At 34.7% G+C, this 55,742-nt stretch carries 49 protein-coding genes; 15 read left to right on the top strand and 34 right to left on the bottom strand.

Annotation, left to right across the window (positions count from 1 at the left end; genetic code table 11):
• Window positions 1-945 (top strand): hypothetical protein (locus tag FD688_RS07340; RefSeq protein WP_225426084.1); only part of this gene is annotated, 945 nt, incomplete at its 5' end.
• Window positions 946-965: 20 nt separating this feature from the next.
• Here FD688_RS07340 and dcm read toward each other — a convergent pair.
• Complete coding sequence (dcm, locus tag FD688_RS01275) at window positions 966-2,255, bottom strand: DNA (cytosine-5-)-methyltransferase (protein WP_053795004.1); 1,290 nt, start codon at window positions 2,253-2,255, stop codon at window positions 966-968.
• 89 nt (window positions 2,256-2,344) lie between these two features.
• Between dcm and FD688_RS01270 the strand changes: the two genes are divergently transcribed.
• The gene (locus FD688_RS01270; RefSeq protein ID WP_138741480.1) at window positions 2,345-3,781 is read left to right on the top strand and encodes a Sau3AI family type II restriction endonuclease; all 1,437 of its coding nucleotides are present in this window, start codon (window positions 2,345-2,347) and stop codon (window positions 3,779-3,781) included.
• 19 nt (window positions 3,782-3,800) lie between these two features.
• On the opposite strand, the gene FD688_RS01265 is transcribed toward FD688_RS01270, so the two are convergent.
• The 8 genes from FD688_RS01265 to FD688_RS01230 all read right to left on the bottom strand — a co-directional run bounded on the left by FD688_RS01265 (window position 3,801) and on the right by FD688_RS01230 (window position 8,218).
• The gene (locus FD688_RS01265) at window positions 3,801-4,148 is read right to left on the bottom strand and encodes a hypothetical protein (RefSeq protein WP_053795002.1); all 348 of its coding nucleotides are present in this window, start codon (window positions 4,146-4,148) and stop codon (window positions 3,801-3,803) included.
• Between the two features lie 201 nt (window positions 4,149-4,349).
• Window positions 4,350-4,670 carry a hypothetical protein gene (locus FD688_RS01260; RefSeq protein WP_138741479.1) on the bottom strand — a complete coding sequence of 107 codons (321 nt, stop codon included), beginning with the start codon at window positions 4,668-4,670 and terminating at the stop codon, window positions 4,350-4,352.
• Window positions 4,671-4,688: 18 nt separating this feature from the next.
• Window positions 4,689-5,156 (bottom strand): helix-turn-helix domain-containing protein, encoded by a 468-nt coding sequence (locus tag FD688_RS01255; RefSeq protein ID WP_138741478.1) that lies wholly within the window; start codon window positions 5,154-5,156, stop codon window positions 4,689-4,691.
• 416 nt (window positions 5,157-5,572) lie between these two features.
• Window positions 5,573-6,790 (bottom strand): DUF805 domain-containing protein, encoded by a 1,218-nt coding sequence (locus tag FD688_RS01250; protein ID WP_138741484.1) that lies wholly within the window; start codon window positions 6,788-6,790, stop codon window positions 5,573-5,575.
• Window positions 6,791-7,017: 227 nt separating this feature from the next.
• Window positions 7,018-7,158: a DpnII family type II restriction endonuclease gene (locus tag FD688_RS01245; protein ID WP_138741477.1), complete on the bottom strand. Its 141-nt coding sequence runs from the start codon at window positions 7,156-7,158 to the stop codon at window positions 7,018-7,020.
• A 39-nt stretch (window positions 7,159-7,197) separates the two neighbouring features.
• Entirely contained in the window at window positions 7,198-7,425 is a 228-nt protein-coding gene (locus FD688_RS01240; protein ID WP_138741476.1) for a hypothetical protein, read from the bottom strand.
• A gap of 48 nt (window positions 7,426-7,473) precedes the next feature.
• Window positions 7,474-7,671, bottom strand: a complete 198-nt coding sequence (locus FD688_RS01235; protein WP_053795000.1) for a hypothetical protein — start codon at window positions 7,669-7,671, stop codon at window positions 7,474-7,476.
• A 190-nt stretch (window positions 7,672-7,861) separates the two neighbouring features.
• A complete protein-coding gene (locus tag FD688_RS01230; RefSeq protein ID WP_138741475.1) occupies window positions 7,862-8,218 on the bottom strand; it encodes a MarR family transcriptional regulator in 357 nt (118 codons plus the stop codon).
• A gap of 169 nt (window positions 8,219-8,387) precedes the next feature.
• On the opposite strand from FD688_RS01230, the gene FD688_RS01225 reads away from it, so the two are divergent.
• Window positions 8,388-10,049: an alpha-keto acid decarboxylase family protein gene (locus tag FD688_RS01225; protein ID WP_225426083.1), complete on the top strand. Its 1,662-nt coding sequence runs from the start codon at window positions 8,388-8,390 to the stop codon at window positions 10,047-10,049.
• Between the two features lie 88 nt (window positions 10,050-10,137).
• On the opposite strand, the gene trpA is transcribed toward FD688_RS01225, so the two are convergent.
• From trpA to FD688_RS01190, 7 genes are read right to left on the bottom strand one after another with little or no spacing between them, the layout of a single operon-like run.
• Window positions 10,138-10,920 (bottom strand): tryptophan synthase subunit alpha, encoded by a 783-nt coding sequence (gene trpA / locus FD688_RS01220; protein ID WP_138741474.1) that lies wholly within the window; start codon window positions 10,918-10,920, stop codon window positions 10,138-10,140.
• Entirely contained in the window at window positions 10,913-12,103 is a 1,191-nt protein-coding gene (gene trpB / locus FD688_RS01215) for a tryptophan synthase subunit beta (protein ID WP_138741473.1), read from the bottom strand. The genes trpA and trpB overlap by 8 nt, the downstream gene beginning before the upstream one ends.
• Before the next feature lie 12 nt (window positions 12,104-12,115).
• A complete protein-coding gene (locus FD688_RS01210; RefSeq protein ID WP_138741472.1) occupies window positions 12,116-12,688 on the bottom strand; it encodes a phosphoribosylanthranilate isomerase in 573 nt (190 codons plus the stop codon).
• Window positions 12,688-13,470 carry an indole-3-glycerol phosphate synthase TrpC gene (gene trpC / locus FD688_RS01205; protein WP_138741471.1) on the bottom strand — a complete coding sequence of 261 codons (783 nt, stop codon included), beginning with the start codon at window positions 13,468-13,470 and terminating at the stop codon, window positions 12,688-12,690. Before trpC ends, FD688_RS01210 begins: the two co-directional genes overlap by 1 nt.
• Before the next feature lie 11 nt (window positions 13,471-13,481).
• On the bottom strand, window positions 13,482-14,480 hold the full coding sequence (trpD, locus tag FD688_RS01200; RefSeq protein ID WP_138741470.1) for an anthranilate phosphoribosyltransferase: 999 nt from the start codon (window positions 14,478-14,480) through the stop codon (window positions 13,482-13,484).
• A 15-nt stretch (window positions 14,481-14,495) separates the two neighbouring features.
• Entirely contained in the window at window positions 14,496-15,077 is a 582-nt protein-coding gene (locus tag FD688_RS01195) for an anthranilate synthase component II (RefSeq protein ID WP_138741469.1), read from the bottom strand.
• The gene (locus FD688_RS01190; protein ID WP_190242856.1) at window positions 15,061-16,506 is read right to left on the bottom strand and encodes an anthranilate synthase component I family protein; all 1,446 of its coding nucleotides are present in this window, start codon (window positions 16,504-16,506) and stop codon (window positions 15,061-15,063) included. Before FD688_RS01190 ends, FD688_RS01195 begins: the two co-directional genes overlap by 17 nt.
• 794 nt (window positions 16,507-17,300) lie before the next feature.
• Between FD688_RS01190 and FD688_RS01185 the strand changes: the two genes are divergently transcribed.
• Complete coding sequence (locus FD688_RS01185) at window positions 17,301-18,167, top strand: prephenate dehydrogenase (RefSeq protein WP_138741467.1); 867 nt, start codon at window positions 17,301-17,303, stop codon at window positions 18,165-18,167.
• 179 nt (window positions 18,168-18,346) lie between these two features.
• Here the strand turns inward: FD688_RS01185 and FD688_RS01180 are convergent, their stop codons facing one another.
• The 9 genes from FD688_RS01180 to FD688_RS01140 form a co-directional block, all read right to left on the bottom strand.
• The gene (locus FD688_RS01180; protein ID WP_138741466.1) at window positions 18,347-18,910 is read right to left on the bottom strand and encodes a TetR/AcrR family transcriptional regulator; all 564 of its coding nucleotides are present in this window, start codon (window positions 18,908-18,910) and stop codon (window positions 18,347-18,349) included.
• A 76-nt stretch (window positions 18,911-18,986) separates the two neighbouring features.
• Window positions 18,987-21,938 carry a mucin-binding protein gene (locus FD688_RS01175; RefSeq protein ID WP_138741465.1) on the bottom strand — a complete coding sequence of 984 codons (2,952 nt, stop codon included), beginning with the start codon at window positions 21,936-21,938 and terminating at the stop codon, window positions 18,987-18,989.
• 422 nt (window positions 21,939-22,360) lie between these two features.
• Window positions 22,361-22,639 carry a hypothetical protein gene (locus FD688_RS01170; RefSeq protein WP_138741464.1) on the bottom strand — a complete coding sequence of 93 codons (279 nt, stop codon included), beginning with the start codon at window positions 22,637-22,639 and terminating at the stop codon, window positions 22,361-22,363.
• A gap of 93 nt (window positions 22,640-22,732) precedes the next feature.
• Window positions 22,733-23,413, bottom strand: coding sequence for a hypothetical protein (locus FD688_RS01165; RefSeq protein ID WP_190242855.1), 681 nt, complete (start codon window positions 23,411-23,413; stop codon window positions 22,733-22,735).
• A 154-nt stretch (window positions 23,414-23,567) separates the two neighbouring features.
• Window positions 23,568-23,987 (bottom strand): Hsp20/alpha crystallin family protein, encoded by a 420-nt coding sequence (locus FD688_RS01160; protein WP_138741462.1) that lies wholly within the window; start codon window positions 23,985-23,987, stop codon window positions 23,568-23,570.
• Window positions 23,988-24,016: 29 nt separating this feature from the next.
• Window positions 24,017-24,445, bottom strand: a complete 429-nt coding sequence (locus FD688_RS01155) for an Hsp20/alpha crystallin family protein (protein WP_138741461.1) — start codon at window positions 24,443-24,445, stop codon at window positions 24,017-24,019.
• 245 nt (window positions 24,446-24,690) lie between these two features.
• Entirely contained in the window at window positions 24,691-26,076 is a 1,386-nt protein-coding gene (locus FD688_RS01150; RefSeq protein WP_138741460.1) for a GH25 family lysozyme, read from the bottom strand.
• 151 nt (window positions 26,077-26,227) lie between these two features.
• Window positions 26,228-27,538, bottom strand: coding sequence for a sensor histidine kinase (locus FD688_RS01145; protein ID WP_138741459.1), 1,311 nt, complete (start codon window positions 27,536-27,538; stop codon window positions 26,228-26,230).
• Window positions 27,535-28,224: a response regulator transcription factor gene (locus tag FD688_RS01140; RefSeq protein ID WP_054449545.1), complete on the bottom strand. Its 690-nt coding sequence runs from the start codon at window positions 28,222-28,224 to the stop codon at window positions 27,535-27,537. The genes FD688_RS01145 and FD688_RS01140 overlap by 4 nt, the downstream gene beginning before the upstream one ends.
• A 122-nt stretch (window positions 28,225-28,346) precedes the next feature.
• On the opposite strand from FD688_RS01140, the gene FD688_RS01135 reads away from it, so the two are divergent.
• The 6 genes from FD688_RS01135 to nrdI all read left to right on the top strand — a co-directional run bounded on the left by FD688_RS01135 (window position 28,347) and on the right by nrdI (window position 35,029).
• On the top strand, window positions 28,347-28,748 hold the full coding sequence (locus FD688_RS01135; RefSeq protein ID WP_138741458.1) for a GtrA family protein: 402 nt from the start codon (window positions 28,347-28,349) through the stop codon (window positions 28,746-28,748).
• Window positions 28,741-30,888, top strand: a complete 2,148-nt coding sequence (locus FD688_RS01130) for an ArnT family glycosyltransferase (protein WP_138741457.1) — start codon at window positions 28,741-28,743, stop codon at window positions 30,886-30,888. Before FD688_RS01135 ends, FD688_RS01130 begins: the two co-directional genes overlap by 8 nt.
• A 14-nt stretch (window positions 30,889-30,902) precedes the next feature.
• Window positions 30,903-31,868 carry a glycosyltransferase family 2 protein gene (locus tag FD688_RS01125; RefSeq protein ID WP_138741456.1) on the top strand — a complete coding sequence of 322 codons (966 nt, stop codon included), beginning with the start codon at window positions 30,903-30,905 and terminating at the stop codon, window positions 31,866-31,868.
• Between the two features lie 215 nt (window positions 31,869-32,083).
• On the top strand, window positions 32,084-32,938 hold the full coding sequence (locus tag FD688_RS01120) for a restriction endonuclease (RefSeq protein WP_190242854.1): 855 nt from the start codon (window positions 32,084-32,086) through the stop codon (window positions 32,936-32,938).
• Between the two features lie 168 nt (window positions 32,939-33,106).
• Entirely contained in the window at window positions 33,107-34,498 is a 1,392-nt protein-coding gene (locus FD688_RS01115) for a hemolysin family protein (protein WP_138741454.1), read from the top strand.
• A 72-nt stretch (window positions 34,499-34,570) separates the two neighbouring features.
• A complete protein-coding gene (nrdI, locus tag FD688_RS01110) occupies window positions 34,571-35,029 on the top strand; it encodes a class Ib ribonucleoside-diphosphate reductase assembly flavoprotein NrdI (protein ID WP_138741453.1) in 459 nt (152 codons plus the stop codon).
• A 78-nt stretch (window positions 35,030-35,107) separates the two neighbouring features.
• Here the strand turns inward: nrdI and FD688_RS01105 are convergent, their stop codons facing one another.
• The 3 genes from FD688_RS01105 to FD688_RS01095 form a co-directional block, all read right to left on the bottom strand.
• Window positions 35,108-35,692, bottom strand: a complete 585-nt coding sequence (locus FD688_RS01105; protein WP_138741452.1) for a hypothetical protein — start codon at window positions 35,690-35,692, stop codon at window positions 35,108-35,110.
• A 188-nt stretch (window positions 35,693-35,880) separates the two neighbouring features.
• Complete coding sequence (locus FD688_RS01100) at window positions 35,881-37,116, bottom strand: DUF6271 family protein (RefSeq protein WP_138741451.1); 1,236 nt, start codon at window positions 37,114-37,116, stop codon at window positions 35,881-35,883.
• 251 nt (window positions 37,117-37,367) lie between these two features.
• Complete coding sequence (locus tag FD688_RS01095; protein ID WP_138741450.1) at window positions 37,368-38,546, bottom strand: MFS transporter; 1,179 nt, start codon at window positions 38,544-38,546, stop codon at window positions 37,368-37,370.
• 241 nt (window positions 38,547-38,787) lie between these two features.
• On the opposite strand from FD688_RS01095, the gene zwf reads away from it, so the two are divergent.
• The 3 genes from zwf (at window position 38,788) to FD688_RS01080 (ending at window position 43,479) form a co-directional block, all read left to right on the top strand.
• Window positions 38,788-40,269: a glucose-6-phosphate dehydrogenase gene (gene zwf / locus FD688_RS01090; protein WP_138741449.1), complete on the top strand. Its 1,482-nt coding sequence runs from the start codon at window positions 38,788-38,790 to the stop codon at window positions 40,267-40,269.
• An 80-nt stretch (window positions 40,270-40,349) separates the two neighbouring features.
• Window positions 40,350-41,789, top strand: coding sequence for an NADP-dependent phosphogluconate dehydrogenase (gndA, locus tag FD688_RS01085; protein ID WP_138741448.1), 1,440 nt, complete (start codon window positions 40,350-40,352; stop codon window positions 41,787-41,789).
• Window positions 41,790-41,931: 142 nt separating this feature from the next.
• A complete protein-coding gene (locus FD688_RS01080) occupies window positions 41,932-43,479 on the top strand; it encodes a multicopper oxidase family protein (protein WP_138741447.1) in 1,548 nt (515 codons plus the stop codon).
• A 707-nt stretch (window positions 43,480-44,186) separates the two neighbouring features.
• On the opposite strand, the gene argF is transcribed toward FD688_RS01080, so the two are convergent.
• The 5 genes from argF to argC are packed head-to-tail and all read right to left on the bottom strand — an operon-like array spanning window position 44,187 to window position 49,324.
• Window positions 44,187-45,206, bottom strand: coding sequence for an ornithine carbamoyltransferase (gene argF / locus FD688_RS01075; RefSeq protein ID WP_138741446.1), 1,020 nt, complete (start codon window positions 45,204-45,206; stop codon window positions 44,187-44,189).
• Window positions 45,200-46,348, bottom strand: coding sequence for an acetylornithine transaminase (locus tag FD688_RS01070; protein ID WP_138741482.1), 1,149 nt, complete (start codon window positions 46,346-46,348; stop codon window positions 45,200-45,202). The genes argF and FD688_RS01070 overlap by 7 nt, the downstream gene beginning before the upstream one ends.
• Before the next feature lie 13 nt (window positions 46,349-46,361).
• Window positions 46,362-47,087, bottom strand: a complete 726-nt coding sequence (argB, locus tag FD688_RS01065) for an acetylglutamate kinase (protein WP_138741445.1) — start codon at window positions 47,085-47,087, stop codon at window positions 46,362-46,364.
• Window positions 47,088-47,092: 5 nt separating this feature from the next.
• Window positions 47,093-48,283: a bifunctional glutamate N-acetyltransferase/amino-acid acetyltransferase ArgJ gene (gene argJ, locus FD688_RS01060; protein WP_138741444.1), complete on the bottom strand. Its 1,191-nt coding sequence runs from the start codon at window positions 48,281-48,283 to the stop codon at window positions 47,093-47,095.
• A 12-nt stretch (window positions 48,284-48,295) separates the two neighbouring features.
• Window positions 48,296-49,324 (bottom strand): N-acetyl-gamma-glutamyl-phosphate reductase, encoded by a 1,029-nt coding sequence (gene argC / locus FD688_RS01055; RefSeq protein ID WP_138741443.1) that lies wholly within the window; start codon window positions 49,322-49,324, stop codon window positions 48,296-48,298.
• Window positions 49,325-49,926: 602 nt separating this feature from the next.
• On the opposite strand from argC, the gene FD688_RS01050 reads away from it, so the two are divergent.
• Entirely contained in the window at window positions 49,927-51,000 is a 1,074-nt protein-coding gene (locus FD688_RS01050; RefSeq protein WP_138741481.1) for a carbamoyl phosphate synthase small subunit, read from the top strand.
• Window positions 50,993-54,052 (top strand): carbamoyl-phosphate synthase large subunit, encoded by a 3,060-nt coding sequence (gene carB, locus FD688_RS01045; RefSeq protein WP_138741442.1) that lies wholly within the window; start codon window positions 50,993-50,995, stop codon window positions 54,050-54,052. The genes FD688_RS01050 and carB overlap by 8 nt, the downstream gene beginning before the upstream one ends.
• A 35-nt stretch (window positions 54,053-54,087) precedes the next feature.
• On the opposite strand, the gene FD688_RS01040 is transcribed toward carB, so the two are convergent.
• Window positions 54,088-55,359, bottom strand: coding sequence for a cation:dicarboxylate symporter family transporter (locus tag FD688_RS01040; RefSeq protein WP_138741441.1), 1,272 nt, complete (start codon window positions 55,357-55,359; stop codon window positions 54,088-54,090).
• Window positions 55,360-55,742 lie beyond the last annotated feature (383 nt).

Raw genomic sequence — 55,742 nt, 5'->3', positions numbered from 1 at the left:
GCCACTGGTAGTTTCAACCATATTCAAGACATCCATAATAATATGCTAAAAGCCACTGGTAGTTTCAACCATATTCAAGACATCAATAATAGAATGCTAAAAGCCACTGGTAGTTTCAACCATATTCAAGACATCCATAATAATATGCTAAAAGCCACTGGTAGTTTCAACCATATTCAGGACATCCTTAATAAAATCAGTTCAAATAACTACGGTAAAATATTTTCAATCGATAAAAATAACTTATCTGACGAATCACAAAATATTGAAATAAATTCTACTTTATTTAAAAAATTATCAATTGATGAATCTAAAAATCTTTTATCGAATAAACTAGAATCTAAAAATAAAGAAATAATAAACATTCTTAGCAAATACTGCTGGGTACTTCCGAAAGAATTAACTAATGACAAAACTTTTTACGAAATTGTATATACTAACAACAATCAAGAAATAAGCTCTTATCTTATTAGTTTTTTTAATAATAATAATTATTCCATGCTAGATACATATTTTAAAGAAATAGAACAAAACATATTAAATATGGAGTCACAACTATCTAAGGAGTATGCAGATTTTGCTTCCTCTATTATTCTTTCCTTTAAAAAAGATCCCTCTTTATCACAATTATTAATTCCAGCTTTATTTGTTTTACTTGAATTTATAAATTCAACCGGAAGAAAGTATAAACCATTTGAGACGGATATAAATAATAAAAAATTCTATACTAATGGAGCCCAAAAAAACAAATATAAATTAAAATATAGCATGTATCTAGTGGGTACAAATATATACTTGAATTTTAATGATTACAAAAAAAGCAAACCCCAAAATATGAATAGAAATGTTATTCAGCATGGTAAATCTAACCCCAAGGACTTTACAATTGAAAGCTTTATAAAATTGTCAATATTATGTAATACTTTCTCTTTCGAAACAATCTAAAAAAGACCCACCGGGTCTTTTTAGTCATCATATTCATTTACGATTTCTTTAATTCCTTTTCCAATTCCTTCAATAACCGAAGTTACCAAAGCATTACCCATGAAGAACATTCTCATTCTATCGCTAACTTCTTTAACTTCTCCATCGACGATTTTGTATTTAGTCCAATCGTCTGGAAAATCTTGCATTCTTTCTGCTTCGATTGGTGTTAACACTCTGTATCTATCATTAATCTTTAACCAATGAGTTGATCTGTTAACACTCCCTTCAGAAGTAAGCATGGTTCTACCTGGTAGTGATAGGTCTTCATATGGAGACATGCCACCCTCGCTGTATGTGTAAGTATGTCCGTCAGCTGATGTTCTTTCAATATGTTTTGGACCACGAAGATAAGCAAATTTATCAATTTTAGCTTGGTCATCTACATAATATTTTTCATCAATATCATCTTCTGGTTGAACAATATCTCTTAGCGGAGTTGGCTTTTTATCAGAATTTGGAACAGAGTCGATAGTAAAGTATTTACCGTGTCTCATAATTCCAGTGTTGAATACTTTTCCAGTGAAATTATCTGATGCAGCTACAATATCATCTGGTAGTTCATAATAAGCTCTTCTACCTTTGTATAACTCTTCTTTAATTGGGAATTGCTTTGCAAACAGACCTTCTTTAAAGATATATTCATCATAAGCATCATCTGGGATTAATTCTTCATCGAAATCATATTTTTCATCTAAATGCTTAGCATAAGGTAAATCATTACGGAATACGAAGAAGTATACACGGCGACGACGTTGCGCTCTACCGTAATCAGCCGCATTAATAACACGCCATTCTACAGAATATCCTAAGCTATTTAATGCAGTAAGCATAATTGAAAAATCTCTACCTCTTTGCTTAGCTGGAGCTTTCAAAAGTCTATCTACATTTTCGAAAATCATATATTTAGGATGGATGTCTTTTGCAGCTCTTATAATCTGCCAGAATAATACACCCTTTTTTCCTTGAATTCCCATTTCATTTTTCTTAGATCTCGCTACTGAGTAATCTTGGCATGGAAATCCACCAACTATCATGTCAGCATCCATGGAACTGAACTTTTCATCAGAAATTTCAGCAACATCAATCCCAATATTTTCGGAATCTGGAAAGCGATAGTTGTATACATCAAAAGCATCTTGGCTTTTTCTCGATGGTTCATATTGATTGGACCATTTTGTCTTAAATAAGTCTTTATCCGCATTATCGAGACCGATACGGAATCCACCGACTCCGGCAAATAATTCTAAAACTTTAAGTTCTTTCGCCATGCTAATCACTCCTTTTTTTGAATTATTAATATATATTATATAATATATGTAGAAAAGGATCAACACATATTATTCAAGAGGGGCCAAATATGGATTTTAAAACAAAGGAAGAAGTACATAATAGAGCTGTTCAGATTGAAAACATTAAACAAAAAGATCTTATAGAAATGCTTAATCTGCACATAAAAGGTAACAAAAATGCCATGGGTGACGTGTTTGAAGCTTGGTTTGGAAAGCCAAAGGACTCTGCAAGTCAACCTGATTTAGGTGTGTCCGAGCTAAAAGCGACTCCTTTCAAACGTTTAAAAAATGGTGATATTAGCGCTAAGGAAAGATTAGTCCTTAACATTATTAATTACGAAGATTTAGATAAAGAAAATTTTGAAAATAGCCATCTTCTTAAAAAAAACAAAGTACTGGAACTTGGATACTATGAAAACAATAAAGGCATCCCAAAAGAAGATTGGTTTTTCGCAAAATGTGTTATGTACGAAATGCTCAACAATAAGAATGATTTAGAGATTATCAAAAAAGACTGGGAAATCATTCAATCATATGTAAAACAAGGTAAAGCTGAAGAAATAAATGAAGGAATAACAAACTATTTAGCCGCTTGTACAAAGGGTGTAAACAAGCATTCAATGAGAACACAACCAAACTCAAACGTCATGGCTAAACAAAGAGCGTTTTCCTTAAAAGGAAGCTTTATGACGACTCTTCTAAGAGATTACATCTTTGGAAATAAACATTCAGATGCAATTATTAAAGATTCTACTGAATTATCAACTCAATCTTTAGAAGATATTATTAATACAAAATTTAAACCTTTCATCGGAAAATCAGTAAAAGAAATAATTAATAATTTAAATATACCTGTTAAAGAAACTAAAACGATTGGTAAATACAATGTTGAAATCGTAAACAGAATTTTAGGAATAAAAAGCAGAACCGGAATAGAAGCCGATGAATTCAAAAAAGCTTCAATCGTACCAAAAACTATTCAATTTAATCAAAGAAACATAAATAAGGAAAGTATGTCTCTACCACCCTTTAAGTTTAAAGATTTAGTTGAAGAGAATTGGAATGATAAGGATGGTTCACCAGAAGCATCTTTAAATGTTTACTTTTCAGAAACAAAATTTTTATTCGTTGTTTTTAAAACAGAAGATGATGGAGATAACTATCTAAAGGGAATTAAATTCTTTAGGGTTCCAGATGAACAGAGAGACGGTGTAATAAGAGAAGCTTGGCAACAAACAGTAAATGCATTACTTTCCGGTGTAAAACTAAGTTTTAAAAACAATAGAGTCTCTAACAATCTTATATCCTCAAAAGACAAAAAAATTATTCACGTTAGGCCTCATGCCGCAAGGAGTAGCTATGTTGATAGCAAAGATTCTAATGAATTACCCACTCCTGCCAAATGGACTAACAAACCTGATTCATATTCAAATAACTTTATGACAACTCAATCTTTCTGGATAAATAGTAAATATATAAAATCAGCAGTAGAAGATTTATTATAAAAAAGCAGTGAACTTTGTTTCACTGCTTTTTTATAATGTAGTAAATTCTATCTTTCCCCTTTATAAATCCCTTACTTCCCAAATAGTTATTATATTCATAAAAACTAACCTCTAATATTTTATATATAGATTTAAAAAATGAACATTTAAAGATTACGTCTTGATTACTATAAACATCAAACGTTTCATAATCCGTATCCGGTTGTTTTAAATTATGATAGTCAGTCAATTCATTTAACATTGCATCATAAGCTAAATAAGACATTTTCCAATTATATTTTGGATATGTAATAACGTAATCAGGATTATCATAACTTCTTAAATCTTCTTTGTATGATTCGCATGCAATTTCAGTAATATCTTTCATCAAAAAAACTCCTATAATTAACATTTAACTCATTATAGATCGATTTATAAAATAAAAAAGCCTTTCTTAAACGAGATGGGAATACTCTATAAAGAAAGGCAATATAAAGAATTAAATTGTTTTAAAGCGTTTCAAAGGGATTAATCATCCTGAACGCAACTACATAATAGTTTCATAATTATGAATAATCAATAATCTTGCCTAATATGTGACGAATTTAGAAAATCCATATATTCTATCCGATTTATTAATAAATCTTTTGTATATCTTATCTTCATCAAGCAAAGCATTATTTTTGAGATATTCGTAATAGTAAATATATTTATTATTAAGCAATTCTCTAATAGGTTCTCTTACTTTGTTATATGTGTTGTACAAAACTCCAGGTGAAAAAACAATATATTTAACACCTATATATTTCGCATATAATTCAAAGCTTTTAACAATAGAATCAAATAATTCTTTTTCATAATATTTAAAATCAAAGTCTATAATTTTAAATACTAATTCTCCATCTTCCATTGTGATTCTGACGTTTCCTTAGAATTTATTTTTTCTTCTCCATTTCATCTTAATATTTATACATGAATTTCTACTATATGGATCAATTTGAAAAAAGCCTCTTGTTTCATCATATAAAATCTTTTTAAATTCTGATATGTTTTTTTCATTAAAAGCCACACTACCTATTTTTTCAGACATCATTTGCGCACACTCTACCTTTTCACCAAATTTTTCTTTTTGTATATTCAATGATTCGCAAATTTTATTTTTAATATATGATGTAGTTTTATTATATGGGTTCATTCTGATTCTATATATTGTACTTCTGGGGATACCTGATATTCTGGACAAATAGGAGCTACTTATATTATTTCTTGTCATTATTTCATCTAAATTATTTCTAAATACAGGCTTTCTATAAATATCATATCGTTTCATTATTTCATCTCCGATAAAAATTTTAAATTTATAATAGTATCTAAAAAATAATTTAACAACAGTCATTTACTTGCAACAAAACGTCGAAAAACAAAAAAGAATGCTGATAAATCAGCATTCTTTTTTTATTCTAATTAAAATATTTTAATGAATTCCACTAATCATCGAAAAAACTATACTTATCAATAGTATCAATTGTAGATTCGATAAAAAGTAAAACTATTGAAAGAATAAAGGTAAAAATTCCAGTGACTTTTCTTACTGTTGTATCTGGGCCATTAACAAAACATTGTACATTTGTAAAAGTGAAAGATATGAATATAAGCCAAAGAAGATGCTACCAGAAAGTTATAGAGTCGAAGTCAGAAACAATCTTTACTATTCGGCTATGATAATGAGGACTATTGAAAGAAAATACGATATTTCAGAGTGGTAAAAATATTATCTTAAATAAAAAAGCACACATTATTGTGTGCTTTTTTCTAAATCTTGAATTTAAAGTTTATTGCGTGACCTAAAACGTCATCAAAGTGTTCACTATCAGCTTCACCTGTCTTGAATTGGTATTCGCCCTTTGGAATATCATTTTTGTTATCATCTTTTAGTTGAATCCAAAGCTTACCATTAATCTTGGCACCAGGCTTAATATCTTCGTTATGTGGAGATTCTCCAGCATAAAAATCATCGGCGCTTAATTGGTTTAACTGTGTTCCATCAGGTAAGAGTAAATCATTATTATTCATTAAACCAAACAAGTGAATCGTTTGATTACTTGTATTTGTAATTCTATAAGTAATTAGAATTTGTTTGTATGATCCACCTTCATTGAAAAATGATGATGGAGCAGCACCACCAAATACATCGAATAATCCTTCTGCAGTATCATCACTGATATTCTTTTCTGCTTTAACACCAGTAACAACCTTATCAAATTTTAGTGGACCAATGTTGAAACCATCCATGTTATGAACACTTTCTTCAGTAAATACATCTTGTCCGTTATTTGATTTGTCAGATGAACTACTATCATCAGAATCATCATCATTTGAGTCAATATCGTCATCAGAACTATAATCACTGCGTGTGTTAGTAACAGTAGATACTTCAGAATTAATATGTCTTACTTCATTAACGTATGCTTGAATAATTGCAAAATATAAAAGTGTTACTAAAATAATTGTTAACCAAGACCACCATTTTGATATCCAGTCAACAACTGAACCATTTTCGAATCGAGCAGAATTCTTAGATGATTGGCATAATAATACAAGTACCACGATGCTTCCTACAAAAGGAATAAGTAATAACCATAAAAAATGACCAGATAAATTAGCATCATGTAATCTTCTAATTGCAGCTGTTAAGTTAGCAATAATAATAAATGAAGTTACAACTGAACCAACAAACAGTACGAAACTGTTAAAGCCGGAGATTGCACAAATGATTAAAACAATCATTGAAATGATAAAGCAATCAAGGTATCCAAACCAAAATTCTGATCTAGAACTCTTTGCATTAATGGTGAACATTTTGTTCCATCTATCATTCAATGCAGTAATCATGTTTGAACCTTTTTTAGGTTCTGCTAGTGCAGACGCTTGTTGATTATTATCAACAATTTGCTTTACACCACAGTTTGGACAGAATTCCGCGTTTCCATCCAATTTTTGTCCACAATTTGGACAAAATTTGTTACTCATAAACCAAAACTCCCCTGTAATATTAACTAAAAACAAATTAACTTTTTACGATTAATTAATTTGCAACAATATTTAATGATATACTAGGAAAAATGGCGCTTCAATAGCATAAGCAATAACTATTTAAAAAATAATCTCATTTTAATAAAATTCAAAAAAAGCACACATTCCTGTGTGCTTTTTTTATATGTTCAATGTTAAAACTTCAGTTCCTATTATGCTTCCTTTTATTTAATAATATCGCTTAGGTATCCATCACTAACCATTTTTAAATTTATAATATTTGGAATAACATCAAAAGCTTCTCTCATTGGATTCTTTGCTGAATCCCATCCTGGTCCGTCACTTATCCAGCAAAAAATCAACATTCTTTTTTAACTCTAATTAAATTATTTTACTGGTTTCTACTAATCTTCAAAAAAATTATCCATATCGATTGGATCGATTGTAAATTCCATAAAAAGTAAGATTTCTGAAAGAATAAAGATAATAATTGCTATTGCCTTTCTTAATATCGTATCTGGGCCATCAAAAAAACTTTCCCAAATTAAGAAAGTTGAAGTAATTATAGCAATTATTGCTATTGATAGTCTCACAAATCCGCCAATTATTTGCCTTTTTGATTCATTTTTCATTTAATCTACTCCATTCAATATGTATACCGAAATTTATTTTCGGTTTATTTAATACCACTTAAATAATTTAAAAGATGTCTTGTGGTAGACCTTGTTATATAAAGCTTTATGTGGATTATTAATCCATCCCATTCCTTTTTTACCATAATAGGGATTCACTGCTCTTTTCAATGAACGAACCGCACGACCTCTTGTACGTGCTGAGAATGATTTTTTCCAACTGGGTTTTCTAACCCCATACTTCATATATATCATCTTCTTTATCGTAATATAATATAATTATACAACTTATCTATTTTTTTAAAACCAAATAGAAGAGGACTAAATATAAAATTTAGTCCTCTTCTTCAGTTACTTAGTTATTTATGTTCTTTGATATGTTCATTTGCATCTACATGTCCAATATAGAAAACGAAATAATCAAAAATCGTATTTATTAGCTCTTAAATCCTTTTACATATTCATCAGCTAATTCTTTCATTGCTTGTTCCCAATCATTATCTACATTTTCAAATATTGATTCTATTTTTTCAGTCTGTTCTGCATTTATTTGATTGTTTAAATCATTACCGTCCTTAGTTAAATGGAGTGTTTTGATTCTCTTATCCTTATTAGAACTGATCTCTTCTATCAGGTTACGACTCATTAAATCTCTTACATTAACGTTCAAAGCCTGTCTTGATATGTTAAGCAGCTTCTGAATATTACCCATACTGGGAATGTCTAATTCAGAAATCGAATAAATTATCCGATGCTGTGTCTGGTTTAAATTATATTTTTTTAAATCAATCATCGTTGAAAAACGTTGGTATGCAAAGAATATAGTTGAAAGTTTTTCCTTAGCGTTAATAAGATTACCCTCTTTTTATGTCAATTATGTTGACATTTTATTTTTGTGGAATTATAATATTTTCAATTAATATGTCAACGTGATTGACATAATTTGAAAGGAAGTATTTATATTGTCAAACAATTATAAATTATCAGATTATTTATTAGATGTCATTAAGTATATGGGAGCTAATGATATCTTCGGGGTTCCTGGAGACTACAATCTTCAATTTCTAGATCACATTACTCACCGTGATGATTTAACATGGAAAGGTAATGCCAATGAGTTAAACGCATCATACATGGCCGATGGATATGCGAGAGAAAAAGGCTTCGCTACATTTGTTACCACATTTGGTGTTGGTGAACTAAGTGCAATTAACGGTCTTTCAGGAAGCATTGCTGAACACGTCCCAGTATTGGAAATTGTTGGTGCTCCTACTAATGATGTCCAAAACAACGGTTCATTAGTACATCATACTTTTGGTGACCATGACTTCAGTAGATTCGAAAAAGCTCATCGTCAACTTGGAATCAAATCTGCTAGATTAAACAAAGCCGATGCAATTAATCAAATTAACGACATTGCTCAATACATCTATGCAAGCAAGAAACCTGCCTACCTTATTTTACCAACTAACCTAGTAGAAATGGAAGTTAATCCATCTTTAAAAGATAATATTGCAGATTTATTTGTCGAAGAAAAACGTAACTCAGTAAATTCATTCAACCAAATCAAGGAAGCTATTAACCATAGCCAAAGCCCTGTAATTATTATGGGTCACGAAGTAGATCGTTTTAATGTATTTAACGATATCAAATCATTCTCAGACAAAAACAATATTCCTGTTTTAGATTTAGGAATTGGTAAAGGTAATATTGATGAAAGTTTCAAAAACTTTGTAGGTACCTATAACGGTGAAATTTCAGACGAAAGCATTAATAAATACGTAGAAAACTCGGATAATGTCATTCTAATTGGTGCTAAATTGACCGATTCTGTTACAGGTGGTTTTACTCAACAATTTGCAGAAGATAATACTATTACAATTAACTACGATGGAGCAAACCTATATGGTAAACAAGTTGCCGAAGACTACGACTTTAATGATGTCATGCACAGTCTAGCAGACACTAATCTTGATTTATCATTGCCTAGCTTAGATTTAAAGAATCATGATTTATCAATTACACCTTCAGGAGACAAAATCACCCAAAGTTTCTATGACAAAGCAATTGCCAGCTTTATTAATGGTGACAATACATTAGTTGCAGAACAAGGAACCTCTTTCTTTGGATTAGCAAGTCAAAGATTACCAAAAGATGCTAAATTCTTTGGTCAACCACTTTGGGGTTCAATTGGATATGCTTTCCCTGCAGCACTAGGAAATCAAATCGCTAATAAAGACCGTCGTGTAGTTCTATCTACTGGGGAAGGTTCTCTTCAATTAACAATTCAAGAATTCGGTCTTGCTTTCCGCGAAAAGCTAAATCCAATTATGTTCGTTGTCGATAACACTGGTTACACCGTTGAAAGAGTTATCCATGGTATGAATGAAAGCTACAACGATGTTCCTGCCTTAAATTATGGACTAATGCCAAAAGCTTTTGGCGCAAATGACGATCAGTTTGACTTCATCGAAGTATCAACCGAAAAAGAACTAATTGACGCTATTTCAAAAGCAAAAGAAGAAACCGATAAGTTCGTGTTAATTCAGGTAAACATGGGAATGAAAGATGTTCCTGAACAACTAGCCAAGACAGCCATTGCTTTTGCTAACCAAAACAAATAATAAAATTTAAGTCTACTAATAAATAATAGAAAACAACCCATCACAATTGATGGGTTGTTTTTTTGTAAAATTATCAGAATATCTTATTTTAAAAATTATTAGTAATACTACTTTTGATTTCACTAGTAAATTCTTTTAATTTTTTAGACGCAGATTGTTGATATTTCTCTACTATTTTGACAAATGAACTACCAATAATTACACCATCTGCTATACGATTCATCTCTTTAGCTTGTTTAGATGAATGTATCCCAAACCCTATGGCAACAGGAACATCCGTATATTCCTTTATCCTTTTTACAACTTCCGCTAGATAATCAGAAAATTCATCACGTTCACCCGTGACACCAAGTGAAGATACCAAGTAAATAAATCCTTTGGCATGTTCTACCAATCTTTCAATTCGATTTTCAGAATTTAAAGTCACCAAAGGAACTAATGCCAAATCATATTTATCAATAAATGGTAGTATTTCATCTTGTTCCTCGTAAGGTAGATCTGGAATAATCAAGCCACTTACCCCATGGCTCAAACATTGCCGACAAAATTCGTCGTAACCGTATTGTAGAACAACATTTAGATAGGTTAAAAAGACCAGTGTGATGTTGGTTTGACGATGAATTTCATCTACCATCTCAAATACCCTATCCATTGGTAATTCGCCGGCTGCCAATGCTCGTAAATCGGCACGTTGAATGACTGGGCCATCGGCGACTGGATCAGAAAACGGAATTCCGATTTCGACAACGTCAGCGCCACCTTCCGATAATGCCACTACGTTTTTAATCGTTGTATCAATATCAGGGTCATTGGCAACAACGTATCCAACTAATTTATTACCACCCTGCATAGTTTCAACTAACTTATTCATTAACATCAACTCCTCTATACCTAGCAATTGCCGCGACGTCTTTATCACCTCGACCAGAAAGTGTACATATAATCGTTTGGTTCTTTCTCATCGTAGGGGCTAATTTTCTTACATATGCGACTGCATGACAGCTTTCAATTGCTGCAACGATTCCCTCGGTTCTAGCAATATATTCAAATGCATCAACTGCTTCATCATCAGTTATACCAACATATTGGGCACGACCTGATTCAGCTAGCGCAGCATGTTCTGGACCAACCCCTGGATAATCTAATCCTGCTGAAATTGAATATACCGGTTTAATTTGCCCCGTCTCAGTTTGTAGAAAAATTGACTTCATTCCATGAAAGACTCCTTTACTGCCACGTTCTAGGGTAGCAGCTGTCAAATTTGTTTCAACGCCTTTTCCAGCTGCTTCAACTCCAATTAATTGTACTGAAGAATCATCAATGTAGTCTGCGAAACTACCAATGGCATTGCTTCCGCCACCTACACAAGCAACAATTGCATCCGGTAGTTTATTATTAATCTCTTTGAATTGTTCCTTTGATTCCTTACTAATAACACTTTGAAAGTCGCGAACCATCAATGGATATGGATGTGGCCCAGTTGCTGAACCCATCACGTAAAAAGTGTCTTCACTACGAGCAGAGAATTCTTGTAAGGCTGCATTAATAGCGTCTTTTAATACCATTGAACCTGAAGTGACTGAGTTAACCTTTGCCCCTAGTAGTTTCATTCGGTAAACATTTAACTTTTGACGATCTGTATCTTCTTTTCCCATAAAGATTTCACATTCTATCCCAAACAATGCTGCAATGGTTGCAGTGGCCACACCGTGTTGTCCAGCACCAGTTTCAGCAATCAATCTGGTTTTACCCATTCGTTTGGCCAATAATGCTTGGCCAATCACGTTATTAATCTTGTGGGCACCAGTATGGTTTAGGTCTTCTCGTTTGAAATAGATTTGGGCTCCTCCTAAATCCTCCGTCATTCGCTTTGCATATGACAGAAGCGACGGACGATTAGCGTAATTATTTAATAGGTCCTGAAGTTCTGCTTGAAATTCTGGATCCTGTTTAGCCTTTTCATATTCATCAGCCATTTTGTTTAATTCATTCATCAATGTTTCTGGGACATATTGGCCACCGTATTCATCGAATCTTCCTGATTTGTTAGTCATACTAGTTCCTCCTTAATTGTTGTGAACTATTCCCATAATTTCTCTTATTAGTTCGATATTTTTCTTCCCGTCAACCTCGACACCACGACTTACATCAATCGCAAAAGGATTAGTCTCATCAATTGCCTTCTGCGCATTTTTTGGATTAATCCCACCGGCTACGAACAAGTTTGAGTCGACTTGGGTTAACTGATTTTTTGTTACTCTGGAAGTTCTCGCATCAATCATCAAATAGTCTGCATCGCTATTTCTATGTAGCTTATCTTCGTTGATTACGTCAATTACTGGAATCTTTAGTTCCGTTCTAATTCGTTTAATATCTTCAGCACTCTCGCGCCCATGTAACTGGGCAATCTGGATAATCTTTGCATCAACTAATTGTTTAATTAATGCAAACTTGGCATTCACGAATACACCGACTGCTGGGATACTAGCATCAACTTCCTGCCTAATTTTTCTGGCATTATTGATATCAACTAGATGACTGCCGCTGGCAAAGACAAGCCCAAAGTAATCTGGTTTAAACTGATTAATAATCTTGGCTTCTTTTAAATCAGTAATTCCACAAATTTTAATTTTTACCATCAAACATCCTCCTGTATCTTTCGAATAAACTCAGTTGGATTAGTTGATTTCATCAATGTTTCACCAATCAATATTCCGTTAACACCAATTGCTTCTAACTTTCGAGTATCACTAATACTTTTCACACCACTTTCAGCGATAAAAACGATATCAGATGGTACTTTTTTACGTAGATTAATACTGTTAGCAAACGATACCGAGAAGTCCTTTAGATTACGATTATTAACCCCAATCATTTGAGCTCCAATCGATAGAGCAATCGCCACTTCATCTTCATCATGGGCTTCGACTAATACGGCTAATCCTAATTCATGAGCTAAATCAAAGTATTGTTTTAATTGATCTTTAGTTAAAATTGCCACAATTAACAAGATGATATTGGCGCCAGCATCTTTAGCCTGATAAATCATGTAGGGATTGATGATGAAGTCTTTTCTAAGTGTCAATGCATCAATTGTCTTATTAATTTCCTTTAGATAGGAAATATGTCCCTTGAAGTATTTTGGTTCGGTTAAAACCGAAATAGCGGTAACATCAGCAGCATGATATTGTTTGGCAATCCCGATATAGTCTAGATTATTAACAATTTGCCCCCTGGATGGTGATGCCTTTTTGATTTCACCAATCACATGCATCCCTGGTTGTCTAAATCTTTCATACACATCCTGTGAATCAGTTTTTGGTAACTCGCTTATCGATTGCTTTAGATCAGATAAAGGAACAATCGATTGTTCATATTCCGTTCTTCGTTGTGTAGCAGTGACTAAATCATCTAATATCATCGACTTACCTCCTAATAAGTTAATAATTCATTCAAAAGTCTCTTAGTCTTACCAGAATCAATGGCTTCTTGTGCCATTTTGATGCCTTGTTGAATTGAAATATCCGGTCTATAGGTATTGATTGCTATACCGGCGTTTAACAAGACAACATCTCGTTTTGCACCAGTCTTACCCTGGATAATTTCACGAGTGATTTTAGCATTATCCTCAGGAGTACCACCTACAATTTCTTCTTTGTTGTATCGTTTTAAGCCAAATTGTTCAGGGGTAATTTCGTCTTCACTAATCACACCATCAACAATGTTAACGACCTTTGTCGATGCTGAGATGGATGCTTCATCCAATCCATCAGTTCCATAAATTACCTTTCCGTTATTCACACCCAGCTGGATTAGTGTCTTCGCTAATGGAATTAGAAGGGATTCGTCATAAACACCTAAGACTTGTTTCTTCGCATGAGCTGGATTAGCTAATGTCCCTAGGACATTGAAGATGGTACGAATACCTAAAGTCTTTCTTACTGGAGCAACAAAGCGCATTGCTTGATGGTACTTTTGAGCAAATAGGAAGCAGAAATTATGCTTAGCTAACATCATTGCACTTTGCGCTGACGTTAAATTAATATTGAAGCCTAAAGCTTGAAGCATATCGGCAGCACCACTTTTAGAAGAGGCAGCACGGTTCCCGTGTTTAACAACTGGAACTCCCAGGCTTGCGAGAACTAAGCCAGTAGTGGTGGAAATGTTGAACGAATTAGAATGATCACCACCAGTTCCTACGATATCAATTGCATCGATTTGGCTATCAAACTCAGCAGCGTGATTTCTCATTGAATTAGCAGCACCTGCAATTTCTTCAATATTTTCTCCTTTAATGCTTAGACTGGTTAAAAAAGAAGAAATTTCAATGTCACCAGTTTTCCCTTCCATTACTTCATTCATCACATCATTCATTTCATCGTATGTTAAATCCTGTTGATTTTTTAATTTCTTAATTGCGGTATTAATCATGTTATCCATTCCTTTCTATTTAGCTAATTTAAAAAAGTTTAAAAATATTTGTTGTGCGGATGATCGATCAGTCATTATTGACTCCGGATGGAACTCAACACCATAGACATGGTTTTGCTCATCTTCAACCGCTTGAACGGTTCCGTCACTACCCCTACCGATTACACTTAAATTGTTAGGAATACTTTCCTCGTCAAGGACTAGTGAGTGATATCGACCAATCGTGAAATGATTTGGACAATGGTCGAAGATGTAATTGTCAGAAATTTGTTCTATCATGTCCGTCTTTCCATGCATAATTTTTGGAGCATTCGTAACTTTAGCCCCATAAACTTCACCAATTGCTTGATGCCCTAGACAAACTCCCAATACTGGCACCTTGCCAACTGCTTCCTTTAAGACTGCATTCATGTTACCTGCGTCTTCTGGCCTTCCAGGGCCTGGAGATAAAACCAAGGCTGTTAAATCTGGCCTCTGCAAATCTGATACATCAACCTCATCGTTTTTTAACACTAAAATTTTTTGATCAACTAGTTTACCAATTTCTTGTACCAAGTTAAATGTAAAACTGTCATAATTATCAATTAATAAAATCATGTCTGGCCTCCGCTTCTTTAATCGCGTCCATAATTACTTTGCTTTTATTTTCAAATTCGTGAAATTCTTGGCGAGCATCGCTGCTTGTAACAATTCCTGCACCAGCATGAACTACTAAATTATCATCTTGCTTGTATGCCAATCTAATACCAATACATAAATCTAAATCTCCACCAAAATCAACATAACCAATCCCTCCACCATAAATACCTCTTTTTCGATTTTCTATTTTTCTAATAATTTGCATGGCTGATAACTTAGGAGCCCCCGATAATGTCCCAGCTGGTAAGGTCTTTGCAATAATGTCAATTGGGGACATTTCTTTTCTAGCAATTCCCTCTACCTTAGAACCTAAATGCATCACATTGGAAAACTTCAATAATTCCATATACTTAGTGACTTTTACCGTTCCAATCTCACTGATACTTCCAACGTCGTTTCTACCTAAGTCAACTAACATGTTGTGTTCCGATTGTTCTTTTGGACAATGTCTTAATTCATCTGCAAAAAAGTCATCCTCTTCTTGAGTCTTACCTCGTCTTCTAGTTCCCGCTAATGGATAACTAAATAACTTATCATCAGTCTTTTGAATTAGCGTTTCAGGCGATGCTCCCACAGATTCAAATCGATTATGAGCGAAATAAAAATGATATGGTGAGTAAATGTTTTCTTCTAGATACTTACCGACGTTAATTAATGATCCCTTAGCTTTTGTTTGATACGGATTCGATAAAATCATTTGAAAGATGTCACCGTCATAAATATGTTTTTTGACCATATCCACCTTTTCACTAAATTCATCTGGTTGAAATTGATTATCAAATGAATCAGTGATATCGATGTACTCAGTTGTTTGCACCTTCTCTCCTAAAATTCTTTTTAATCGCCTTGCGAAATGTTTTAATTCCTCTCTTGTTTGTTCAAAAGCTTGTTCAAACTCATTACTCGAAATTAATTTTGTTAAAGTAACTTCATGATTTTGATAGTTGATGGTAATATCTGGTTCGAATAATTCTAGATCCTGTAATCCCAATTCATCTTGCGTCTTTGGTAAATGGTTATTAGCATACTTCGCAAAGTCATATCCGAAGTATCCGATTAATCCCGAATGAAATCCATCAGAAAATTTAACTGTACGGTGGTGTTGATAGTATTCATTTAGAAAATCGATGGGATTCTGATTCGTTTGAAAGACGTCATCTTTTCTCTTCACTATAATGTGATTATCCAAGACAGTAATAATTTTTCTTGGTTCAACAATCACCGTTGTGGCATTGTCAACCTCTCGTTTAAACACCATCGATTGTTGATGATTAGGATCGATACTTTCGACAATCTTGTATGCATTAAAATCATCAATAGGGAATTGATAGTTAACCGGCAAGTATGCAAACTTGCTAACACATTTTTGTAAATTTTCTTTTGTCAACAAAGTGATCACCTCTCGATTAGATTGCATTAAAAAAAATCCGCCCATAACAACGCAATTAATGCTTTGTTAAGGACGGATTTTCCCCGCGGTACCACCTTAATTAGATTAGACTACTCCAAATAAATTTACATATATTTATATCAAAATAGACTAATCCCTCCTCAGCGAGGTGCGTGTTCACACCCCCGGCAACTGACGTATGCCCGACGTTTCTTCGTACTCGATTGCTCTTTTTGAAGAACCCTCTGTGGTCCATTTAACTGTCTGCGTTCGGTCGTATTTCCATCATCAACGGCTCTCTGTGCGTGCACAACAATCTTGATCTCCACATCATTGGTTTTTTTATGGACGAATTATTTAATTGAGTTCAGTCTACTCTCCATTTTATAAAAGTCAACAACAAAATTAGAAAATTATTAGATTTTATATTTATAATCGTCAATAAAAACCATGTGTATCAATGCATTAGCACAGGTGGAGGATATTTAATTAAATATAAATTAGAAAAATCATTTGTATTTATTTAACACGTATGGTTAAATGAATACAAATAAACGGGGAGGAATCATCATGAATAAACAATTCCAACGTAAAAATTATTATCAAGACTATTATTACGTAGACACATCTAAGTAGTAATTGTCTTATTTGATTTTTACTGACTAGGTGTGAATTCATCTGGTCGGGATAATTTATTAATGATGATTTTTGACGAAATCAAAATTAAAACCAGCTAGGTGATTTGTATTCATCTAGCTGGTTTTTATTTTAAATTTTTAGGAGATATTATTATGACCAAAATTTTTATTAACGGATTAGGATTAATCGGCAGTAGCATCGCAAGAATCATTAAAAAATCTGAACCAGATGCCATTATTATGGGAAACGACATCAATCAAAAAAATTGTGACTATTTGTTAGAAAATAAGATTATCAATAAATCAATTAACTTTGAAGATGGCAGCAAACAAGCTGATGTCATTATATTGGCAAGCCCAGTTAATGGAATCATTGAAGACATTAAACGTCTAAGTGTTTTGCAATTAAAGTCATCAGCAATTGTAACTGATGTCGGTAGCAGTAAAGTTAATATCCAAAAAGCGGCCAAACAACTAGATCAAAAAGGAATCACCTTTATTGGCGGTCATCCCATAGCTGGATCAGATATAACGGGGAGCAAGAATGGTTCAATTAAAATGCTTTCTAACCATACGTACTTCTTAGTTAATCTTAATGCACAAAACAATCAGATAAATATACTTAAGTCATTACTACATGTTGGCAATCTAAAGTTTAAAGAGACATCCGCGGAAGAACACGACCAAATTGTTTCGGCCGTCAGTCATTTACCTCATCTCATTAGCTATGCACTAACACTGTCAATCAATAATTCTTTGAAAGATAATCGCACCAACGATATTATCATGGGTAACGGTCTTTTAGATTCCACTAGAATAGCTAAAAGCGATCCAATTGTATGGTCAGATATATTAACTAGCAATTCTGGCAATCTCTTAGATCAGATTGATATGTTTGAAAATAAATTATCAGAATTAAAGCAGTTAATCATTAATAATAGACATACTGAACTTCATCAAATAATTGTGGAGGCTAATAAAACTAGAAATAGTTGGGAAAATAACGTTAAAACAATATAAAATCAATAGCATAAATAATGAACCGCCATTATTATTCTAAAGGTTGAATTTAATCAATAAAAAATTTTGAGTTGATTCTATGATAATCATTGTATTAAAACAAAACTAGGAGAAAAGTTTACGCCAAGAAAAAACGCTATGTGTAATTTTTGTGCACATAACGTTTTTTATTACCATATTTAAATTTCTATACCACAAATATCAGCAATTGAGGTATTCATAAGTTCTTTAAAAATGTATTTAAATTCATCAGGATCCACTGGAAAAGGTTCTGATAACCAAAGTAGAATAATATTTAACATCATTCTAAAAAAGTATTGAATCGTAAAATATTGGGGCCAATTCACTATTTTTTTATTATAATTTTTGAACAAACCACTAAAGTATTTTGAATATCTTTCAGTTATAAAATCAAAAAATTCAGATTGATAGTATAAATACAGGACATTATTATATTCCCTATTATCGTAAATTATTGGAAAAATTTCATCCATCAGTTCATCGATGTAATTTTCATCATTTTGATCAACTTTTCTAAAAACTTCATCAATTGATTTACACATCATCTTTTCAATATATTCAAGAATGTCTTTTTTATTCCTAAAATGATTATAGAAGGTTCCCCTTGAGACACCACTAACGGCAATTATGTTACTAGTGCCTATCTCTCCAATATCTTCTGATGCACTTAAATTTAAAAATGTTTTTATTATTTTTTCTTTTGATTTACTCTTTATTTTCATTTTATTCTCCGTATGTTTCAAGTAAATAAAAAGCCACGGTTAGTTAAAAATAATTTTAATAACGTGGCTTTTAATATTATTTACTTTGTTTTTTTCTAAAGCCGAAAATAGATAATACGCTGGAAATAAATAGTAAAATTAATCCCATCAATTGAGCACTGGATTCATTAGATTCACCAGTTTGTGGTAATTTTTCTTTATCTCCATTATTAGAATTATTATAGTGTTTATTTAATTTTGGCTTTGAATATTGACTTACTTGCGGATTGTCTTTAGAAGGTTTTCCAGGGTTATTATAATGACTATTAATCAACTTTCTATATTGAACATTAATTGTCACATCACTACTATCTTCATTAACATTTAATACACTAATCGTTGAGTCATCAGAATTAATTAATACATATCCGTTTATATGAGGGCTCGTGATTGAACCAAAGGAATGGTTTTCTGCAGTCCAATTACCATAAGTGATTTGACCAGTTACTTCATCAACTTGTACCTCACGAATAAATGTAACAGTTTGAACCACTGAATCATGTATCTTATTACCATTTTGATCTAAATAATTAATCGTTCTAGTAACTGTCTTAATCAAACTGTCCTTGTCTGTTCCGTTTGGCCACTTTGGCCCGTTTGGATTATCTGGGTTAATTGGTTGTCCCGGTGTTCCTGGATTATCCGGTGTGACTGTGTCCTCTTTGTGTTCCAAGGTTACGGTAAAGTCTTGTTCCTTATTATCACTGTTGAACTTAACGCCACCTGCGGGGTAGTTATCACTTACTAGTTTGTATCCTTGATCAGTGTACTTCTTAATTGTATCTGTAGTGCGGTAGTCGGAAGTACTTTGTGGTTGGCCACTCAAGTCGACAATTTCTAGTGTCTTTCCAGTCGTACTGTCGATGTAACTTACCTTCGCCTTTTGGTTGTTGTCTACGTAAGTTATCTTAGTATCTTCTGTTGGTTTAGTTCCATCAATTGGGTAAGTACTACCGGGAGTTAATGGATTACCATTCTTATCTACCGGTGTCTTGCCTGGAATACTTGGGATTACTGGGTTAGTTACCTTACCCGCATCGTTAGGGTCATTGGGATAACTAGTGTTATGACTACCATTGTCAATTGGGTTACCTGCGGTATCCACTGGTACTAATGAACCTACCTTGTCATAAGTAACCGTTTCGTTACTATCACTGGAGCTTGGGTTTACTGTAACCGCTGGGATTGTCTTTTGACTGTCGTCTCTTAAAACATAGCCTGGTACTACTGGAGAACTAACAACAGGAAATGAGCTGTTTCCATTCTTAACTTCCCAATTCCCTTGAGTAGTTTCATTAGTAATAGTATCGGTACTAATAGTTCTATCAAAAGTGACATTATCATTATGAGCAGTTGCTATAACGTTCCCATTTGAATCTACATAGTTAATATTTCTATTAACAGTTTTCCCCTCGTGAGATACATTAACTGGATCCTTTACATAGTAAATGATTGTATCTTTATCAGGATTGGAAGGATCAGAAATTGGGTATCTATCCTTACCTGGAGTTAGTCTGTTCCCATTAGTATCAACGGGGTAATAACCAGGTATGTTTACAACGTATGGATTCAAAGCCTTGGAGTAATCATTAGGGTCATTTTCATAAACTTGTTTATATTCATCATGTCCATTCCACAATGGTTGACCAGTATCTCTATCATATGGCAACAAAGAACCAAATGGTAAGTAATGGTAAACAATATTACTGGTTTGATCAATATAAGGATTTCTCATATTATAAATAATATTTGACTTCAAATATGTGTTTGGAGATACTCTACCCTTAGATATTTTAGAATCACTAGCCACAACTTGTGTTCCGTCTAGTATTTGACCAGACATATCTCCATCATAATCTAGCAATGTGTATTGAACAGTAACATTTGAATCGGGGAAGAAAGTCTTAACGGTTTGTCCCACATAATAAAAAGGTGACATAATTCCGCTTGCGTTTGAAGGGAAAACTTGAAAATGCTTAGTATAATATCCATTAACCAATTTAGGTTCTCCGGTAGTATACTTTTGTCCATTCAATCCATATTGAATAAAGGGTTTAATTTCCTTCCCATCCACATCAACAATGTTCTTATTGTTCTGATCTACATAAGATGTGGTTTGAGAAATTAATTTTGGAACGATAAAAGACTTAGCGTTCAAATAAACCCTAATTTTATCACTCGCATCATAAATAATTTTATAGATACTACCCTCACCATAGCTATCAATAACCCCATAGTAATCAAAATTATTAATTGTTGTTTGACGTTGATCATTAAGGTTGACACTAGAATTCTTTGGAACAGTTTCTTGATCGACTACATTTCCATTAGCATCAATGCTTGTTGCATAAACAACACCATCACCGTTTCTATCAGTAGATAGTACTATTTGTCCTCCAAGCTGAACATCTTGAACAGCTGAAAATGTATATCTGCCTTGTGTCTTATCAATCCACATGTTTGCAGGATAATCTGGATCAGTAACAGAGAAACCTGACGCTACAGTAGCATCAGCACTTGAACTACTGATATTGTCACCGTCTCTTAAAAAACTTGAATCCAAATTTGCGGAACTGGAAGATATGCTCTCATTAGAAGCTGAAGAACTTACACTGGCACTGGAAGAACTTGCAGATGATGAAATAGCTTCATTTTGGTTACTTGAAGAAGAACTATTTGTGATACCAGTCTGACTTGCTGAAGATGAATCACTGGCCTTACTATCTACATCGACTGAAGACGATGATCCAGCACTAGAGACACTACCTTCACTGTTAGCAGCACTGCTATGCGCATCATCAGCTACTGAATTTGTATTTTGAACTAAAACCTCATTTACACTTGCTTTTGCGTTAACATCTCCACTAAATACATATGAACTTCCAATAAATGCAAATGTCGCAAGTGAGACAACAATCCAATTTTTCTTTACTTTTCTAAGAATTTTTCTATCGTTATTTTTGTTTAATTTATTACTGTTATAAAGCATATCTTCACGCTCCTTAAACAATTAAGAATGTGCTCTTAATCTTGTTAATCATTAACTTTTAGTAAGTTACTGTAGTTAAAATTAACATATATAAACGTTTTTATAATTTAAATTTTATTTAACAGGTTTAACAGATGTTTAACCCATCAATTTACTATTAGAACAAAAGTATAGTACGTGTTTTAGGTTGGTATTATGAGCGTTGCTTTAAAGGGGAATTTATAGAAATTATAAGTTTTAATTTGAACATTTTTATACCTAAAAAAATACACATTTTTTTCTGAATATGAGCGAAAATTATAAATAAATTTAAACAAATGAACATAAATAATTTTATGTGTTTATTATATTTTTATGAAATTTAGATTTTTTTAAAACAAATAATTAAACAAAAAAATAAAGGCACACATTATTGTGTGCCTTTATCTTTTTGATGGTGGATCTTGTGGAGCAAACCAAGTTGGATGTTTTTTATGAATTCTTTCGGCAATAACACTGTAAACAAAGTACAAAGCGATTAATATTATTCCACCGATTGCGGAAATAATTGAATAAACCAGAAAGTCATGCCAACTATGGGAGCTTAAAGAGTTGGAAAATACATCTCTAACCATCCCAATCACAGCGCCAACTACGGCTATAAGAACGATTAAGAAAGTCCATTCTTTAATCGTTTTAAAAACTGTTTTCATTTTCTTCATCATCCAACCTCCTTTTTAAATCGTTTTATATATTATCGTTAGTTTAAAACAACAAAAAGAACTGCCGTGTTTGGAAGTTCTTTTTGTTTTCTTTTATAGATTGTAACCAACCATGATATTCTTAAATGCATTTAAGCAACCATTATCTATACGTTGGTTTAAAAATCGTTCATTAGTAATATTGGCGTTATCGAAGTATGAAGATGACATGTTAACTTCTGGACATAATTCAATAAATCTCTTAATCATGTTATCGTCGAATGAATGTGGTTGGACGTTAATGCTTAGACCAAACTCTTGGTGGTAGAAGCACATTACCATTTGTTTTAGTAATACAGTCATTGCACGGTTTGGAACGGTTGTGATGTCAGCTTCTACTTTTAGGACATCGTAGTAACGATCATATAGTTGATATTGAGCATTGTATCCCTGAACAACGTTGATTCTGGCAACTCTAATATTTTCCATTGAGTAACCTGAGTCTAACATATCTTGTTCACGTTTTGATAATTCGTCGCTCTTAATGTATTTGATTGGGTCAGTTCTTAGAATCATTTCCATATTAGGAATATCATCCTTAGAAGATGTGACTGGCTTGTAAACCATGCTATTAAATTGGAATGATGTTTCTTTTGACATTGAGGCATCAATGGTTTGTGCGTTGTTATAACGTGCCTGTTCTACTTCTCCGTGGTTCTTAATTACTATGTACACAATCACCGCTAAAGCAATGATAATACCGATAGTAATCGCTAATATTGGATTAGCTACCACACATAAAAGTAAAAATATTAAAACAATCGCTCCCGAACAACCTAATCTCATCTACTAACACTCCAATCATCCTTAAAAAATCATTATAATATTTTTTCAGCTTATATTACAGAAAAAAATTCACAAAAAAGAGCCACAATGGCTCTTTTTTTAATTAGTTAATTGAAATTGAGTGCTTAGATTGCTTTTCTGCAGATTTAGGTACCATGATATCCAAGATGCCGCCATCATACTTTGCACCGATTTTATCAGTGTCTGCATCTGGTAAGTAGAACGAACGACTGACATCACTTGATGTTCTTTCACTTCTAATCAACTTACCTTTTTCATCTTTTTGTTCCTTATTCAAATCGTGAACAGCATGGATTGTTAAGGTGTCGTTTTCATAATTAATGTTGATATCTTCCTTCTTAAATCCAGGTAGTTCTGCCTTCACTTCGAATTCGTCATCATTTTCAATAACATCTGTCTTCATCTTTGATGTAGTTGCCATGTTTCTGCCTAATCCATCAAAGAAGTTGCTCATTGGATCCATGAAGTCGTTAAATACATTGTTTCTTAGTTCGTTTGCCATAAAATATCCCTCCTATTTATTTCGGTTAATTAGTTAATGTCAATTTTGTGTGCTTTTTCATCCTTAACCTCTTGCTTTGGTAATGTAATCTTTAAGATTCCACCATCGTAATCAGCAGTTACTTTATCAATATCGATATCTGGTAGGTAGAAAGCACGGGCAATGTTACTTGAAGTGCGTTCTTTTCTCAATACCTTACCTTCCTTGTTAGTATCTTCCTTACTCAAGTCATGTGTAGCATGAATACTTAAAGTATCGTTGTTGTAATCTAGATGAATTTCATCCTTCTTGAAACCAGGTAATTCAGAGCTTACTACGTAATTATCTTCGTTTTCAATAACGTCAGTCTTCATTTGATTACCAGCAACTGAATTGAAGAAATTCTTACCAAAGTCACCGAAGAAATCATTCATTGGATCAAATACATTAAAGCCTCTGTTTCTTAATTCGTTAGCCATAATCAAAGCCCCTTTTCATTATTTTTATTTTCAACATTTAGTTGATAGTTATTTATTTCCTATCAACAACTATTATATTAGTCAGTATTGGTCAAATAGTCAAGGAAAAACTAGCACTTAATTATAAAGAGTGCTAAAAACAATCTATAAACGTTGATATATAGGGATTTGTTTTCTATAAAAAATTAAAAAAAGATATAAAAAAGACGATTCTTTTATCGAATCGTCTTTTTTGATCAAACTATTTATTTAAACATTGCACCGTAAGCCCAACCAATAAATTTACCTTGGTAATAAGCCTTGTAGTAATACTTCTTCCAGCCATCTTTCTTAGCTCGTTGGGTAATTTGTACTGGAGTATAAGCATATCCGGTACCGTAATTAGTAACGTGAATATCAGCGAATCCACTGTTACCAACGTGGTTGTAGAAGTTCACCTTTGGGTGCATTCTAACAATCTTAGTTGCATGGTACTTGGAATAAGTAACGTTAGCTACTAATCCATTGGTGTTAATCCAACCCAATACCTTACCGTTTTTTAGAACACGGTAGTAAGTACGACCATTTGATGTATTCTTTGCTACTGAGTTGATAGTAACCCTCTTAGTAGCGTAAGAATTACTATGATGGACGGCCTTAGTTATTTTCTTGTATCTGTTATCACCAGGTACGTGATTATAAATCTTCAAACCAGTACCACCAGCAATTGTCATTGATCTATTAACAGCAGTGTAATTAACATTCTTAACTGCAGCCTTTTTCTTTGGCTTTGTAGTTGATGCTGTATTTTTTGTGTCGTTGCTATTGGTGTTCGCAGCTTGTTTGTTAGCTTGGCTGGACGCATTATTTTGCGCTGCTCTTTGCTTCTTATTTACCTTCTTAGAAGATTGATCACTCTTTGGAACTGTAATCTTTGGTACGGCAGTAGGGTTAGTGGCATCGGCAACATCCCCAATAAACCAGTTAGCATCCTTGGATGTAAACATACTTGCATCTAGGTTTTTACCTAATGCATTTGAATGGAATTTATCTGTAAATTGCCATAGAACATGTTCTCTAGCGGGTTCATTGTTTTGGTATGCGGCTAACCAATAACCGTCATAGTTTGCGACTGAACTGGCGGCATTTTGCACCATAAAATTAGCATATGAATAGAATAAAATCTTACGTTGACCAACCAATGGTCTTAATGCTTTCAACCATGCATCAGTTGATTCATTAGTTCCACCAGAAGTAACTGTTTGTGATTCATAGTCATTTACGTAAAATCTTGCTTTTGGTGCACGACTGTATAGCACTTTAGCTTCATAAGCTGCATCGCTAGGATTTTCGTATTGACTAAATGAGTATACCCCGTATGGGATGCCATATTTGTCCATTAGATCACGATTGTGTTCAAATGTCTTATCAGCATAGGCACTACCATATTGCACTCTTAAAATAACGAATGGCACTTCATTTTTTAATTGTTGTGCTTGGGTATCTGTAAGATTACCTTGCCATTCTGACATGTCATAAACGGTGTTAGATGTGTTAGCGTTACTTGCATCAGCCATTGCTGGTACAGAGGTGCTAGCAAGCATCAAACCAATTACGGCAACAATCGGAAACCATAATCCTTTTTTTCTCATATAAAGATATAAAGAAATTAAAAAATTAGTTTATATCTTATACACCTCCTCTTATCGTTTTATCATTATTGCATATTGTAACAGAGCCAGAGGGGGAAAAGAAAGCTAATTTCATATTAAATTTTAGAAAATCTTTGTAATATTTAATTTTTTATAAATTAATATTCACTGTAAAAATCGATCCAGTTGGGTGATTATCACGGACATGAATTCGCCCATGGTGTTGGTCGACTATCCATTTAGCAATTGATAGCCCTAAACCAGTTCCACCAGTCTTGGAATTTCTAGACTTGTCTGTACGGTAAAATCGTTCAAAAATACGTGACTTATCCTCGTCAGGAACGCCATTTCCTGTGTCAGAAACCACAATTTTTAGATTGCTGTGGTTCTTTACAATTTTGACGGAAACGGTGCCGCCCTTTGGTGTATATTTCATCGCATTATCAATTAGGATGACCACCAATTGTTTAATCAAGTCGGCATCGATATGACCAGTACCATCGACAACAATGGTGTCGACAAAAGACTTATTCTGACTAGTAGCAATCTCATTGAATGGTGATAAAACACCTTCAAAGAACGGTTTCAATTCCACGTCAGAACGTTGAGCTTGCACGATATTAGAATCAGAACGAGCCAGCATCAATAGTCGTTGAGTTAATACCTTTAAATGCTTAACCTCTTCTAGTGTTGTCGATACTGGTTGAATCTGATCAACAACTTTATCATTTGGTTTAGTTAGCAAGAATTCCATTTGGTTTTGAATAACCGTCAATGGCGTTCTCAATTCATGAGCAGCATTGGAACTGAATTCCTTTTGTCTGTGCCATGAATTTATGATTGGTTTCATACTCGACTTAGATAGATAATAAGCTATTAAGATTGCAATTGCCCAGAAGAATATCAAGGTAACAATCAATGCCTCAACGAAACTGTGTAAAGCAAGCAAATCAGCATCAATATTTTGCAAAATCAATACATAATTACCTGCATATTCGGGATTGGTGTTATCGTCTGACACCTTTAATAGAATCCCTCTAAACGTGGTCACATAGTTATTAGACCACAGAGTAATTTCCTCGACTTGGTTTAGTTTTCTATTCTTAACGGTCAACTTACTTAATAGCTTGTAGTTTCTTTGGCCAAGCATCCCTCTATTAGAGATAATTCCCTTTTTATTGAAAACAATCACATTAGTCTGGAAATCACTGTTGTTATAGTTGTTAAACGGATTAAAACCTCCGGGACGCTGATTAACACTCAACGGGCCTTCATTAGCATAAGCGTTTCTTTCAATGCGTTCCTTTTGGCGGTTTAAGCCAGCATCAATGTTGGAGTAAATCGACTTTTGGAAGAAGAAGTAAACAATTAAACCTAAAATCGCAAATAAAATCGCAAAACCAATTAATTCCTTAATGAACAACTTAATTTGTTGTTTGTGTTCTAAGATGCGATCTCTCATTGATTGGATCCTTCTAGCATGTACCCAACATTTCTTAGTGTCTTGATTGGGTTTTCTCCAGAAATTTGCTTAATCTTCTTTCTCAAGTTACTCATATATACCTCAACTACCGATAATGAAGTTTCAGAGTCAAATCCCCATAAACGATCAAAAATTTGGTCCTTAGTAATAATCGTTGAAGGATTTTGCATAAAGTAAACCAATAGGTCGTATTCTTTTCCGTTTAGCTTCAATTCTTGATGTTGATATTCAACATAGTGGCGACTCAAATCAACATTAAATTCGCCAACTGACAAAGTATTGTTATTACCAAGACGACCTGTTCTCTTTAACAAGGCCTTTACACGAAGGATTAGTTCTTCACGATGGAATGGCTTAGTCAAATAATCGTCGGCACCTAATTCAAACCCATGCACCTTATCAGCCATGGTGTCCTTGGCAGTCAAAATTAAGACGGGCATATCAATTTCATCATCTACTCGCCAGTGTTTTAAAATGTCGTATCCACTTACTTCCGGTAACATTAAATCTAAAATTGCGATGTCATAGATGTTGTCTTGTCCCATCATTTGACCTTCAAAACCATCGTTTACCACCGTGGTGTTTCCGATTGGTGATAAGAACTGAGCCACACTGGCTGCTAAGTTTTCGTCGTCTTCAACGATTAAAATATTTAAACCATCCATGTTAATCATTCCTTTCGATTTCAATTGATTTTCGTATTTAAGCTAAGTTTATGATTGCTTTAAGATTAGTTTAATTTTCTTAAACTAGACTTAAATCATTCCAAAAAAGGAAGTGCCCAACCATGATAAATATTTTGCGGCAGTTTTTTAAATTCGGAATTGTTGGTCTTATCAATACTATTTTAACTTATCTTATCTATTCAATGTTGTATAAAGCAACTTCTCCTACTTTTGCAATGGCGATTGGATATGGTATCACGTCGATTATTGGTCTAACAATTAATCAAAAGTGGGTATTTAAAGCCAATCATGACTGGATGATCGTCGTCAAATACTACCTTACTTACTTTCTAACCTGGACGTTAAGTATTTTAGTGACCGAAGTGGCAAGTAATTATTTCCACGTTATTGCCAGCATTATCCCCCTAATCACGCTTCTAGTCACTACTCCTACCAACTTCCTATTAAGTAAATATTGGGTATTTAGAAAAAATGAATTAAAGGAGGCATCTGCCAATGAATGAACCGACAGACAAGAAGCCTAACTTCTTCCAACGACATAAAGTCGATTGGGTGTTAGCCATTATTCTCCTAATTGCATTAGGCTTGTACGGTTACGGAACATGGAAAACTGGTTCTGCCAATGACTTCTATACTTCCGCCATCACTAGTATGACCCAGAGTTTTAAAAACTTCTGGTATGCCAGTTTTGATCCAGCAGGATACATCACTGTCGATAAGCCACCTGTTGCCCTATGGTTCATGGCTATCTCAGCTAAAATCCTAGGTGTTTCAAACTTTAGTGTGGTACTACCATCAGTATTATTCGGTGTCGGATCCGTCTACTTAATGTATCGACTAGTTACTCCCTACTTTGGTCGATTCGCAGGTAGAATTGCAGCGTTAGTAATGACTATTACCCCCATTGTCGTTGCTGACTCTCGTACCAACAATATGGATGCTACTTTAATCTACTTCCTATTGTTAGCAATCTGGATGCTACAAAAATCCATTAACAAGCACAACATGTTCTGGTTAATCGGAAGTTTTGCTACCATCGGATTCGCGTTTAACATTAAAATGCTACAAGCTTTCATGATTATTCCAGCAATGCTTATCTTCTACTGGTTAGCATCAAACGATTCATGGAAGAAAAAGATTGGTAAGTTGTCACTTGCCACAATTGCTTTAGTTGTATTCACCCTATCATGGCCACTATCAGTTGATATGACATCAGCTAATAACCGTCCATATGAAGGTGGATCACAACATAACTCAGTATTAGAACTAGCATTTGGGTACAACGGTACTCAAAGATTACTAGGTCAAACTACTGGTACTGGTGGTGCTTTCAAAGGTATGGGCGGTAATTCTTCTAAGAATTCTAAGCAACCTACTGGAAGCACAAAAACCAATAACAACATGACTCCACCAAGTGGAAAGATGGGTAATTTCAATCCATCTAAAAACATGAAATCACGTGGTAACTTCCCTGGCGGAACTCATCGTGGTGGTATGAAGATGAACGGTAAAGGCGGTATGGGTGGTGCCGGTGGTGCATTTAACATCGGAACTGCTGGTCCACTTCGTCTATTCCAATCAGCTCTAGGACCACAAATCAGTTGGTTGCTACCATTCTCCATCATCGGTATGATTGCCGCATTCATCGGCTTCGCTGATCCTAAGCGTAAATGGTACCAACTTACTACTCGTCAAAAACACACTGTTTTATGGACAGGTTGGTTAGTGCCAGTCTACGGATTCTTCTCCGTAGCTAGTTTCTTCCATCCTTACTACACCATCATGTTAGCTCCCGCCATTGCAGCTCTTGCTGGACTTGGGTTAGCAGCTATGCTGGACTTGTTTAAACGTTTCGGTCTAAACAATTACAAGGCATACTTCCTACCACTAGCAATCGTTGTTACTGCCGGACTACAAGCATGGTATGTCTCAAGCTACTACGCATGGTTAAGTGTCTTAATCTTAGTTGTAGCAGTTATAGCAAGTATCTTATTACTTGTATTTAAAGCTAAACCTGCCGGAAAGGCTATCGTTATCATAGGGCTACTATCAATTGCTGTAGCACCTAGTTTCTGGTCATTAACTCCAACTCTTGCTAAAGAATCTGCAGCCATTCCTACCGCTGGTCCCGATCTCTTAACCAGTGGTGGTAATAACTCAGGTGGAATTGGTAACGGAACAGTTAATACCAAATTGTTGAACTATTTAACTAAACACCAAGGCAATGCCAAGTACCTATTCGCAACCGCAGATTCTGGCACTGCTGCTCCATATATTATTAAAACCAAGAAAGCCGTCATGGCAATGGGTGGTTTCAATGGAACTGACCCTGCAATGACATTAAGCAAATTCAAGCAATTAGTAAAATCTGGACAAGTTAAATACTACCTAGATGAAGGTAAGTCTGGTTCTACTAATAGCACTATTGTTAACTGGATCAAGAAACATGCTAAGAAGGTCAGTGCTAGCGAATATGGTGGTTCATCCAGCACTACTTCTTCATCCAACTCAATGAACTTCACCATGAAGAATGGTGCATCCGCTAAGATGGCCAAACCAAGTGGTAAGCAATCAATGAATATGGGTGGTGGACCATCTAACATGAGCAACGGTACCTTATATGACCTTTCCAGCATTTATTAATCTGGAGGTGTCTCATGCCAAATAAAATTAATAAAATCTCCATTGTTCTCCCCGTTTACAATGAAGAAGATGGCATCAAAAACACCATCGAAGTTCTAGAAAACTTCGTGGAATGCCAAATTGAAACTTACGAAATTATCTTTGTGGATGACGGCTCTGTCGATTCAAGCGTAGATATTATCCGTCACGCACAATCACAATACGAAAACATTAGATTGGTCGAATTTTCAAGAAACTTCGGTCACCAACTAGCAATTACCGCCGGTATTAGATATGCCAAAGGTGATGCGGTTGTCGTCATGGATGCGGACTTACAAGATCCCCCATCTGTAATCCCTAACATGATTGAAAAGTGGCAGGAAGGCTTTGACGTTGTCTATGGAAAACGCCTTATCCGTGAAGGCGAATCTTTCTTCAAACGTTTCTCTGCGAAAGCCTTCTACCGTGTGATGCATAAAGTCGCCAACGTTGATATCCCCCTTGATACTGGTGACTTTCGCCTAATGGATCGTAAAGTGGTTGATGCACTTTCCAAATTAAACGAACCTGAGCCATTTGTTCGTGGCCTAGTTTCATGGGTTGGTTTTAAACAAACCGCCGTAACTTATGAACGACAAGAAAGAAATGCGGGAGTCACAAAATACCCCCTAACTAAAATGATTAGACTAGCGTCTGATGGAATCACCTCATTCTCCGAAATCCCCCTCAAGATAGTAAATTATACCGGTTCCATCAGTATTATCGCTGGAGTCATTTATGGATTAATCACCATCTTTACTGGTATCTCGACACTTACATTTGCAATCTCTTTAATGTGTGTCCTATCAGGAATGATCATGCTTGCGCTGGGCATAATTGGTGATTATCTATACCGCACTTTTGATGCTTCCAAACATCGTCCTCAATACGTCGTTTCTAACTCTTACGGATTTAATAATCATCCTGGAAACATCACCACGATAAAGAAACATCATGGCTAAAAAAACCCCTCGACAATATGTCGGGGGGATTTTTTTGCATTTGTATAGAACAAACGTTCCCAAAAGCATAGAGAAACCGCATCATATCTGATAAAATAGGGTTATTATCAAAACAAAAAGGAAGTTTAGACGTGAAAATCTGTCACTTCATTCGTCGATTTATATGTATCCTAATCACATTAAAAATTATCGACATTGTGGTAGCCATGATTCATATGAAAAGCATTTATAGTCCAGTGACATCACTGTGCATTGCATTCACTTTGCTTATCATTGAATACTGCATACTACCAAAATCAGAAAAACACTTTATCAAAACAATTAAGAACAACATCAGTAGACATCAAACATATACGTTTAAAAAAACGCCTGTCGTTTCCAAACAAATGACGTATCAAAATCAATCTGTAGATATCTCTAGACAACAATATCAAGCTCAAGCAACGCCTTATCTAAACGAGCTATCAATTTTGCAACATCAATTAGAAGATACAAAGGAACGAATTGAGTCACAAAAGGCTTACCGTAATCAGTTAAGCAAGCAAATCAATGAGTTAAACATTAAATACCAACAACTAAATGAGTTAACTTCAAAACACGATAGTCTGATAAATGACATCAAACGCCTTCAAGAACAAAAGGATCAACTTGTAGATGCCCATGTGACCGATGAATACCAATCATTTATGGATTACCAGTCCAAACAAAAATTAGCAATGATTGATAACTTTGATGGTTATCAATTTGAAACCTTTACATGCGACCTACTCAATGCACTTGGTTTCTCAGAAATTAAACGCACTCAGGGAAGCAGCGATTTTGGTGTCGACGTTTACGCCAAAAATGGTGACACCAGCTATGTATTTCAATGCAAATTATATGCCAGCCCCGTTGGAATAAAGGCCGTTCAAGAGGCCAACTCAGGACGTAGTTACTACAATTGCAAGAAGGCTGTAGTTATTACCAACAGCTACTTCACACCTCACGCCATCTCAGCGAGCGAGAAGTTAGATATCGACCTATGGAACCGTGATAAGCTAGCTAGTTTAATTGCTGAAGCAAATGTGTGACAATGTGAATGCAGACTAAATGTTAAAATTTTGACTAAAGTTTCATTTTTTTAAATCTTTTTTAGCGAAAATAAGTTATTATATTCATTAAATTACTTAAAAAAACTAAACATAACAGGTATAATGTAGACATTATACAAATTTTATTAAGAAACGGGGAATGTTCTGTTGGATAGTGGTGTGATATTCTTTCAAATCATTATTGTATTAATAGCTTTCTTCTTCGCCGCATACTTTGTTGCCTGTGAATTTGCCCTAGTGCAAACCCGATACAGCATGTTAGAAGAAGAAGAAGAAACCAAGGGTAAGTCAAAGAAACTTGCTCGTGAAATGCACATGCTAACTAACCTAAATGACTATTTATCAACCACACAAGTGGGAGTTACCGCCTGCGGTATCCTAATGGGGTGGCTTGGTGAAAGTCTTATCGTTGATGCCATCTTTGATGTTTTAGAATTAAAGCCCGGCATAGTTGCTCAAAGTACAGCACACGCCGTGGGTAGTGTTGTTGGTATCTTTATACTAACTTATCTTGAAGTTGTAGTTACTGAAGTTGTTCCTAAGAACATCAGTATCGCTATGCCAAGAAAAGTGCTTGGATATGTTGCTACATCACTTCATTACTTCCACACTATCTTCTATCCTTTCGTATGGGCTATCAACGTCAGTGCCGCTGGTGTTGTTAAGTTAATGGGTCTTAAGATGACAGATGAAAGTGATGAATCAATGTCACAAGCTGAAATCCTAAGCATCTCAAAGGAAGCCGTTGAAAATGGTGATCTTGAAAAATACGATTACTTATACATGCAACGTGCCTTTGACTTTAACGATAAAGTTGCCAAAGACATCATGATTGATAGAACTCAGTTGACTGTTATGGACATCAATACTCTAGTAGACGACGCCATTACAGTTTACCTACAATCAAAATTCAGTCGTATCCCAGTTGTTATCGATAACAATAAAGATAACATTTTAGGTTACGTTTACTGTTACGACCTTATTCGTCAATCAAGAGTAAACTCAAACATCCCAGTTGAACGTTTAATTCGTGATATTGGAACTGTTCCTGAAACAATGAAGATTACTGAAGTGCTTCAAAAGATGATTACTATGAGAACTCCTATTGTTGTCGTAGTTGATGAATATGGTGGTACTTCAGGTATTATTACTGATAAAGATATTTATGAAGAACTATTCGGTACTGTTCGAGACGAAATCGATCCAGCAACCAATGAATACGTCTTCAAACAACCTAAGGGCACTTACCAAGTAAGTGGTAAGATGACTACCTATGATTTTGAACGTTACTTCAAGACTGAAATCAAAGACTTCAGCAAATCAGATAGTGTTACCCTTTCCGGTTACTTTATCGACAATAACCCAGGTATTCAAATAAAACCTGGTACTGAATTCAAGGTAGATACTTTCACATTTAAGGTATTACATTTTGAAAATTCATTTATTGATTTATTCGAAGTAGACGATTTACGTGATAACCACGAGGCTATGGCTGAAAAATCATCAGAAGAACCAAAAGATGAAGAAAGTAAAGACTAATATATAATTTTTAAATCTGTTAGAATATATTTCTAACAGATTTTTTATTTTGCCTTGAAAGGAAGCTAAACATTGAAACCAATTAGAATCCTATATATTTCAGTGGCTGGTAACACACGTAACTTTGTGACCAACTTACAAGAATATGCTGAAACAATGCATAATGACAACGAAAGTAACCCATTAATTGAATTAAAAGAAATTACCGATCAATCAGACTTTGCCGATGAAAATAGTAACTTCTTTGCGTTTGTCCCTACTTACTTAGATGGCGGCAACGGTATTGATAATGGCGTCAAAGAAATGATGACCAACACACTAGGCGAATACATTGACTATAACAACAACGCTAAATATTGCATTGGGGTTATTGGTTCAGGAAACAAGAACTTCAATGAGCAATACTGTTTAACTGCCAAACGTTACGCTAAACAATTTGACGCTCCATTTGTAACTGACTTTGAACTTCGTGGAACCGATAGAGATGTAGTCAGAGTATATGGCGAACTTAAAAAATATGATGAAAGTTAATTCTAAAAAAGACCAGGAATATATCCTGGCCTTTTTAATTATTTTGCCTCAATTTACTTAAATAAAGACACATTTATATCATATGTCTTTGTTTAAATATTGTTCATATAGTTTATTTTCCTTACTTTCCAAGTCAAATGCAGTTATAGTATCTAATCTGATTAAATTATTTTTTTCCTGCACTTCACCTCCAAAAGTTTTTTGATATCTTCTTTCGTCTAAAACTATATAGTTATTATCATATGCAATTACATTTCCTTTGTGGAATTCTTCATCAATATTTGTGCAAAGTGATACAACTTTTCCGTGACTCAAGAAATTTTGGATAATATCATCTATCTTCATATTCCATATACTTTTCATTTCTTCCTTTAAATTAAAAGGATCATATATATTATTCTTAATATTATTATTGACATAATGCGTAAATACTTTCGTATAGTTAGTATTTGTAGATATTTTAGATATATCGCTTTTTAGTAATAATGTATATGAATCTAAGAGTCCAGAATCATCCAATGTTTCAACCAATATATAATTATTTTTATCCGACACAATGATTCCCAAAATAAAATCTTCAAACTCAAAGTTATCTCTAGATTTGGAATATATCTCTAAAATATCATTATTATAAATATGCATTTTTAGATTGCTATCATTCAAATAAATTAGCCTCCTTACGTATTTATTGAAGAGTTATACATATCAATAGTAATTTTTACTTACTAGGTTTAATTTTTTTGAAATCACTTTTGAATCATTATGCTGACTACAAACATATTGCAGGGTTCATTCATTTTTAATATATTCATACATATATGTCTACTCACATTACTAGTAAAATAAATATTCTAGTCTACCACTTCTGTAAATTTCGAGATGGATATATTACGAGTTTGTTTCATTACAGACTCCCATTTATCAATCAAAAGTATAAATTTACTAACATCATTTAATGTTTTGTCTACATAGTATTTCTTGTTCTTGGATATGTGTGATGCGATTTTTTTATAATTATCGTGCTGAATAGTGGAATATACTTCTATAAAATTATCCACTGTTATCATTAATTTAGTTTTAATATCACTAGAGTGAATGGCAACATAATATGAATTGGATAACTGTTCATTCATTTTCTTAAAATCACTTGATAGTTTAACATCATTTAGAGCGGTTTGCGTAACTTTGGTCATTAACCTCGATAATAATTTAGAATCTCCATACGTAATATGGTTAATCATTTGATACCTATCAGTGGCATATCTGTGAAATACCCTATCATTATGATATAGCATTTTCCAATCAGATTTTCCCAATACAGTGTTATACAAATAATCAGTTCCAGACGTTACATCAGCAGGTGAAACTGGTATATATTGAAAAATATCTTTTAAGGCAAAGTTTCCTGCATCTATATAGTTAGCTTTTCTTTCTGAAAAAATTAGATTACCATCAAAATGTTCTTTTGATCCCAAAATATATTTATTATTAATGTAGTCATCTAATTGTTCATCTGTATAGCTAGGCTTAGATAATGAAAATAACTTTCTAAGTGTATCGATGTCATCCTCTACATCAGAATAATCAATACCCCAAGCTCCTATATAACTGCTACCTACCATCATGCATTTGGGGTCATTTTTAAATGCACATACTTCCGCAATTAGTGGAGTGGTTTCATCCCTGGTTTCTTGAATATACACATCTGAGTCTCTTCGATGAATATATTGAACATTCAAAATATTAGCTATAATTGATATTTTGTTTACCATTTTTCCATAAGAAAAACCTTCCCCTACCAATAATTGGGATAACTCCATATCTAAATAATTTTCTAGTAGATAGTCAAGCCCGTTAACAGGAATATGATAGGAGTTTATTGTCAACTGCCTTATCGATTTCAAAAACTGCTGGTGATTTAATTTAAAATCTATATCATTACCTGAATCCAATAACACAAAGTATATTTGATTACTTTTGAGTAATCCGTTATTAATTACTGCTTTTATATCATTTACTAAACTCTTAACACTATCACGAGCATCTCGATTAGTAGGAATGATATATAGATGCTTTTCATTCGTCATTAAACTAAGCCTCCTTAATTCTTATACTACTAACATTGTAAAAATCATAATTTCCTCGTAAGGAATTATCAAAAGTATCAGAAATTTAACTTGTTTGATTTACGATGATTTCTTTGCGAAAATTTCTGGGTTGATTTTTATGTTCTGTCCTTTGTACCATCCATGAAAACATAATAGTACCATAAATATTTATATATAATACTAAAAGATACTATAAAAAAAGATTCGTTTCATATTGAAACGAATCCTTTTTATTTTTCTGTTTTCCGACTAATAATCATCACTGAGAACAATGCAACTAACATTAACACGGTTACAAAGATGAACAATGGATTGTATCCAAAACCTTCAACAAACAATCCTGCGAATAGAGGACTGATTGCACGTCCAGCTGACATCAACGCATTGAACATCCCCTGATACTTACCTTTTTCTGACTTGGTGGATAGTTGATCAATCCAAGCAGGAACATCTGGTAATCCAAGCATCTCACCAAATGTTAGAAAAATCATGATAGTCAAAAAGACTGGGAATGTTTTTGCGTAAACTAAGAAATAAAATGAAATCGCAAAGATAAATACCCCTAAGAAAACTTGATGATTTAAATGAATTTTTAGTCTCTTACTTACGTAATTTAATATAGGTTGACCAAATACAATCATTAATCCATTGACGGTCCAAAGCATTGAATATGCTTCAAATGGAATACCCATTCTCACCATGTGAACAGACATAACACTTTCCCACAATGTATAACTCAAGTAAACGGTAAATACCATAATACAAATAGGATAAATCAATCTAACGTTAGACTTAATAATTCCTTCTTTTTCTTCCTTGATTTCTTCCTTTGGAACGCTATTATCATAGTCTGAGAAGTCGACGTTAAAGTAAACAAAGGTAAGCAACCATAATAAAATATAGAATACTGCAGCGGTCATAAATACAATTGCGATACCATACTTTAGTAAATATCCAACCATCGCAGTTCCAATTACCACCCCGATGTTTAATCCTACATATAGGATGTTAAATACTGTTCTAGTATCCTTACTCTTAACGTTGGTAGCATATGAATTTAAAAGAGTTAAGTTAATTCCATCTCCAAATCCCAAAACCACCATTAAAATCGCGAAGGTAGGCCATCCATGAAAAAAGATTAATGCTAAAATGGCTACCGTTGAAATCGTAATTCCAATCAATGCCGCTTTATAAGCTGACCAATGATCAAATAAATAACCCCCGATATAATTACCGATAATGGTAAAACCGGAAATAAATAACAACGATACCCCCGAGACCAGTAATGACTTATGCAAATAATCATCTATATACATCGTTACTAACGGCCACATAAACGCAGCTCCAGAATTTAACAATAATGAATAGAAAAATACTAAACGAAGTCCTAATTCTGTTCTTTTCTTCATGAATCCTCCCCCTTATTCGAATGTTCTAACAACAATTATAATTCATTTGAGAGCATAATATCCATTAAGAGATGTTTAAATTGTTAAATTTTAGTAAAGCGTTTACATTTCTTTTGTGCTATGGGATTAAAAACACTTTTTTAATTCATCATGGTGTTATATAATAGCCTTGTATTATTAACCGAAAATGAAAATCATTTCATTTGATTCGTTAAAATTTTTCTATAAGGAGTGACGGTAATTGGCAACAGCAACTCGTGCCTTGTTCATGCTTTTTGGTGCAACAGGTGACCTAGCTAAACGTAAATTATATCCATCTATTTTTAACCTATACAAAAAAGGTTATGTAGATAATGATCACTTTGCATTAATCGGTACTGGTCGTCGCGAATGGAGCGACGAAAAGTTCCGCGAAGTAATCTTGGACTCTGTAAGTGCCAACGCTGACAGCGAAGAACAAGCAAAAGATTTCGCTAGTCATTTTTACTACATGTCACACGACGTAACTAATCCAGAACATTACGACGCATTAAGTGACTACGCAAACAAGTTAGACCAACAATATGATATTGAAGGAAATCGTATCTTCTACATTTCCATGGCACCTAACTTCTTTGGAACTGTAGCTAAAAACTTAAAAGCCCACAACTGTTTATCAGACAATGGCGGTTTCAACCGTTTAATTATCGAAAAACCATTCGGACGTGACTACGATTCAGCTGAAGAATTAAACAATGCTTTAGCTAAATCATTTAATGAAAATCAAGTCTACAGAATTGATCACTACTTGGGTAAAGAAATGGTACAAAACATTATTGCACTACGTTTTGGTAACCCACTAGTTGAAGGTATTTGGAACAACAAATACATCGACAACATTCAAGTAACTCTTGCTGAAAAGCTTGGTGTTGAAGAACGTGCCGGATACTATGATGGTTCAGGTGCCCTACGTGATATGGTACAAAACCACACTATGCAAATGCTTACTATTCTTGCGATGGAAGACCCTATTTCATTCAAGGACGTAGATATTCGTAGAGAAAAAATTCGTGCTCTAAGAAGTATGCATATTTACACTGAAGACGAAGCTCGTCAAAACTTCGTTCGTGGACAATATGGCTCAAATGGTGACCAAAGAGATTACCGTCATGAAGATAACGTTCCTAACGATTCAATTACCGAAACTTATGTTGCTGGTAAAGTATTGTTCGAAAACAAGCGTTGGAAGAACGTTCCTTTCTACATTAGAACTGGTAAGATGCTAACTGACAAGTTCACTAGAATCGATGTTGTATTCAAGAAACCTCTAGTAGACATCTTTGCAGCTGCTAAAGGAACTGAAAGTGAATTAAACAACAACGTACTTACTTTATTCGTAGACCCTGTTAACAAAATCATTCTACGTCTAAACGGAAAGCAAGCTGGTCAAGGTATGGAAATGCAACCACTAGACCTTACTCACACTCAAAGTGATGAAGAAAAGGCTGCTACTCCAGAACCATATGAACGTTTAATCCACGATGCTATCTTAGGTAACGCAACTAACTTTGCCAGTTGGGACGAAGTAAGTCGTGCTTGGGAATTCGCCGATGTCATCAGACACGTTTGGGATACTGATCAACCAGATTTCCCTAACTACACACCAGGTTCAATGGGACCTGATGCTGCTGACGAACTACTAGCCCGTGATGGCAGAGCTTGGGTTTTTAACTCAAAAAAATAATTATATGACATTTAATCATTAAAATGTTAAAATCTAAGTGTATATTTATACACAATTTTCTTTAAAAAGGAAGGTTTATAATGGCTGACTCAAAAGCAAACATTGGTGTTGTTGGAATGGCTGTTATGGGTAAGAACTTAGCCCTTAACATTGAAAGCCGCGGCTTCACTGTAGGTATTTTTAACCGTTCAGCTTCAAAGACTGAAGCTGTAATGAAGGATCATGCAGACAAGAACTTGGTACCAAGTTACTCTGTTGAAGATTTTGTTAACTCACTAGAAACTCCACGTCGTATCGTTATGATGGTTAAGGCTGGTAAGCCAACTGACGCAACTATCGACTCACTATTACCTTTACTAGACAAGGGTGATATCTTAATTGATGGTGGTAACACTAACTTCCATAACACAATCGAAAGAAACGCTAGACTAGATGCATCTGGTATCAACTTTATTGGTATGGGTGTTTCTGGTGGTGAACTAGGTGCTTTACACGGTCCATCACTAATGCCTGGTGGTCAAGAAGAAGCATACAAGCTAGTTGAACCTGTTTTAACTAAAATCGCTGCTAAGGCTAGCGATGGTAAGCCATGTGTTGCTTACATCGGACCTAATGGTGCCGGTCACTACGTAAAGATGGTTCACAACGGTATTGAATACGGTGATGAACAATTAATCGACGAAAGTTACGATATTCTTCGTAACGGTGCTGGTATCGACATTGATGAACTAGCTGATATCTTCAAGGAATGGAACAAGGGTGAACTAAACAGTTACCTAATCGAAATTACTGCTGATATCTTAACTAGAAAAGACGATTTAGGTGCTGACAAGAGCAAGCCTATCGTTGACATGATTTTAGACCGTGGTGCTAACAAGGGTACTGGTAAGTGGTCATCAGAAGATGCCATGGAAGTTGGTACTGACCAATCAGTTATCACTGAATCAGTTTACGCTCGTTTCATCTCAATGCTAAAAGACGAACGTCTTGCAGCAGCTAAGGTATTAAACGGTCCTAAGGCTTCAGACGTTATCAATGATGACGAAAAGAAAGACTTAGTTGAACGTGTACGTAAGGCTCTATACTTCGGTAAGATTATGAGTTACGCACAAGGTTTTGAACAACTACGTTTTGCTTCAGAACAATACGACTGGAACTTGAAGTTCGGTGAACTAGCTCAAATCTGGCGTGAAGGTTGCATTATTCGTGCCCAATTCTTACAAAACATTACTGACGCTTTCGAAAAGGATGAAAACCTAACTAACCTATTGTTAGACCCATACTTCTCAGAAATCGCTAACAAGTACCAACAAGATGCTCGTGATGTTGTTGCTCTTGCAACTAAGGCTGGTATTCCAGTTCCATCACTTTCAGCAGCTGTTAACTACTACGATTCATACCGTGCTGAAGTATTACCTGCTAACTTACTACAAGCACAACGTGACTACTTCGGTGCTCACACTTATGAACGTACTGACCGTGAAGGTAACTTCCATTACCCATGGTACACTGAACAATAATATAATTATTGATCACAATAAAAAGAGACGATTAAATCGTCTCTTTTTTAATACATGCCAGTTTGTAATGGTTATTAATTGCAAATGAATATAAACAAGAATATACTATAACCAATCTTGAAAAAAGAGAGGTTATTTTTTTATGTCTACCGAAAAAGTCTATAAAGATTATTTCTTTTACGAACCTGCTTTTAACACCCACGATGGTGGTTACATTCCTTTGGAAGAACCCAACGTGGCTCAACAAAAGTTAAAGGTTCCGGAATTACTTACCCCTGACAAAGAGACTGATACCGACATGTACTACACAGTTACCTCACAAGCTGGTGAAGCACAAATTATGCCTGGTAAAGCTACTAAGACATGGGGATACAATCAAGCACTATTAGGTAAGACCATTTTATTCAAACGTGGAAAAAACATTCATGTCACTGTTAAAAATGAACTACCTGAATTAACTACCTATCACTGGCATGGTTTAAATGTTCCCGGTGATATTGATGGTGGTTGTCATACTCCTGTCTATCCTGGGGAGAGTAAGGTTTTAGATTTCAAATGTGATCAACCCGCAGCCACCCTTTGGTTGCATGCTCATCCATGCCCATCAACCGCTGAACAAGTTTGGCATGGCCTAGCTACTGCTGTTGTCGTCAAGGATGAACATGAAGCAACCCTTCCAATCCCACGTAATTATGGTGTCGACGATATCCCCATCATTTTACAAGATCGTCGTTTCCATGAAGATAACCAATGGGATTATAAGGCTGATTACGACCCAGATGGGGTTCAAGGACCTACCGCAATGATTAACGGAACAGTTAATCCATACTTTGATGTCACCACCCAAAAGCTTCGCCTTCGTCTACTAGATGGCGCCAACCGTCGTGAATGGCGTCTACATTTCTCAGACGACCTTGAATTCACCCAAATCGCAGGTGATGGTAGTCTCTTAACCCACCCTGTTAAGTTTACCCACCTAATGATTACTTGTGCTGAAAGACAAGAAATTATTGTTGATTTCGGTCAATATAAACCAGGTGATGAAGTTGCCTTATACTCTGACGATGTCCCCATCATGCATTTTAGAATTCATGAATTCGCCAAAGATGACAGCATCATCCCAGACACCCTATTTGAAATGAACACACCCAAAGTTACTGAAAATACACCCGTACGAAAAGTCGTAATGTCTGGTATGGACGAAGAAGTTGCCTTAGATGGTAAAAAGTTTGATATGGAAAGAATCGATGCCAAACAAACTATGGGTAACTGTGAAATCTGGGAAGTTACCAACACTAACGACTGTGAAAATGGAATGGTCCACCCATTCCACATGCATGGCTGTCAATTTCAAGTATTAGACAGAAACGGTCATGCTCCTTATCCTAACGAAACCGGTCTTAAAGATACTATTGGAGTTAATCCCGATGAAACTGTCCGCTTCAAGGCATGGTTCGATCACCCCGGTGTTTTCATGTACCATTGCCACATAATCGAACACGAAGATGGCGGTATGATGGCACAAATCCAAGTGGATGACCCTAGTCATCCACAAAAATTCCATCTAACTAAGATGGATGATTTAATGAAAGCATTCGCTAAAGAACGTGGTGTATCCGTCAAAGACCTTGATTTAAGCGGTATGTCTTGTTACGACCACATGGAAAATATGAATCACTGTAATATGTAATAAAAAAACCTAGTCATTGATATGATTAGGTTTTTTCATTTTTATTAGATGATTAAAAATATTTATATTTTTTTATAAGTGAAATGTTGTCAAAATATAATTTTTAGTGTACAATAAACATTGTAATAAAACTAGAAAAAAGGAGTGAACAACATATGACTGAATTAACTTTTGATCCAGGAGCGTCGAAAGATCATTCTATCAAGGGAAAATTGATGTCAGAAGTTGTTTCAATTCTAAACAAATAGAATTGAGATGACCTTTGACAGTTAATTTTCCCGAAATCAACATAATCAATATAGATTATTTAGATGGAGAATTAACTGTTGTTGGTTATCTCAGTATCCTTTAGTTGCATGCTTAACGGTGAAACGTTAATTAACAGTGAAATGTTAGCAACTAATAACAGTAATTTAAAATTAGATATTAATAATTGCTTGATGATGCTTCACCTTCTGGGGAACTAGTTGGGGAGGTATGGACAACAGTTTATGCTACTACTAAATTTTATGAATAGATAAACTGAGTAATTATGAGATTACACAAAAATCTTCGTTGAGTCCGCGGGGACGTGGATTTACGCCAAAGTAATTGCTACTTATCTGTTATCAATATTAATTATAAAAGAGACAACTTTGTAGGTTGTCTCTTTTCTTGTATTAAACACAAATAAAAAGACCGAATCATAATGATCCGGTCTTTTTTATTTACGCTTTTGGAATAAACAAGTTTCCTAAAGTTGCAGCCACAATTGCTTTAATTGAATGCATCCGATTTTCCGCCTCTATGAACTGCCAAGCATATTTGCTATTAAATACCTCATCACTAACTTCCAACGCGTTTAGACCATATTTTTCTTCAATATATTGACCTTTAGTAGTCTTATTGTCATGAAAAGATGGTAAGCAATGCATAAAAATAATTTCTTCTTCATTCATCCCCGTCTTTTCAATCATTTCCATATTAACCTGATATGGTTTTAATAATTGAATTCTTTCATCCCAATTATCTTCACCCATTGAGACCCAAACATCCGTATATAAAACATTGGAACCTTTAACCCCTTCATCGACATCGTCGGTGATTAGAACTTTAGCACCTGATTTCTTAGCATATTTTTTTGCTAGTTCTTGATTTTGCTTAGATGGGAATAATGTTTTAGGGGCTACAATATGCACATTTACGCCCAATAAAGCAGCGGTAATTAATAATGAGTTAGCCATATTATTTCTACCATCCCCAACATAAGTTAGCGTGAGACCTTCTAATTTACCAAACTTTTCTTTCATCGTCATAAAATCAGCCAACATTTGGGTTGGATGACTATCATCAGTTAGTCCATTCCATACGGGAACACCACTATATTCAGCTAATGTTTCAACGTCTTGTTGCTTAAAACCACGAAATTCGATTCCATCATACATCGATCCCAACACCTTAGCTGTATCAGATACCGATTCCTCATCACCAAAATGGATATCATTAGTCCCTAAATACTCTGAATGACCACCCAAATCATTAATGGCAATCACAAATGATGAACGAGTTCTGGTTGATGGTTTTTCAAATAACAACGCTATGTTCTTACCCGATAAAAATTCGTGTTTAATATTATGTTGTTTCAAATATTTTAAATGAATGGCAAAATCGATTAAATAGTTAATCTCATCTGCTGAAAAATCATCAATGTTTAGTAAACTTCTACCGTAAAAAATATTATTTAACATGATGCCACTTCCTTTTCCAAAACATCTTTAATTTGTTGCACTCCCCATTGAAGAGTCTTTTTATCTATGATTAATGGTGGTAATAAACGCAATGTATTGGCACGTGCCGAAATTGTTAGCATTCCTTTTGATTGAAGCTTTTTAATTACTTCTGCGACGTCGATTGAATCAGATAAATGTATTCCGACCATTAGTCCACGACCGGAAATTTTTTCAACGTTTGGAAGTGAAAGTAATTGCGTATTTAATTCTTGGAATAAAAATTCACCCTTGGCTTTAACTTCATCTAAAAACTCTGGCGTCATTTGATTTAAAACGGCATTAGCCGCCGCCATTACGACCTTATTTCCACCAAACGTATTACCATGACTTCCAGGACCAAACGATGGAGCTAATTCTTTTTTCGCCAACATCGCACCAACTGGAAGTCCATTACCTAGTCCTTTTGCACAAGTAATAATATCTGGATGCAATCCAGCATATTCAAATGCAAACTTGTATCCCGTACGTCCCATACCTGTTTGCACTTCATCAATTATTAATAATGTATTTGTTTGGTGACATTTTGCTTCGATTTTATTTAACCATTCAGTCTTACCAACATTGACGCCACCTTCTCCTTGAATTACTTCTAAGATGACTGCTGCACAGTCATTATCAATAAAATCAAGCGCCTTATCGTCATTGTATTCAGCAAACTCACTACCAGGAACCAATGGTGTAAAACCGCTTTGAATGGCTTCATATCCGGTTAGTGATAATGATCCATAAGTACGACCATGGAAACCAAAATTGAATGCGAGTACTTTTTTCTTATGAGTATATTTACGAGCAATCTTAAACGCTGCTTCATTGGCTTCCGTTCCGGAATTACATAAAAATGCAAGATAGCCTTTCGGACATAATTTTCCAGCTACTTCATCTTGCAACGAATTAATATATAGATTTGAAGTATGCCATATATGATTGAGTTGTTCTCCTACCACGGTTTTAACTTCTTCATTACTATATCCTAAGTTGCACACTCCTATCCCACTAGTAAAGTCGACATATTCTTTGCCAGTAGAATCAGTAATGTGACAGTCATTTCCATCCATAGGCTCAATATCAAAATATTTATAAGTTGGTAATACATTGTTCATCATTTTCATCCCCCTAATTAATAATTACTGTTCCGTGTTCATCTAAGTTATTAGTAATTGTGACATTGTCTACACCATGATCAATTGCATCCAAAGCGGCTTTAACCTTGGGTATCATTCCGCTGACAATGTATTGTTCATCAATTAATTTCAAAGCTTGTTTATGGTTCAATTGTTCTAGTATTCGATCTTCAACCTTTACTCCACAAACATCGGTTAATAGAATTAGTTCATCCGCATGCAGTAATGAAGCCATTTCACTTGCAGCAATATCTGCATTAACGTTTAATTTTTCGGTATCATTTTTATAAACGATTGAAGACATTAAACCAACATAGTTATCAGTCATCTTATTAATCCAATCCGCATCAATATGACTTATTGTTCCAACCTCGCCATATTTATCATGATCTAAATAATTGCCCTTAACAAATGAGTAATCATAACTATTTAGATTATGAGTCGCTATACCATGGTTCATTAACTTCTTGCTAAGTTGTTCTTGGATAACATTGTTCAACAATAAATCCGAAATTTTCATCATTGTTGAATTAGTGACTCTAATGCCATCAATTTTTTTGACCGGCTCACCAACAAACTCGCCACATTTTGAGATGATGTTGCCACCTCCGTGAACAATGATGATGTGTTCACCAGCACCTTGCTTTTCAGCAACATATTCAAAAAAACCATCGGGTAAATGATTAATCATATTTCCACCAATCTTTAAAATAATCATATTAATCACCCCTCATATGCTGCGTTAATCTCAACGTACTTGTAGGTTAAATCACATCCCCATGCAGTTCCACTAGCATTACCAACGTTTAAGTCGACGTCAATAATAATATGTTCATCTGTAAACATTGACTTCAATTCCTTATCAGTAAAGGAAACTGGCTCACTATTAGTAACAATCTCGGTACCATTTAGACTAATTGTGACATGGTTAGGATCAACGTGGGCATGAGTTTGGCCGATTGCTTGCACAATTCTTCCCCAATTGGCTTCTTTACCAAAAATCATTGATTTGACCAAGTTAGATCCAACAATTGCCTTAGAAACTAGGTTAGCCTCCTGTTTATCAAATGCGCTGTTAACATTCACTTCAACGAAATTATTTGCGCCTTCACCATCTTGAGCTACTTTCTTTGCAAGAGTTTCCAATACATATTTGAAACTCTTAGCGAACTCAATATATTCAGCAGTTCCAGGAACTAATTTATCTTCGCTGGCAGAACCATTTGCCATAGATAAAACCATATCATTAGTGGACATACATCCATCAACGGTGATTTGGTTAAATGTTGAGATGATGTCTTCACTTAATAAATTTTGAAGATCATCCCCATCGATGTTTGCGTCTGTGACGATACAACTCAAGGTAGTTCCCATGTTTGGATGAATCATACCTGATCCCTTTGAAAAACCGGTAATAGTAACTGGTTGGTCATTTAGTATCACTTCCACACATACCTTCTTGGAACAGGTGTCAGTCGTAATAATTGCTTCTGGGGCGTCTATATCTTCATCACTAAGTTTTAAGTTATCTACACCTTCTTGGTATGTATCCATATCTAGTTGTTTACCGATTATTCCAGTCGATGCAACACCTATCAAGCTTTCATCTAGGTGTAACTTATCGGCAACTAATTTTTTAGAATCATAAACATTTTGAATACCCTCATCTCCGGTAAATGAATTGGCATTACCAGAATTGACAATAATTGCCTGTAGTTCGTGTTTTAAATCAATTGTTTTCTTCGTTACTTGAACGGGAGCTGCCTTGAATTGATTTGTTGTATATACGCCAGCTGCCGCAGCTGGCGTATTAGATACTATCCAACACATATCTAATTTTCCGTCCTCTTTGAACCCAGCGTGAGTTGATCCAGATTTAATATTTTTTGGCCATTTAAAGTTGATTGTTTTCATTGTTAGTTCCTCCTATGGTAATACGTGCATTAGTTCTAATCCGTCATTTTCATCAAAATCAAACAGATGATTAAAGTTTTGAATTGCTTGTCCAGCAGCACCCTTAATCATGTTATCCATAACGCTGACAATCATTAATGTGTTGTTACTGGAATTAAAAGAAAGTCCAACATGACACTCGTTTGTACCGACTACGCTCTTGATAGTTGGCAACTCATCCATTGATACGTGAACAAACGAACTGTTCGCATATAATGAATCGAATGCATGTTGGACTTTATCCATTTCAATATTTGATTTTAATTTCATAAACATGGTGCACATTATTCCTTTATTTAAAGGAACCAAGGTGGTCATGAATTCAATGTTTTTAACGTTTTCATTCCAGAATTGTAACTTTTGGACAATTTCTGGAATATGTTTGTGTTCGTGGGGTTTGTATACTTGTAAGTTTTCATTAGCCATGACAAAATGACTGGAATCACTAAGTGACTTTCCAGCTCCTGATAAACCTGACTTCGCATCAATTACAATGCTATCTAAATCGATCAAATCTTCCATAACTACCGGTGCCAACCCTAATAGCACAGCGGTAGCATAACACCCTGGATTAGCAATATATTTTGCTTTTGGGTTTTCGTCAATATCTGCTAGGCAGTATTGTGCCTTTTGTAAGTCTACAAGCGAAGCGGCATCTTTTTGATACCACTTAGTGTATTCATCGGGATCTTTTAATCTGTAATCACCCGACAAATCAATAACCGGTAAATCGGCTTTTATAAAGGGTTTAGCAATCTTTGATGTTACCCCTGCAGGAGTTGCAAAAAAGACCGCATCATTGTCTTTGATAATGACATTTTCGTCATAAGGAAAGACTAAATGTTGATCGTATGAAAATTCATCGTTAATTTGGTTTAACTGAGTTGGTTTGGACAAATTATGTCCGTAAAGATTAATTTGATTTACTTGAGAATGTTTTTTTAATAATTCGTATAAAGTTGATCCGGCGTATCCGGTAATTCCAATAATTGCGACTTGCATAATAAAGACAGTCCTTTCGATAAGTTCAATTTTTTAGACACTGTTCCTGTTGAAAAAACGTTGCTACGTCGCCTTTGGTTTAAGTTTTGTTTTGTCATGATAATCACCCTTTTATAATTTTTTGATGTTTCGCTAACATCTTGCAAATTACAATAGCACAACTTTTTTGTTTTGCAAACTTATTTTTTAATTTTAATTTAATCTTGTTTTAATTTTTTAGTTATGTTAAATTGATTTCAACGAAAACAAATAATTTAAAAGCGGTGAGTGTTATGAACAACAAATCAAATAATACACTAACTGAATACAATGCATTGAGGAGGACACGTATTGTGCCGTCCCCAACTTTTAGGTGCAATTTTTAATCAAATAGCTAATTAGTCGAGGGACGGCAGAAATAAATTTTGAGTTATGCTGAAATTTATCTGCGGGTCCCTTTTTTAATCCGAATATGAATCACTGGATACTTTTCACATAATTCAAGATAAGTTCTTTTTTACCGTCGATTGACTTATTTATGGATATGATGAAAGGTATTCAGAACATAAGGTTGATCGCAATGTTGATCAGCCTTTTTTATTTACCAAAATTTGGAGGTAATTATTATGAAAACTTATTTAGTACTAAGCAATGGAGCAATTTATCAAGGATATTCAAAGATTAAACCAACAGCAACAGCCGGTGAAGTGGTATTTAGCACTGGTATGACTGGTTACCAAGAAACCATCACTGATCCAAGTTACTATGGACAAATCATGGTTTTTACATACCCGCTTATCGGCAACTATGGCATCAATTTCGAAGACAACGAAAAAGACACGCCATGTATATCCGGGATTATCGCATACGACATTGCTAAACATCCCAGTAACTACCGTAGCAAAATGTCACTTTATCAATACGCAGAAAAGTTTGACATTCCAATGATTGAAGGAATTGATACGCGTGAATTAACTAAGGAGATTCGTCAAAACGGATGCATCAAAGGAGTTATTACGGACAATCCAAAAGATAAAACAATTCAAGAACTTTTAGACAAACCCGTATCATTTGCAAATCATTCAACCAAAGATATTGATCACATCGAAGGTGATGGACCAAAAGTAGCGGTTATTGACTATGGTATCAAGAACTCAATCGTATCAGAATTATTAAACTTAAACGCAGATGTCTACATTTTTCCCGCTGACGTATCAGCAAAAAAAATCAAAGATATTAATCCAGATGGTATCGTCTTATCTAACGGACCTGGTGATCCAGCTAAGATGATTGATAAGATTGGCGTTATTGAAGAACTACAAGAGGTCTATCCCATCATGGGAATTTGTTTAGGCAATCAGTTATTGGGATTAGCTAATGGAGCAAAAACATTCAAAATGAAGTTCGGTCATCGTGGTTTTAATCACGCTGTTAAGAACCTATCAACTGGAAAATGTTACTTCACCTCTCAAAATCATGGATATGCGTTATTACCAGAATCAATTCCCAGTTCTAATGTCGAGGTAATATTTGAAGAAGTCAATGACCACACTATTGAAGGAATTAAAGTTAAGAATCATAATGCTTTTTCTGTTCAATTCCATCCGGACGCATCTCCAGGACCACATGATGCACTCTTCATATTTCATAAATTTTTCAACATGATTAACCAAAAGGGGGTTATTACAAATGAGTAAAAATACAGACATTCATAAAATACTAGTAATTGGATCTGGTCCGATTGTCATTGGTCAAGCTGCTGAATTTGACTACTCGGGTTCCCAAGCATGTTTGTCATTAAAGGAAGAAGGTTACGAGGTCGTACTGGTTAATTCTAATCCTGCCACTATCATGACTGATAAGGATATTGCCGATGAGGTCTATATTGAACCCATCACAATTGATTCGGTCGAAAAGATTATCAAGAAAGAACTACCCGATGCCCTCCTTCCAACATTAGGTGGGCAAACTGGTTTAAACATGGCTAAGAATTTAGCTGACGCAGGAATCTTGAAAAAATACGGTATTGAGCTTCTCGGAACCAAACTACAATCAATTGAACAAGCCGAAGATCGTGAACTCTTTAAACAACTAATGAATCAATTGGATGAACCAGTGCCAGAATCAACCATTGCCAACAGTTTAGAAGATGCAAAAAAATTAGCAGTCAAGATTGGCTATCCATTAGTCATTCGTCCCGCCTACACATTAGGTGGTACCGGTGGTGGATTTGTTCATAACAATGCAGAATTAGAAGCTATTGTGAGCAATGGACTAGAAATGTCACCAGTTACTCAAGTTTTAGTAGAGAAATCGATTGCTGGATATAAGGAAATCGAATTCGAAGTTATGCGTGATGCCAAGGACAACGCATTAATTGTTTGTTCGATGGAAAACGTTGATCCTGTTGGTGTCCATACTGGTGATTCAATTGTTGTATCGCCTACTCAAACACTATCTGATAAAGACTATCAATCGTTAAGAGATGCCGCACTAAAGATTATCCGTGCACTAGACATCGAGGGTGGTGTAAATATTCAAATGGCTATTGATCAAAAAAGTGGTGATTACTTCATTATCGAAGTTAATCCACGTGTCTCTCGTTCATCTGCCCTAGCATCCAAAGCAACCGGATATCCAATCGCTAAAATATCTGCGAAGATTGCTGTTGGAATGTCATTAGATGAAATCACCAATCCTCTAACTGGAAAATCACTTGCAGAATTCGAACCTGCACTTGATTATATAGTGACTAAAATTCCCCGTTTACCATTCGATAAATTTACCAATATCGATAATTCACTTGGCACTCAAATGAAAGCTACTGGAGAAGTTATGGCCATCGGGAGAAACTTTGAGTCATCACTATTAAAAGCTATTCGTTCCTTAGAGGATGGAAAAAAACATGATTTGACTAAAAACTCAACCAATCAATTATTAGAAAACATAGCGACCCCCACTGAACAGCGTCTGTTCCAAATCTTTGAATTACTTAATCGTCATATCAGTGTTGAAGATATTCATAACATCACTCAAATTAACCAATTTTTCTTATATAAGATGCAACATATTGTTGAAATTAACGATGAACTTAAAGAAAATCAATCCATTGATTCTTTGAAGATAGCTAAGCAATTTGGATTCTCAGATCAACAAATTGCAACCGCTTGGAAATGTAGTGAAAAAGATGTGTATGACAACAGAGTAAAAAATAATATTATAGCTAGCTTTAAAATGGTTGATACTTCTGCTGGAGAATTTGATTCCACTACTCCTTATTATTACAGTACATTTGGTCAAACTAATGAATCAAAATCCAGTAATAAAAAGTCTATCTTAATCGTTGGTTCTGGTCCCATTAGAATCGGTCAAGGTGTTGAATTTGACTACGCCACGGTCCATTCCATCTTCGCAGTAAAACAGTCCGGATATGAATCAATCGTAATTAATTCCAATCCAGAAACTGTATCAACTGATTTCTCGATTTCAGATAAGTTATACTTCGAACCTTTAACCATCGAAGATGTCATGAATGTGATCAATCTTGAAAAACCTGCTGGTGTAATTCTTCAATTCGGTGGTCAAACTGCCATCAACCTTGCAGAAGGCTTATCTAAATTAGGTGTTAATGTGTTAGGAACAACTGTAAAAGATATTAATATCAGCGAGGATCGTGAATTGTTTAGTCACGTTATCAAAAGTTTAAATATCAAGCAGCCATACGGAACTTCCGTGGAAAGTATTGATGAAGCCATGCAAGCTACAGACAAAATGACATATCCGGTCTTATTACGTCCTTCATATGTAATTGGTGGAAAAGCCATGAAAATAGTCCACAATAATGATGAATTGCTTAACTACATGCAAACGGCTGTGAATGTTTCGCATCAGCACCCCGTTTTAATTGATTCATATCTATATGGAACAGAAGCCGAAGTGGATATAATCTCTGATGGAGAAACAGTTGTTATTCCAGGAATCATTGAACATGTCGAAAGTTCAGGAGTCCACTCTGGTGATTCAATGGCTGTATATCCACCTCAAAATATTTCACCTAATATTCAAAAAGAAATTGTGGCTATTGCGACTAAGTTAGCCAAAAAACTAAAAACAATTGGTTTGATGAATATTCAATTCATCATTTCAAATAACCAAGTATATGTGATCGAGGTAAACCAACGAGCATCTAGAACCGTACCATTCTTATCGAAAGTAACAGATGTTCCTATTGTGAGTTTAGCAACCAACGCGATTTTGAATAAACCATTATCATCATTTGGATATGAAACCGGAATGATTACTCCAACTAATTTAGTATCAGTAAAGTCACCCGTATTTAGTTTTAATAAGCTACCTGGCGCGGATGCCAATCTTAGTCCAGAAATGAAGTCGACCGGTGAGGTTATGGGTTCTGCGATCAACTATAATTCGGCTTTGGCAAAGTCGTTTTCCGCTGCCGGTATCAACATCAAACCAAATAGCAATGTCTTATTGAAGCTAAGTCAACGCGACGAAGAACAAAACGATGGTTTGGTTAAAGGATTAAATGCTTTTAATTTTAATATCGTAAATATGAAACCAGAACAGATTACAGAAGAAAATGTTGATTTAATCATTAACACCGCAGAAAATCATCAAATAAACAAAGTCGCAACTTCCTTATCGATTCCCTTATTTACATCTATCGATACTGCAAATGCATTTATTCAATCATTAAAAAGCGACGACTTGAAGGTAGAAAAGATATAAAAAAAGACCTAATCCAAATGGATTAGGTCTTTTTCTTATTTATGGATTCCGATTGATTTTAAATATTTCTCTTCCTTTGCAGGATCAAATTCTTTTTCAGACTTACCAATAATAACTGTTGCCAATGAGTTACCAATAACGTTTACCGCTGTTCTGGCCATATCGATAAAACGGTCAATTCCGGCAATAAACGTTAGACCAGAAACTGGAATTCCAACAGTTGAAACAGTCGCTAATAGAACAACGAATGATGCACCAGGAACACCGGCCATACCCTTTGAAGTGATCATTAGGGCAACTAATAAAGTAAGTTGTTGACCAATACTTAAGTGAATTCCATAAGCCTGAGCTAGGAACAATGCAGCAAGTGATTGGTAAATTGCTGAACCATCAAGGTTAAATGTATAACCAGTTGGGATTACAAATGAAACGATTGATGGGCTCACCCCAAATTTGGTCATTTTGTCGATACTTCTTGGTAGTGCAGCTTCAGAACTTGCAGTTGAAAATGCTAATATAGCTTCTTCCTTAACAACCTTTAAAAGGTCAGTAATCTTGAAACCAAAGATTCTAGCAGCTAATCCCATTACAACAAGTACGAATACCATCATTGTTAGGTAAGTTAATAAAACGAAGTAACTTAGAGGAGCTAATGCAGATACCCCCAATTCAGCTAAGGTAACTCCGATTAATGCACAAACACCAATTGGAGATAACTTCATAATCCAACCAGTAATCTTGAACATAACTTGTGATACCGAGTTTAAGAAATCAACGATAATCTTACCCTTTTCACCAACTGCAGCAGTACCTAAACCAAAGAATACTGAGAATACAATGATTGGCATCATATCACCAGAAGCAATTGAGTTAAATACATTTACAGGGATTAGGTTAATCAATGTACCCCAGATACCGGTATGGTTAGCAGTCTTTGCGGTAGTCATGTATTGAGTAATATCAGTAGCGTGTAATGAATGCACGTTAATGAAGTCACCAGGATGGAAGACGTTACCAACAACTAAACCTAAAACAATGGCGATGGTTGTCATTATTTCAAAGTATAAAATGGTCTTTCCACCGATACGGCCTAACTTATGGATATCACCAATGTTAGCAATCCCGACAGTTAAACATGAAACAACGATTGGAACCACAATCATTTGAATCAAACGAATGAACATTGTACCAATACTTTGCATTGCAGTAATTGCGGTAGCATTCTTGTAGAACACTAGACCTAGGATGATACCTAATATTAAACCAATGAATATTTGCCATCCTAATGTTATCTTAAATTTCTTCATTACGAAGCCTCTCCTTAATATGTATTAGTGTAATTTTATCATAAATCACGAATAATATCCCCGTTTAATAATGAAAACGTACCTAAATAACGATATAAATCAAACTATTTTATGTTTTTTACAATAGTAATTCAGATATTAACATTATGGCATGCACTTGAATTAACGAAATATCTCCATTTCCATTTAAATCCTGTAGTTAACCAAGTTTAATCAACACACCTCTTTAATTTTATCATAAAAAGTAATGTATCGTTCTGAATGTACAAAAAAAAGAGTTACCAAACGGTAACTCTTTTATAAATTGCGCGGCAACTTCCTACCCTTGCAGAGGGCGATCCCTCAACTACTATCGGCGTTTAGAAGCTTAACTTCTGTGTTCG

This window comes from Apilactobacillus kunkeei, assembly GCF_005930975.1.
GTDB lineage: Bacteria > Bacillota > Bacilli > Lactobacillales > Lactobacillaceae > Apilactobacillus > Apilactobacillus kunkeei_E.
Note: the sequence above shows the minus strand (reverse complement) of the source record. Positions and strands in the feature narration are given on the sequence as shown.

What these genes read in the sequence shown, in the direction of transcription:
- argB (WP_138741445.1), bottom strand. Translation starts at nt 47,087, where the DNA reads ATGATTATTTTAAAGATTGGTGGAAATATGATTAATCATTTACCCGAT.
- FD688_RS01155 (WP_138741461.1), bottom strand. Translation starts at nt 24,445, where the DNA reads ATGGCTAACGAATTAAGAAACAGAGGCTTTAATGTATTTGATCCAATG.
- FD688_RS01170 (WP_138741464.1), bottom strand. Translation starts at nt 22,639, where the DNA reads ATGAAGAAAATGAAAACAGTTTTTAAAACGATTAAAGAATGGACTTTC.
- FD688_RS01150 (WP_138741460.1), bottom strand. Translation starts at nt 26,076, where the DNA reads ATGAGAAAAAAAGGATTATGGTTTCCGATTGTTGCCGTAATTGGTTTG.
- FD688_RS01130 (WP_138741457.1), top strand. Translation starts at nt 28,741, where the DNA reads ATGAATGAACCGACAGACAAGAAGCCTAACTTCTTCCAACGACATAAA.
- FD688_RS01270 (WP_138741480.1), top strand. Translation starts at nt 2,345, where the DNA reads ATGGATTTTAAAACAAAGGAAGAAGTACATAATAGAGCTGTTCAGATT.
- FD688_RS01100 (WP_138741451.1), bottom strand. Translation starts at nt 37,116, where the DNA reads ATGACGAATGAAAAGCATCTATATATCATTCCTACTAATCGAGATGCT.
- FD688_RS01195 (WP_138741469.1), bottom strand. Translation starts at nt 15,077, where the DNA reads ATGATTTTATTAATTGATAATTATGACAGTTTTACATTTAACTTGGTA.
- FD688_RS01120 (WP_190242854.1), top strand. Translation starts at nt 32,084, where the DNA reads ATGAAAAGCATTTATAGTCCAGTGACATCACTGTGCATTGCATTCACT.
- trpD (WP_138741470.1), bottom strand. Translation starts at nt 14,480, where the DNA reads ATGATTAATACCGCAATTAAGAAATTAAAAAATCAACAGGATTTAACA.
- trpA (WP_138741474.1), bottom strand. Translation starts at nt 10,920, where the DNA reads ATGAATAAGTTAGTTGAAACTATGCAGGGTGGTAATAAATTAGTTGGA.
- FD688_RS01125 (WP_138741456.1), top strand. Translation starts at nt 30,903, where the DNA reads ATGCCAAATAAAATTAATAAAATCTCCATTGTTCTCCCCGTTTACAAT.
- argJ (WP_138741444.1), bottom strand. Translation starts at nt 48,283, where the DNA reads ATGAAAACAATCAACTTTAAATGGCCAAAAAATATTAAATCTGGATCA.
- FD688_RS01040 (WP_138741441.1), bottom strand. Translation starts at nt 55,359, where the DNA reads ATGAAGAAATTTAAGATAACATTAGGATGGCAAATATTCATTGGTTTA.
- FD688_RS01140 (WP_054449545.1), bottom strand. Translation starts at nt 28,224, where the DNA reads ATGGATGGTTTAAATATTTTAATCGTTGAAGACGACGAAAACTTAGCA.
- FD688_RS01080 (WP_138741447.1), top strand. Translation starts at nt 41,932, where the DNA reads ATGTCTACCGAAAAAGTCTATAAAGATTATTTCTTTTACGAACCTGCT.
- FD688_RS01180 (WP_138741466.1), bottom strand. Translation starts at nt 18,910, where the DNA reads ATGAAAATAAAGAGTAAATCAAAAGAAAAAATAATAAAAACATTTTTA.
- argF (WP_138741446.1), bottom strand. Translation starts at nt 45,206, where the DNA reads ATGTTAAATAATATTTTTTACGGTAGAAGTTTACTAAACATTGATGAT.
- FD688_RS01265 (WP_053795002.1), bottom strand. Translation starts at nt 4,148, where the DNA reads ATGAAAGATATTACTGAAATTGCATGCGAATCATACAAAGAAGATTTA.
- dcm (WP_053795004.1), bottom strand. Translation starts at nt 2,255, where the DNA reads ATGGCGAAAGAACTTAAAGTTTTAGAATTATTTGCCGGAGTCGGTGGA.
- FD688_RS01070 (WP_138741482.1), bottom strand. Translation starts at nt 46,348, where the DNA reads ATGAACAATGTATTACCAACTTATAAATATTTTGATATTGAGCCTATG.
- FD688_RS01175 (WP_138741465.1), bottom strand. Translation starts at nt 21,938, where the DNA reads ATGCTTTATAACAGTAATAAATTAAACAAAAATAACGATAGAAAAATT.
- FD688_RS01145 (WP_138741459.1), bottom strand. Translation starts at nt 27,538, where the DNA reads ATGAGAGATCGCATCTTAGAACACAAACAACAAATTAAGTTGTTCATT.
- FD688_RS01210 (WP_138741472.1), bottom strand. Translation starts at nt 12,688, where the DNA reads ATGGTAAAAATTAAAATTTGTGGAATTACTGATTTAAAAGAAGCCAAG.
- gndA (WP_138741448.1), top strand. Translation starts at nt 40,350, where the DNA reads ATGGCTGACTCAAAAGCAAACATTGGTGTTGTTGGAATGGCTGTTATG.
- trpC (WP_138741471.1), bottom strand. Translation starts at nt 13,470, where the DNA reads ATGATATTAGATGATTTAGTCACTGCTACACAACGAAGAACGGAATAT.
- FD688_RS01135 (WP_138741458.1), top strand. Translation starts at nt 28,347, where the DNA reads ATGATAAATATTTTGCGGCAGTTTTTTAAATTCGGAATTGTTGGTCTT.
- FD688_RS01245 (WP_138741477.1), bottom strand. Translation starts at nt 7,158, where the DNA reads ATGTTGATTTTTTGCTGGATAAGTGACGGACCAGGATGGGATTCAGCA.
- FD688_RS01235 (WP_053795000.1), bottom strand. Translation starts at nt 7,671, where the DNA reads ATGAAGTATGGGGTTAGAAAACCCAGTTGGAAAAAATCATTCTCAGCA.
- FD688_RS01185 (WP_138741467.1), top strand. Translation starts at nt 17,301, where the DNA reads ATGACCAAAATTTTTATTAACGGATTAGGATTAATCGGCAGTAGCATC.
- FD688_RS01250 (WP_138741484.1), bottom strand. Translation starts at nt 6,790, where the DNA reads ATGAGTAACAAATTTTGTCCAAATTGTGGACAAAAATTGGATGGAAAC.
- FD688_RS01255 (WP_138741478.1), bottom strand. Translation starts at nt 5,156, where the DNA reads ATGACTGTTGTTAAATTATTTTTTAGATACTATTATAAATTTAAAATT.
- FD688_RS01230 (WP_138741475.1), bottom strand. Translation starts at nt 8,218, where the DNA reads ATGATTGATTTAAAAAAATATAATTTAAACCAGACACAGCATCGGATA.
- FD688_RS01260 (WP_138741479.1), bottom strand. Translation starts at nt 4,670, where the DNA reads ATGGAAGATGGAGAATTAGTATTTAAAATTATAGACTTTGATTTTAAA.
- FD688_RS01240 (WP_138741476.1), bottom strand. Translation starts at nt 7,425, where the DNA reads ATGAAAAATGAATCAAAAAGGCAAATAATTGGCGGATTTGTGAGACTA.
- argC (WP_138741443.1), bottom strand. Translation starts at nt 49,324, where the DNA reads ATGCAAGTCGCAATTATTGGAATTACCGGATACGCCGGATCAACTTTA.
- trpB (WP_138741473.1), bottom strand. Translation starts at nt 12,103, where the DNA reads ATGACTAACAAATCAGGAAGATTCGATGAATACGGTGGCCAATATGTC.
- FD688_RS01095 (WP_138741450.1), bottom strand. Translation starts at nt 38,546, where the DNA reads ATGAAGAAAAGAACAGAATTAGGACTTCGTTTAGTATTTTTCTATTCA.
- FD688_RS01160 (WP_138741462.1), bottom strand. Translation starts at nt 23,987, where the DNA reads ATGGCAAACGAACTAAGAAACAATGTATTTAACGACTTCATGGATCCA.
- carB (WP_138741442.1), top strand. Translation starts at nt 50,993, where the DNA reads ATGAGTAAAAATACAGACATTCATAAAATACTAGTAATTGGATCTGGT.